Genomic DNA, 55,817 nt, shown 5'->3' with positions numbered 1-55,817 from the left:
TCCGGGACCCGCCGCCCCGGCGTGGCACGCGCTTTCCCGGACCGGCCGCCCGACCTCGTCCCCCGGCGTCCCCCTGCTCTCTCCTCTCCCACCGGGCCCTACCGCCCTACCGGGTTTTCATATCCGGCAGAAGCAGGACGACCGCCCCCAGACATACGGGCTTTCGACGGCACGTCCCCCTTTTTCCCCACCGTCACCCTCGTTCCTTCGCCCTGCCCGGAATTACCCGGGAAAGGCGGCGTCCGGAGGAACCGTGCCGTTTTCCCCTGCCCTTGTTCCTGCACCCGAACAACGTCATTCACCCGGACACGGCGTTTTCGCGAAGTGTCTTTCAGCCGCACCCGCGCGCATCCCCGTCAGCCGCCCACGAAGAGAGCTGTGACGATGACGACCTCCCCCGCGACCGGCTCGCCCCGGTCCTCCCGTACTTCCCCCACGCCTTCTGTGCCCGGCACACCTGCCGCGTCCGGCACGTCCGGCGCACCCGCGGTGCCCGAGGTCCCTTCCCCGTCCTCCGGCCCCGCCGCACGGACCGCACGGACCGCACAGACCGCACAGACCGCACGGACCGCACGGACCGCGCTGTCCGGCCTGGTCGGCAACACCCCGCTGCTCCGCGTCACCGAGCCCTTCACCGCCGGCGAACGGGGCTTCTGGGCCAAGCTGGAGGGCTTCAACCCCGGCGGGATCAAGGACCGGCCCGCGCTGCACATGGTCGAACGGGCCCGTGCCCGGGGCGACCTGCGCCCCGGCGGCCGGATCATCGAGTCCACCAGCGGCACCCTGGGGCTGGGCCTCGCCCTGGCCGGAATGGTCTACGGCCACCCGGTCACCCTGGTCACCGACCCCGGTCTGGAAGGGTCGATGACCCGGCTGCTGAACGCGTACGGCGCCCAGGTCAACGTGGTCTCCGAAGCGCACCCCACCGGCGGCTGGCAGCAGGCCCGCCGGGACCGGGTGAACCGGCTGCTGGAGCAGTACCCCGGTTCCTGGTGCCCCGACCAGTACAACAACCCCGACAACACCACCGCGTACACCCCGCTCGCCCTCGAACTCGCCGCGGAACTGCGCCATATCGACGTCCTGGTGTGCAGCGTGGGCACCGGCGGCCACTCCGCGGGGGTCTCGCGGGTGCTGCGCCAGCTCTATCCCCGGCTCCGGCTGATCGGTGTGGACACCATCGGCTCCACCATCTTCGGCCAGGAGGCCCGGCCCCGGCTGATGCGGGGCCTCGGCTCCAGCATCTATCCGCGCAATGTCGCCTACGACCACTTCTCCGAGGTGCACTGGGTGGCCCCCGCCGAGGCCGTGTGGACCTGCCGGGCGCTCGCGACCTCCCACTACGCCACCGGCGGCTGGAGCGTCGGCGCGGTCGCCCTCGTCGCGGGCTGGCTCGCCCGCACCCTGCCCGCCGACACCCGGATCGCCGCCGTCTTCCCCGACGGTCCGCAGCGCTACCTCGGCACGGTCTACGACGACGACTACTGCGCGGCGCACGGGCTGCTGGACGGCCCGCCCGCGCCCGAGCCCGAGGTGGTGGGCCGGATGGACGAGAAGCAGATCACCCGCTGGACCCGGTGCGCGTCCGTCGTCGACCCGCTGACCCTCCGTTCCGGACCCGGCGGGGACAGCGCGCTCGGGGACGGCCCGCTCGGAGAGGGCTCGCGCGGGGACAGCCCGCTCGGCGAGGGCCCGCTCGGGAAGGGCGACGGCAGGTGAGGGACACCCTGCGGCAGATGCGGTCGTACGAGCGCAGCGTCCAGTTGCTGATGGTGAACCAGTTCACCATCAATCTGGGCTTCTACATGCTCATGCCGTATCTGGCCGCCCATCTCTCCGGCTCGCTCGCCCTCGCGGGCTGGACCGTGGGCCTGATCCTCGGTGTGCGGAACTTCAGCCAGCAGGGCATGTTCCTGGTCGGCGGCGCGCTCGCCGACCGTTTCGGCTACAAGCCGCTCATCGTCGCCGGATGTGTGCTGCGGACGGTCGGTTTCGCGGCGCTCGGCCTGGTGGACTCGCCGGCCGCGCTGCTGGCCGCGTCCGCCGCGACCGGGCTCGCCGGGGCGCTGTTCAACCCCGCCGTGCGGGCGTATCTGGCGCTGGACGCGGGCGAGCGGCGGGTGGAGGCGTTCGCGCTCTTCAACGTCTTCTACCAGGCGGGCATCCTGCTCGGCCCGCTGGTCGGGATGGCGCTGACGGGGGTGAGCTTCACGGTGACCTGCCTGGTGGCCGCCGGGGTGTTCGCGGTGCTGAGCCTCGTCCAGATACGGTCCCTGCCCGCGCGCCGGTCCGAGGCCCCCCGGGGCGACGGGGCCACGCTGCGCTCCACCTGGCGCGGGATTCTGGGCAACCGCCCCTTCCTGCTCTTCGCGGGGGCGATGATCGGCTCGTATGTGCTGACCTTCCAGGTCTATCTCGCGCTGCCGCTGGAGGTCCGGAGACTGGGCGGGGACGGGGACTTCGGCACGGCGGCGGTGGCGGTGCTCTTCGCCGTATCCGGGCTGACGACGATCCTCTTCCAGACCCGGGTCACCGCCTGGTGCAGGGCCAGGGCGGAGCCCGGGCGGGCGCTGGTGTGGGGGCTGCTGGTAATGGCGGCAGCGTTCCTGCCGCTGCTGGCGGCGACGGCGGTCCCGGCGGCGGACGTCCCGGCGGGCGGCGCGGGGCGGTGGCTGCTCGCCGCCGGGCCGCCGGCGCTGGCCGCGCTGCTGCTCGCGGTCGGGACGATGATCGCGTACCCGTTCGAGATGGACACCATCGTCCGGCTCTCCGGGGACCGGCTGGTCGCCACGCACTACGGGCTCTACAACACCATCTGCGGCATCGGGATCACGGTGGGCAATCTGCTCACCGGGGCGGCGCTGGACGCGGCCCGGGAGGCGGAGGTCGCGGCGCTGCCGTGGCTGGCGCTGACGGGTCTCGGGGCGCTGTGCGCGCTGGCGCTGCACGGGTTGCACCGCACGGGCCGACTGGTGCGGCCGGAGTCCGCGTCCGTCGCCTGAGGTATGCCACGGGGCGGCTCCGGAGGCCGGGGCCGCCCCTCTCCCCCCGTCCGCCGAAAGGACCTGCCATGCCCTCCCCCTCCCCCTCCTCGTCTTTGCCTCCCTCTCCCCCTTCGTCTTCGTCTTCGGGACTGCGTATACGGCCGTTCCGGGCGGTGCGGTACGCGCGGGCCGCCGCCGGGGACCTGTCGCGGGTGGTCTGTCCGCCCTACGACGACCAGCGCCCCGCCCACGCGCTGGCGCTGCGCCGCCGACCGCACCACCTGGCCCGGCTGCTCTACTCGGCCCGCCCGGAGGAGGCGTCCCGGCAGCTCGCGCGCTGGCTCGAACGGGGCGTGCTGATACGGGACGCGCGGCCCGCGCTCTACGTCTACGAGCAGCGCGCGGACGGGGAACTGCTCCAGCGCGGGGTGATCGGCGAACTGGACCTCACGCCGCCGGTCGCGGGGAGCGTGCCGATCCTGCCGCACGAGGGGGTACGGGAACATGTCGTGGACCGGCGGACGGCGCATCTCGCCGGGCTGCGGGCGCAGTTGGAGCAGCTGCTGCTGGGATATCGGGCGCCCGGTCCCCCGCCGACGGAGATCCTGGAACGGGTGACGGCGGGGCCGCCGCTGGCGACCGCGCGGGACGGTGGGCTGACCCATGCGCTGTGGGCGTGCACGGACCCGGCGGATCAGGCCCTCGTCGCCGCGCACCCGGCCCGGGGCCGTGCGCTGATCGCCGACGGGCACCACCGGTACGCGGCCTGTCTGCGGCTCGCGGCACGGCAGCCGCACGGCCCGTGGGGCCGGACTCTGGCGCTCCTCGTCGACCAGGAGACACATCCGCTGCGGCTGTCGGCGGTGCACCGGGTGGTTCCGGCGCTGGACGCGGAGAAGGCGGTCGCGGCGGCGGCGGAGGTGGCCCGGGTGCGGGCACTGCCCGGCGGGCCCCGGCCGCCCGGAGCGGGGGAGATCGTCCTCGCCGGGGGCGGCGGCGCCTGGAGCGTCACCGAGCCCCGGCCCCGGGCACTGACCCGCGCCCTCTCCGGCCACCCGGCCGCCTGGCGCGCGCTGCCGACGGCCGTCGCGGACCACCTCCTCCTGGAGCTGGCCTGGTCGGTACCGGACCTGCCGGGCGCGGTCCACCACGTCCACGACGCCCGCCTGGCGACCGGCTCGGTGGCGGCCCCGGGGAACGGGGTCGCGGTGCTGCTCCCCACCATGGACGAGCCGACGGTGCGGACCCTGGCCGAGACGGGGGTGCTGCTGCCGCGCAAGTCGACCTCGTTCGGCCCGAAGCCGGTCGCGGGCCTGGTGCTCCGCCTGCCGGAGCCGGTTCCGGTGCCGTCACGGACACGGGGCGGTGCGTCGGCGGGCTGACCCTCAGTCGAGGCTCTGCGGCAACCGGGTCCGGCTCATCGCGCTCTGAACCGGACCCCGCCCTGGGCCCGCCGGTTTCCCGTACCGGTGGGCCCGTTCACCGCTCCCGTCCGGTCCCGGCCCCCCCACTGACCGCGATCCCCGGCGAGCAGGCCGGCAGCGTCCCGACCAGCCCGGCGAGAATCTCGTACGAGGGCGAACGCCGCCGCTTCACCGGCCGTGGTTCCCGAACGTGTTCCGCCGCTCGTTGTCGGCGCGCATCCGCTTCCGGAGACCGACGAGCGCGGACGAGTCCCCGTAGTTCTCAGCGTTCCCGTCCTCGCGCCGCCGGGGCTCCTTGAGCGTGCAGCGCGGGTCCGGGCAGGCGCACGGGGGGTACGCGATCGGATTGAGCGCCAGGAATCCGCCGCGCGGGAAGGGGGCGGAGGAAGGGGGCTGACACATGGTCGGTCTCCGGGGTGGGGGGCGGCTGAGAGCACGGAACCGCCGACGGCGGGGGCTCACCGGGCCGGGTCGAGGCACCATCGTCGGCCACCCTCGCGGACGTATATCGCTGATTCTCAGGACAGTTGGGACGCCTCCCACTAGGGTCGAAGAAAGCCCAAAAGGTCATGCCAAGGGGTTGACGTGAACGAGGCTCTTCGCTCTGCCATGGGCGACGCGGGTCTGTCCCCCCGCCAGCTCGCGCACCGGGTGGGCGTCTCCACCAAACAGGTGGAGAGATGGGTGGGCGATGCTGATCTGACACCGCACGCAAGGAACCGGGCGGACGCCTGCCGGGCATTGGGAGTGGACGAAGAGATGTTGTGGCCGAAGGCTGTACAGGAGCGTGTGAAGACCGGCGGCGACCGGGAGATCGTCCAGAGCTACCCGTATCGATCGGCGTGTCCGTCCACGGTGTGGGCCGAGTTGGTCGCGTCGGCACGGACGGACATCTTTCTCGCGGGCTACACCGGCTATTTCCTCTGGACGCAGGTGCCGCACTTCGCGGAGACGGTCCGGAGGAAGGCCGAGTCGGGCTGCCGCGTCCGTTTCCTCGTCGGGGACCCGGATGGGACGGTCACCCGGCAGCGGGAGGAGATCGAGGACGTCGCCCTCACCGTGTCGGCCCGGATCAGGACCACGCTGGAACAGTTGACGCGGCTCGGTCCGGTGGCGGGTGTGGAGGCCCGGATGTCCTCCCCCCGGGACGCCACCAGCCATGTGGGCCTGTCCGTCTTCCGGTTCGACGGCGAGGCCCTCGTGACGCCCCATCTCGCCCGGCTCGTGGGCCATGACTCGCCCCTGCTGCATCTGCGGCGGCACGGCGCGTCAGGCATGTTCGACCGGTTCGCCGAGCACGCCGAGGAGCTGTGGGGACGAGCGGAGCCCTGGAGCCCGACGGCCGGTGACTGACCGCGCGCGTCCTTCGTTCCGTTCCCGGAGCCCCGTTCCCGGAGCCCGGAGCCCGGAAACGGCCCATCATCCCTGAGAGGCAGGGGACATGCCCAGCGAGAAGACCTTCGCGAAGATCGCCGACCACTTCCGGGAGCGCATCCTCTCGGGAGAGCTGGCCCCCGGATCGAGACTCCCCACGAACCGGGAGATCAGCGGCCAGTGGCAGGTGGCGGCGGCCACCGTCTCCCGCGCGCTCCAGGCCCTCCAGGTGGAGCACTTCATCCGCACCACCCCTCGCGGCACCTATGTGAGCGACGACCCCCGCTGGACACTCTCCGCACGCGACCGGCTCGCCCGGGTGCAGCGGGTGAAGTCCTTCCTCGCCGAGGGCGAGACCAGCCGGGTGACCGCCGCCGAACTGGTCGTCCCGCCGCTGTACGTGGCGGAGATCTTCGATCTCGACCCGGGCGACCAGGTGGTGCGCCGTGAATGGCTGGCCGGACGGGGGCGCACCCGGACGGTCTTCGCGGTGACCTGGTACCCGGCCCCGTTCGCCGTCCTCGTCCCGGAACTGCTGAGCACCGCCCCCGGCAAGAACCACGGCATCACCGCGCGGGTCCTGGAGGCCACCGGCCGGAGGATCACCCACGCCCGCGACGACATACACGCCCGGGAGGCCGACGCCCGCGAGGCGGGCGCGCTGGGGCTCCCCGTCGGATCGCCGATCTTCGCCGGGGCGCACCGGTGGTCCGACACCGAAGGGGTCGTGGAGTACGGCGAGTGGTGCCTGCCGCCCCGCTTCACCATCGGATACGAGTACCAGCCCTGAGTCCGCCCGCACGCACGCCTGACCGAGGGCACCGCCCGCTCAAGGGCATCCGTGACCGGTCGACGGTCACTGCTCCGGCGGGGTCCAGCCCTGCGCGCGGAGGACCGAGGCGATGTCCGGAGCGCGGTAGTGGGGTCCCTTGAGGACCTTGCCGTCAGGGCGGCGGACGGGGGTGTGGTCCGGGCCGAGCTTGGACATGTTGGCGCGGTGGACCTCGGCGAGGACCTCGTCGAGGTCGATGCCGTGGACCAGGGCGGTGCCGTACGCGATGTAGACGACATCGGCCAGTTCCTGGGCGAGGTGGTCGAGCGGGCCGGTCACCGCGACCTCCGAGACCTCGGCGAACTCCTCCGCGAGGAGGTCCTGGCGGTGGGCCGCCAGCTCGGGCGGGATCTCGGCCGGGGCCCGGCGGGCGTCCAGGCCGAAGGCGTGGTGGAACTGCTGGACCAGGGCGGCGGGCGACTGTCGCATCCGTCCGAGGGTACGGGCTCCCGCGCGAAAGCCCGTACCCGCGATCACGGCCTGCGGCCCGGACGGCTGAACGCATCCGTGGTCACGGCGCACGGCCCCACCGGCGGGACACACCGCGATCACCCGCGGACGCGTCAGGGACGGCGGCGCGCGCCGGAGTGGCGGACGAAGGTCAGGCCGATGGCGATCAGCGCGAGGCTGAGCAGCGCCGCGCTGAGGGTGTGGCCGCCGGTCGCGGAGAGCATGTGGTCGGCCTCGCCGCCGCCCGGGGCGGCCCGGTCGGCCGAGGCCCCACCCCGGTCGGTGCCGCTCCGGTCGCTCCGGCCGGTGCCGCCGCGGCCCTCGTCACGGCCGGTGTCACCGGAACCGACGGCCCTCGTACCGGTCCCGCCGCCGGTGAACTCGGCCTGGCGGAGCATGATCCCGCCCGCTCGGCCCGTGCCGCCGACCGTGAGCCGGTCCAGCTTCGCCGGGTCGACCCCCCGGAAACGCTTCAGCGGCACCCGGACCGTACTGATCTGGAAGCCCGCCGGGCGCTCGCCCCGCGCCACGTTCGCCAGCGCCGGATCGCTCGCGGGCAGATCGACGCTCGCGGTGCGGCCGGCCGTGTCCCGCAGGGTCAGCCGGACGGGGGTCCCCGGGGAGTCCTCGCCGGTGGCGCCGAAGGGCATCAGATGCAGGGCCAGCCCCTCGGGCACATGCCGCAGCCGCATCGGGACACTCACGGCGCCGTTCTTCCGCCAGCGGACCTGGAGGAGGTTGGTGGTCGAGCGCACCAGCCCCATCGTGGTCTCGTCGCAGCTGCCGGGCCGCCGTGTCGGGTCCTGCGGATGGTAGTGGCGGCAGGCACGCGCCGTGGCGTCGCCGGAGGCCGTCCAGGTCTTCCGGGCCCGGCCCGGCGCTGTTCCCGCCTGCGGCAGGGCGAGCACGGACTCCCGCCGCGCGGACGGCGTCCCCGCGATCAGCCAGCGCGCCGGGACGCCCCCGAACGTACGGGGCACGGCGGCCCGGACATCGTCCAGCGCGGCGATCCCCGTGCTCCGGCGCGGGCCGCCGGTGTGGTCGAGCCAGGCCCCGAGGGTCCGCGTCAGCAGCCGCTCGTGCTCGCGCGCGCCCGGACAGCCGTTCCCGCAGCCCATGCGGTCGTCCGCGCGGGCGGCGGACAGCACCCGGTTGAAGTAGTTGTGGCCGAAGCCCCTGACAGTGACCGCCCCGGCGGGCGCGGCGCGGCGCTGCCCGAGGTGATCGGAGAGGTAGACGCTCCCGGCGGGCCCGGTGTCCTCGTCGTCGGAGCCGATCACCGTCAGCCAGGGGATGTCGGCGGGCGGCGCGCTCATCGGCCCGTACGGGTCCTCCGCCGAGTCCTCCAGCGCGGGCGCCAGCAGATACTGGCTGTGGATACGAGTCGGCCCGGACGCCCAGCGCCGGGCGATCGGCTCGGCGGCGTACCCCGAGCGGGAGTGGGTCACGAACGCGGCGGTCCGCAGATCCACCCGGCCGCGCAGATCCGTCCCGAAGCTCCGCTCCCCCCGTTCCACCGCGCCGGCGAGCGCGTCCCGTTGCCGCCCGAAGATCTTGAGGACGGCCTCGACCTGGTCGTACGCGCCCTTGACCTCGTGCCCCACCCACACCGGGCCGAGGTCCGGGATCAGCGCGGTGTACCCCTTGCGGGCCAGCGACTCGGCCAGGTACCGCCAGCCCCGGTCATAGCGGACCTCCGTACTGCCCGCCGGGCACGGGTACGCGAACGTACCGCCGTCGGCGATGTCCCCCGTCGAACAGTTGCCGGAGCGCAGATGACTCAGCAGCACCAGCTTCGTCGCCCGGCCGCTCGCGGGGAGGACGAGCTGGCCGCGGACGGGGGCGCGGAAGCCGCCGCGCCCGGGCAGCGCCGTGTCCCCGAGGTCGAAGTCGACGGCGACGAAGCCCTCGCCCCGGGTGACGGTGGTCGCGGCACGGCGCCGGTCCACCGGGGAACGCGGCCCCTCCGCTTCCGCCCCGTCCAACAGCCCCTCGTCCGACTGCTCCTCGTCCGGCTCCGGCTGCCCGGCGCCCTCCGCTTCCTTCGCCCGCTGCCCGGCGGGGCCCACCGGGGACACGGGGTCCACCGGCGGTACGGACGGCGGCATCGCAGACCGGTCCTGCGGGTCCGGCAGCGCGGACGACCACGCCAGATCCGGAACGGATGGTTCCGACACCGGCCCCCCAGTTCCGGATCCGGTTCCGCTTCCGGCTCCGTTTCGGGTCGCGCCCACGGCGCCGTCCGGCGCGCCCGGCGTGTCCACGGCGGCGTCCGGTACCGCGCCCGACGGGCGCGCCGTATCCGAAGCGGGCGGCAGCACCACACCCGGCCGCCGCTCCCGCTCGGGCTCACCGGCCGCGACAGCCGGAGCCACCCCGCCGATCACCGCCCATGACACCGTCAACGACACCGCCACCGCCAGCGACACCGCGCGCAGCGACCGCGCACGCGGGGTACGCCGCCGTCTCCCCGGCTCCGCGCCTCCCGGCACCGTCACCGACATCCGTCCACCCTCCCTGGACCCACTGTGCCCGGCCCTCCCCAGGGCGAACCGCGCAGCACGACGGCCCGCCGAGGGGCGTCGAGCCCTTCCGCTGTTCCTGAAGATGCGGAATGTTCTGGCCCGGTTGTTCACGAACCCTCGGTAATTCCACAAATCGGACCCATACGCCGGTGTCCGGCACCCCCGCCCGGGGGTGCGCCGGGGGTACCCCGTCCGCCCCGTGCCCCGGCCCCTCGCCTCGCTCCGACCCAAGCACCCCCAGAACCCCCGGGGGCACTTTTCATCCATCCGCCCGTCCGCTTCACCCTTCCGCCCCGCGCGGCGCGCGCGGGGCGCCCCGTTCACCAACTCTGAGGAGCGACAGCCTCCCTCCGTGAGAAAAGAGCACACCCATGGCTGTGCCGTCGTCCCCCCGGCCCTCCGACCGCACCCCGGCCCCGCCGCCGAACCACCGGATATCCCGCACCGGCCGCGCGACCCGCGCCTGCCGGATATCCGCCCTGGCCCTCACCGCGACGGCGCTCGCCACCGGTCCCGCCCTCGCTTCCGCCGCCCCGGCCGCCACGCCCTCCGGCCGGATGAAGCCGACCGTCGTCCTGGTGCACGGCGCCTTCGCCGACGCCTCCGGCTGGAGCTCCGTCGTGGAACGCCTCCAGCACCGCGGCTTCAACGTGGTCGCCCCCGCCAACCCGCTGCGCGGCCTCACCAGCGACGGCGCCTATATCGCCAGCGTGCTCAAGAGCATCGAGGGCCCCATCGTGCTCGCGGGCCACTCCTACGGCGGCGCGGTCATCACCGAGGCGGCGGCCGGGAACCCCAACGTCAAAGCCCTCGTCTATGTCTCCGCGTTCATGCCGGACAAGGGCGAGACCCTGGGACAGCTCTCCATGAAGTTCACTGGCAGCGAGCTCCAGCCCGCGCTGCGCCCCGTCGAGTACACCGACGGCACCACCAAGGGGCAGGACCTGTACATCAAGAACGACATGTTCCACAGCGTCTTCGCCGCCGATCTGGCCGAGGCCGAGACCAAGGTGATGGCCGTGGAACAGCGGCCCATCGCGGCGGCGTGCTTCGAGCAGAAGGCGACCAAGGCCGCATGGCGGGACATCCCCTCCTGGTTCGTCGTCGCCAAGAAAGACAAGGCCATCGCGCCCGACCTGGAACGCTTCGAGGCGAAGCGGGCCAAGTCGCACACCGTCGAGGTCAACTCCTCGCATGTGGCGATGATGTCCCACCCGGACAAGGTGACCGAGATCCTCCAGAACGCCGCGGACGGCACCACCGGACGGGCCGAACTGGCGCGGACCGGAGCGCGGACCCAGGCCCTCACGGGCGTCGGCAGCGCAGCGGGCGCGGCCCTGCTCGCGGGCACCGCCCTGGTCCTGACCGTACGCAGGCGCACCCGCGCCGCCGCCCGTTCGCAGGACTGACGAGAACGGTGGAGCGGGCCACGGGCCCGGGGCGCGCACGGCCCCGGACCCGTGGCCGTGCCCGTGGCGGTGGCGGTGCCCGTGCCCATGCTCATGCTCATGGCGGTGCCCGTGGCGTTGGCGGTGACGGTGCCCGTATCCGTGGCCGTGTCCGGACCGCACACGGCCACCCGGCGTCTCAGCCATCCCGGTGGCGGCCGATGAAGTCCAGCACCGCCCCGTTCAGCGCCGACGGATTCTCCTCGTGCATCAGATGCGAGGCCCGCAGGATGTCCACCCGTTCCGTGTTCGGCAGCAACTCCGCCAGCCGGTCCACCAACCGGTGCAGCACCCGCGCACTGTGCACCCCCGTCGCCAGCAGCACGGGGATGCGGAGCGCCCGCACCTCCTCGGGGTCCACCGCCGGGAACCCGGCCCGGAACAGCCCCGCCTTCAGCGCCGACAGGTTCTCCCGCATCTGCGGAACACGCTCCCGCGCCACCCCCGCGTACGCCTTCGCGTCCAGCACCCCGCGGAGGAAGATCCGCATCCCCTTGTCGTCCCGGCCCTCCCGGAACGCCCGTCCGGCGGGCAGCACCGTCCCCGTCCGGAACCGCAGCAGATCCAGCAGCACGGCCGGACGGCCCGCGAGCAGCCGCAGCTCGGCCACGCGCGGCGGATCGCTGAGGTAAAGCGGCACCACCGGGGGCTCCTCCAGGACGAGAGTCCGTACCGCGCCGGGGCGGCGCATCGCCGCCAGCAGACAGATGAACGCGCCCCAGGAGTTCCCCACCAGATGCGCGGGCGCCGCCCCCACCCGGTCGAGGAAGGCGAGCAGATCGCCGACGTGCGGCCCCATGGGGTTGAGGGTGCCGGGCAGGATGTCCGCGTTGGGACGGGCGTACCGCCTGCTGTAGCTGATGGCCCGGTACGCGGCTCCCACGGCGGGGAGCTGCCGCTCCCAGGTCCGCAGATCGCTCAGATCCCCGTGGACGAAGACCACCGGCTCGCCCCGCCCGATCTCCCGGTACGTCAGCGACACCCCGTTGACCTCGACGGTCCTCAGCTCCTCCGGCTCCGGAAAGGCATCCCCGGGTGCGCTCACAGCCGCAGCCCCAGCACATCCACGGCGTTGCGGTCCAAGATCTGCCGGATCTGCTCCCCGGGGAGCCCCGCGTGCTCGATGTACGCGACGGCCGTACGGAACAGGTCCCCGTCCTCGTACGGGAAGTCCGTGCCGAGCACGATCCGGTCCGCGCCGAACGTCTCCACGGCGGCCAGCAGCGCGGGGGTGTGGCCGTGGCCCACGCTGTCGTACCAGAGCCGGCGGGCGGCGGCGCTCGGCAGCTCCGGGGTGTCCGGTGCCTCCCAGCCCACCTGGTGGTCCGCCCGCAGTGCCAGCATCGGCAGGGCTCCACCCAGGTGCGACGCGATGATCCGCATCCCCGGGTAGCGGCTGGGGACGCCCGCGAGGATCAACTGCATGATCGCGACGGTGTCCTCGATGGGTGCCCCGATCGACCAGGTCAGCCGGTGCTCGGAGATCAGCGGTGAACCGGCGCCGCACCCCGCCGGATGCACATAGAGCACCGCCTCCCGCCGGTCCAGCTCCGCGAAGACCGGCTCGTAGGCCGGATCGGCGGCCGACCGCCCCAGGACCGATGTGGTGGTCGCGACCCCCACCATGCCGAGCTGGTCCAGCACCCGGGCCAGCTCCTCCAGGGCCGCGTCGGTGTGCGGGAAGGGCAGCGAACCGAAGGCGAGGAAGCGGTCCGGCCAGCGCCGCACGGCCTCGGCGTACTGGTCGTTGACGAACCGTGCCGCCCGGACCGCCTGCGCGGGGTCGGCGAAGTGCGGCGACTGCGGTGGCGCCGAGATCACCTGATGGGTCACCCCCGCCGAGTCCATCAGCTCGAACCGTGCCTCGATCTCCCGGTCGCCGAGCCCGGCGCCCAGCCCGCGCTGAACGGCGGTGTCCGTCTTCCCGTAGCCCTCCAGCAGATCCAGGTACTCGTCGGTCCAGACATGGGCGTGGACATCGATCCTCACCGGCCGGTCCTCCTCTCGCGTCCGGCACCGCGGCCCCGCGCACACACCGGGCCGCTCCCGCCAGGCAACATCGCGCCGTCCGACAGCACCCCGTCGGCCCGTCCGGCACCGCGCGCCTGCTCCTTTCCCGGGGGCCGGGCCGCTGTAACGGTGGCTCACCCGTCCCCCGCGCCTGCGGTCCGCACCGGGGTGGTACGCGGCACGGATGGCGTAGCCGCGGATGCGAAGCCATGCCTCTGCTCCTTGACTGGGGGTTCCGGTGTCCGCACCGGTCGCGGTAGCGATACCCGTGCGGGTCCCGGCATCGGCATCGCTGACGGTCAGCGGGACGAAACGGGTGTGGAAGAAGGAGGCGGCGGACGTGAGTGGTCGGTGGTGGCAGCGGGGGACGGTCGCGGCCGGTCTCGCGGTGGCCCTCGGAGTGGGCACGGCGGGCTGTTCCAACGGGGGCACCAGCCCCGCCGAGGTGGCCTCCAAGGCCGCGTCCGCCGGAGCCAAGGTGACAGCCGCCGCCTCGTCCGCGGTCGCCGAGGCGTCCCGCGCGGTGGAGTCCGCCGGGGCGAAGGTGACCGGTGCCGCCTCCCAGGCCGCGTCGGCGGTGGCCTCGGCGACCGCGGCGGCGGACAAGAAGCTCCAGGAGATCAAGGGCGGCGTCAACGCCAAGGGCGAGGTGACCCTGGGCAAGCCCGTGACCGCGGGCGACGGCCGCACCTCCGTGGAGGTGACCGCCCGCAACACCACCGACGCATCGAAATCCTTCGCCGTGCAGATCAACTTCCGGGACAGTGGGGGGAATCTGCTGGACGCCTCCGTCGTCGACATCTCGGATGTGGCCGCCGGCAAATCCGGGCAGGCCACCGCGCTCAGCAACCGCAAGCTGACGGGCGCCGTCACAGCGGAGGTGGGAGCGGCGGTCCGCTACTGACGGCTCGCAGGTGCGCCGGCGAACCTCCCCGCGTGCCGTTCCGACTCCGAGTCCGGTTTTGGCTCCGGCTCCGGCGACGCCATGGGCAAGGACGGCGGCACCAGGGCCAAGCGCAAGAGCAAGAGCACCGAGAAGGCCGCCGAGACCGCCATGGGCCCGATCCAGGTCGCCGACGAGCCGCAGCGGGTCGCGGTCCTCGACACCGCCGAACCGGACTCCGCCGTCCCTCTCGGTCTCACCCCGCTGGGCGCGATCCCCCGCCCGGGACCACCGGCACGGTGCGCATCCGGCGCGCGTGCCCGCACCGGACATGCCCCGCGCGCTACTCCCCATCGGACTGCACCGCGCTCAGCAGCCGCACCCGCGCCGCCCACCGGGCCGGGCCGAGCGAGGCCAGGACTCCGATGGCCGTGGCGGCGACGAAGCACAGCGCCAGCCACCCCCAAGGGACGATCAGCGGCGCACCCTCCTGACCGACGACGGCCGCCGCGCCGACCAGGGTCCCCGCGAAGACCCCGAGTCCCGTGCCGAGCAGCGATATCAGCACCGACTCACGGCGGACGACCGAGGCGACGCCCCTGCGGTCGAAGCCGATGACCCGCAGCAGACCGATCTCACGGACCCGCTCCCTCACCGCCATCGCCATCGTGTTGACCACCCCCAGGGCCCCGATCAGCACCGCGAGACTCAGCAGCGCATGGACGACGTCCAGGAAGGGTTCGACGGGACGGGCCGCCTCCCGTCCGGCGTCCGCGCGGTCCTGCACCAGCAGGGCCGGGTTGTCGAGTGCCGTGCCGATCCGTTCACGCAGCCCCGCCACCCCGCCCGAGGAGCCGGGACCGGCGGCGATCACGATCTCGGCGGGCTCCGCCGCGGTCAGCGCGGCCGAGGCCACCAGGGCCGGGGAGAAGACCTCCGGCCCGTCGTAGAGCGCGACGACCGTCAGCGTCTGCGGCCCGGGTGTCCCCGCCGCGGTCCTGGACATCCCGTCGAACACCCCGGTCACCCGGGTACCCAGCGTCCAGCCCCGCTCCCGGGCCTCCGTCCGCGTCACGGCGATACCCCGCTCACCCAGGCGGTCCAGCGACCCCCGGTGGACCGTGAGACCCGCCGCCCGCGCCACCGCCGCCGGGTCGACACCCGTCACCGACAGCCAGTCGCCGCCGGACAGTTCCAGTTCCCCGGGTACCCGGGGGGTGACCGCGGCCACCCCCGGCACCCGCGCGACCCGCTCCGCGGTGCCGTCGGCAATCCGCCCATAGGTGACGGGGACCACCCGCAGATCTCCGCTCATCGCCGCCCGCGCCTCCGCGTCGGCTGTCGCCCGCAGCGCCGCCGCGCCCATCGTGGCCGCCGCCACCAGCGAGAGCCCGGTCATCAGGGACGCCGCCGTGGCCGCCGTACGCCGGGGGTTGCGGCACATGTTCTCGGCCGCGAGCCTGCCCCGGACACCGAGCCGGGGCCCCGCGACCGTACGGACCAACCGGACCAGCGCCAGCGCGCACAGCGGGGTGAGCAGGATCAGCCCCAGCAGCAGCACCGCCCCGCCGCATGTGAGCAGCCCCAGATCCGCCGTGTCCGTCGCGGCGGCCAGCAGCAGACCACCCAGCACCGTCACGGCCGCACCCGCGAGCGAACGGCGGCGCAGCGAGGCGGGCGGCTGCGGCAATCCGGTGCGCAGCGCGGCCACCGGGGAGACGGAAGCGGCCCGGCGGGCGGGGACATACGCGGACACCACGGCGACCACGACGCCGACCCCGACAGAGACCAATGGCGGCATGAGCCCCGTGAGCCGCGGCCCGCCGCCGGTACCGGCCCCGAAGAAACGGTCGAGCGGCACCGCCGCCGCCATCCCCAGCAGATGCCCGAGCAGGGCGGCGGCACCACCCACGAGCACTGCCTCCGTCAGTACCAGTCGGGTGAGGTATCCGCGCGTCGCCCCGACCGCGCGCAGCAGGGCGTGCTCCCGGGCACGGGCGGCGCTGAGCATGGTGAACGCGTTGGCCACGAGAAAACCGGCTGTCAGCAGGACCACCGCGGCGAAGGAGAGCAGCAGCCCGGTGATCTTCTCCAGGGCGGCGGAGACCTCGGCCTCGGTCTCCGCGTCGAGGGTGGCCCGGTCGACGGCCTCAAGACCCGCCGGGAGCAACGCCGCTGCCTGCCCCGCGAGGTCGGAGTCCGGGACCCCGGGGCGGGCGGTGAGGGAGAGTGCGGTGTACGCGTCGGGCGCGGGCGCGAACCAGCGCCGTGCGGAGGCGGTGTCGAAGAGCGTGAGCGTACCGCCGGAGAGCAGCCGGGGGTCGTCGGAGGTGAACACACCGGTCACCACACCGGTCCGTGTCTCACCGGCCACGACGAACCGGACCCGGTCGCCGGCTCCGTACCCGGTGGACACGGCGGTGGCGCGGTCGAGGGCCAGCTCACCCGGGGCGCGCGGGGCGCGGCCCGTCACCATCGGATGGCGGGGGTCCGCACCGTCCGGGCCGGGTACGGCGTTGGTCCCGGTCGTCTTCTCCCGCGCCCCGACCAGCTCCCCACCGGGGCCGACCACGAACGCGACCCCCTCCGCCGCCCCCCGGACACCCGCCGCCCCCGGCAGCGCCCGCAGCCGCTCCGCGAGCCGGATGTCCAGAGCGGGCTCCGCCGAACGGCTCGCCCCCGGGTCCGGGCGGACCACCACGGACGCGTCGGGCTGCGCGCCCCGCAGCCCCTGGCGGAGGTCGGCGCGCACGGACTCCGCGTGGATCAGCGAACCGGAGGTGAAGGCCACGCCCAGCACAACAGCGAAGGCGGGCAGGAGAAAGCGGATCGTGTGGGTGCGCAGGGAGCGCAGGGCAGTGCGGATCATGGGGCCTTCACCACGGGAATGGGCAGGGACACGGACAGGGGAACGGGACAGGAGCAGGGACTGAGAGGGAGCCCGGAAGAGACAGGCAGGTGAGTGCGGGCCGGCCGTCGGCACGGGGCGACGGGGTCCGCTGAGTTCTCAGACTCGCGGAGGGAACGGCCCCGGCGGATCGGCCGGACAGCCGAATGACGAGCGGGACATCGGTCGGCCGAACGGCCGAGGCGGGGCCCCGGCCCGGTCCGTAACGTGAATGGACGTGATCCCAGAATTCCGATCCCGGCCCCGGCATGAGCAGCTCGCCCTCATCCTCGCGAGCTGCGGCGTCCTCTCGTTGCTCATCATCGAGGGCTCCGCCACCGGCTGGGCACCGACAGTGGTGGCGACCGTGCTCACAGGGGCGCTGTGCATGACGGCCCTGGTCGTGCTGCCTCGCCGCTTCCCGCTGGTGGCCGGGGTGGCGGTGGCCGCCTCGTTCACCCTGACCGTGGTGACCCTGACCCTGACGCACCGGCCGGTACTGACACCGGGCCTGGTGGAACAGTGCGCCCTGCTGCTGATCGTCACCCGCGGGGTGCGACTGCTCTCCCCGCTCCGCGCGATCGCCCTCGCGATACCGACCGGTCTGACGGCGGGACTGCTGCCGCTGCGCCTGGCGGAGTCCGAGTGGGGACTCGCCACCGAATTCCTGGGGTACGGAGCCCTCTTCGGGCTCACGCTCGCCTGCCTCCTCGGTGCCTATCTCCGGCTGCTGGACTCCGTCCGTGCCCGTGAGCGGGAGGCCGACCGTACGGCGCAGCGCCTGGAGTACGCGCGGGAGCTGCACGACTTCGTCGCGCACCACATCACCGCGATCGTCGCGCAGTCGAAAGCAGTGCGGTTCACGATGGCCGCCGGGCAGACCCCGACGCCGGACGAGCTGGACGCCCTGCTGGGGCGGATCGAGGAGGCCGGTTCGCAGGCCATGGACTCGATGCGCGGCATGGTCTCCGTCCTCCGCGACCCCGCGATACCGGCGGCCACCCGCCCCGGCGACGATCTGTCCGGTTTGCGGGAGCTGACCGGCCCGTTCGAGGGGACCGGGACCCGGGTGGAACTGGCCGTCGACCCACGGCTCCCTGGACGGGTGCTGCCGCCGGGCATGGGGGGCACCGTCCAGCGGGTGGTCCGGGAGGCCCTGACGAATGTCCGGAAGCACGCGGCCGGCGCGACCCGGGTCACGGTCGATGTCCGCCTGCACGAAGGACCCATGAGCGACGAGGGGAGAACGGTCGATGCTGGCGACGGGGGCAGTGACGGGACAGCAGGCAGCGCCGGAAGGACGATCGGCGGCGGGGATGGGGACGGTGGCGAGGTGCGGGTGACCGTCGTCGACGACGGGCGGTCCCGGAACCGCCCGGGGAGCGGCTCCGGGACCGGTTTCGGACTGCTCGGTCTGCGTGAACGGGTCGAGACCATGGGCGGCACCCTCACCGCCGGGCCCTCCCCGGCCCTGGACGGCTGGGAGGTCAGCGCCCGGCTGCCGCTTCCGCCCTCCTTCGCCCCAGGGGCCGCGGACACCACGGACACGGATACCACGGACACGGGCGACCGCCACCAAGGGGAGCCGGCGCGTCCGTCGGGACCGGATACAGCGGACCCCGGCGACGAGCTGCGACCATGGACGCCATGACCATCATCCGGGTACTGATCGCGGACGACCAGGAGATGGTGCGGGGTGCCTTCCGCATGATCCTCGACTCCCAGCCGGACATGGAGGTCGTCGCCGAGGCCGCCGACGGCGCCACCGCCGTCGAACTGGCCCGGTCGCTTCGGCCCGACGTCTGTCTGCTGGACATCCGGATGCCGGAGCTGGACGGCCTGGAGGCGACCCGGCTGCTCGCGGGGCCCGCAGTGCCGCAGCCGTTCAAGGTGATCGTGGCGACCACGTTCGACCTGGACGAGTACGTCTACCGGGCGCTGCGCAACGGGGCCTGCGGTTTTCTCCTCAAGGACGGATCACCCACGCTGCTCACCGAGGCGGTACGCGCGGCAGCGGCGGGCGGCTCGCTGATCTCGCCCACGATCACCGTTCGTCTGCTGCGGCACATGGCGTCCCCCGAACCGGACCGGAACGGCCGCCCCGCCGCGGAGCACCGAGCGCCCGCCCGGTTGTCGGAGCCGCTGACCGAGCGGGAGCTGGATGTCATCCGCCGGGTCGCCCGGGGGCGGACCAACGAGGAGGTCGCGGCGGAGCTGTACGTCACGTTGTCGACCGTGAAGACCCATCTGGGGAATGTGCAGCGCAAGCTCTCGGCGCGGAACCGGGTCGAGATCGCCGCCTGGGCCTGGGAGAACGGCCTTGTCTGAACCGACTCCCTCGACCCCGCGCCGCCCGGCCGCCCCACGCCACCGGCCACCGGCCACCGGACCGGACAACCGTCGGACCGGGCAGCCGTCGGACCCGGGCAGCCGTCGGACCCGGGCGCCGGGGACGGGCGGTCGGTGTGCCTGGGCGCCAGGGAAGGACGGTTGCCGGTTCAGGGGTGGCCGAGGAGTTGGCTGCCCGCCGCCAGGGGGTTGCGCGCGGTGAAGAACTCGGTGAATCCGCCGACGAATTCCGCCTCGGTGATCCTTCCGTCACCGTCGCGGTCGAGCTGGCGGAAGCCGTGGGTCACCTCGGCGGGGTGGAGCCGGGCGCCGAAGAGGACGCGATACTCGTCCACCTCCATAAAGCCGCTGCGGCCGGTGTCGGCGGCGTGGAAGACCGCTCGCAGCGCGACCTGGAGTCCGTCCTCCAGATGGCGGGAGTCGCGGTCGCAGGCGTCGAGGGTCGCCGCGATGAACTCCTCGCGGTCGATGCGCCCGTCGCCGTCCGTGGCCATGGTCCGGCGCAACTGTCCCCACCAGACATCGAATCCGGCGTGTACGCGGGCCTCGCCCTCCTCGTCGAGGTCGAGCTGCCAGCAGACGTTGTGCGCCATGGCCCGCAGATCGGGCGCGCCGATGAAGCCGTCGCCGGTCTGGTCAAGGACCTCGCTGAAGAAGCGGTCCAGCTTGGGCGGGCGGGCGTCGTGCCGGGAGAAGCGGGGGCGCGGTGGTCCGGCGTGCCGGGGGCCCCGGGCCGCGCCGTTCCCCGTACCCGGCAGGGTGCGGTAGCGCCAGCGGTCGGGGAGCAGGGGCGCTGTCCGGCGCGCGGCCCGGTGCAGCAGTCGGGAGAGGAGCCGTTGGGCGCGGGTCGGTGCGAGGCGGAAGCGTTCGCGGTACGCGGGAGGGAGATCGGCGACGGTGAGCGAGGTCAGCACGGCGGCGATCAGGCGCCGTGCCAGCGGCCAGACCGGGGTGAGCAGCCGGGCCCGGTGCGGACGCGGCGCCTCGCGGAGCATGTCGTACAGCAGATGGCGGACCTCGGGGCCGAACTCCAGCCGGGTGCGGATGACGGTGTCCATATAGGCGGGTACATCGGCGGCCGATGCCGGGAGGCTGCCCGGTTCCACTCCGAACTCGGCTATGACGGAGCGGAATTCGCCGTACATCCGCTCCTGTTCCTCCGGCCCGGCGGGGTCGCCGGAGAGCGCGCGCAGGGCGATGACGGACTCATAGAGGGTGATCAGCACCCAGGCCCGGGTCCCGGGGTCCTGGGCGGAGTAGGTCCGGCCGCCGCGGTCGACGCCGTGGATGCGGCGGTGGGCCCGGTCGAGCCGGGCGACTTCGGTCCGCAGGGTGTCCCGGTCCATGTGGACGAGGCGACGGCCGCTGGTGAGGGTGTGCTCGATTCTGCGCCAGGGGTGGGCCCGGTAGGTGGAGTGCTCGTTCGTGCCCGCCGCGACGACCGGATGGGAGACCTGGAGCACCAGCAGCCGCCAGGCCACAAGGACCATACGGGCCTCTCCCAGATGGCGGCGGAGCAGCGGGGCGAATCCGGGAAGGGCGGTGTGGTCCACGGATGGACTCCTCTGGGTGCGCGGGTTCTCGGTGATCAGCGATCAGCGGCGTACTCAGCGGCCTCAGCGGCGTACTCAGCGACACACCCGGTCTGCTCCCCCCGGACTGCCGGGAAACTCGTGGTGATTAAGTCATATAGGCGTACTCCGGGGCGCGGCTTCGGGCCGGGAAGGCCGTCGGCCGCGCCCCGGTGGTCAGCCTGGGTCCCAGCCGTCACCGGGGTCGCCGCTGCCACCGATGCTCAGGGTGATCGTGGAGTCCAGCGAGCCGGTGATCCGGGTGATGCCGGGGGTGCCGGTGCCCTCGGTGCCCCGGGTGGTACCTGTGGTCCGGGTGGGCTTCAGCAGCGGCGTGTAGGTGATCGTGATCATCTCAATCCTCGTTTCGGTTCGGTCGATGGGTCGGTTGTGCGCCCATGGCGGGTCGCCCGCAGGCGGCGGGGACCGTGCGCAGGGGCGGACGCATGGTGGGACAGATGGTCAGGCGGACGGCGGACGGACCGGCGCGGAACGGGGCGCTCCGGACCGGCAGTACCGGTTCAGGGCAGCCCGAACAAGTGGACCGGACGGGTCGGACCGGCCGATCCGATGGGGTGTCGTGCCCGCCGTTCCCCCAGGAGTCGCAGAGATCCGGGGTGGTCACCGATGTGCCGGGGCGAGGCAGGCGGAGAACTCCGCGGAGCCGGGCCGGGCACAGTGGTCCGCCGGAAGGACGGAAGGAGGAGAGGGCGAGGAGGAGGTGCCCCGGAGGGGCCCGGCGGGGTGAAGCGCGCGGCTGTGTCCCGGGAGAGAGGCCCGCGGGGAAGCGCCGGGCGGCTCACCAGGAGGTGGTGGCGTCTGCCTTTCCGTTCGTCATGGAAGGGATCGTGGCAAAGCCGTAGGGGATGCGCAAGGAGGTTTACGACGTGATCGAGAACATGGGAAGGGCCGGTTCCGGGGGGTTCGTCAGGGCCCTCTCCGGGTCCGCCGCGTCAGGACCGCTCCACGCGGAAGTATCTGTTCCGCTTGCGGTGATGGACCGTCGGCGAGCCTCCAACCGTCGCACACAGGAAGCGAGGAACGGATGTTCGGTCAATTCCCTGACCGCGCGCGGACTTACGGCGCACTCCCGTGGGACTTCCGGCGGACTTCCGGCGCACTTCCGACGACCCATTACCGGACTACTCCCGGGGACACGGCGGGAACTCTGGACGGACGGACCGCTTCCGGAGAAACTGTGCCCCATCACGGCGCACCGCGCAGAGCGTCCTCATCGATGAGAGGAGCGTCGGGCGGACCATGTTGTGCGAACCAGGGGAAAATATCGCCGACTTAGCCACGGCGGCGGCTTTTCCCCTGCCCAGGACCCCGTCCCGGCTCCCCGGCACCCCCGGGAGTCCAGGCCGGACCGGCCTCAGGCGCCGCATACCGGACCGTGCTCTGTCCGCGGCATATGCGTCGGCGATAAACGGCACCGGCACCGAACCGGCCGTACCGATGCGCCCGTTCCCGGGGTTTCTTCCCGTCGCCCGGGAAACGGTCCACAAAAACGTACCGGCGGAATTCCCTCGGCTGGAATTCGAAGCACGGAGACGGACCGCGGACAGAGCCGTGCACACGACCGTGCACACGGCCGAGGGCAGAGCCGCGGACAGAGCCGTGGAGGCGGCCGGCGGGCGGATACCCGTACCGGCACAGCGGCGGACACCGGCGCGGGCGCGGGGACGAATGGGGTGACCGGTCCCTGTGGGCCGCACCGGCCCCAGGGTTCCTCGAACGCCGGACACCCACGAGGGGAGGTCCGGCAGACGCACGGCAAGGGGGATCTCCATGCGACAGCCATCGACGATCACGGGCGCCCGGGACGGGTCCGCCCCGGGCGGACCCCGCTCCGGTCCCGGCTCCGGGGGCCAGCCGCCCTCCCGCCGGGTCCGGCGGCTGGCGCCGCCCGCCATCGACCGGTTCACCGCCGCCGGGGCGGGCGCCGCGATCGACCTCGCGCACGGGCACTGCGACTGGGACGACGACCACGGCGGTCACACCGTCCCCACGGGCGAGAACACCGGCACCGACATCGGCGAGGCGCCCGGCGGCGCCCCTCATGGCCCGGTCGGCGGGGACGTGCTCCTCGACCCCGACCCGCCGGTGAACGGCGACGGGTCCCCGGCGGCGCCCGACGGACCGTTCGCGCTGCGCTCCGCCGTGGCCCGTGTCCTCGGCACCCGGCTGGGCACCACCGTGGACCCGGAGACCGAGGTCACCCTCTCCCAGGGCACCGCCCAAGCGCTCTACGCGGCACTGCTGGTGCTGGTCGACCCCGGTGACGAGGTGATCGTGTTCGAGCCCTACCACGAGGGCTTCCTCCACGCCGTCGAGCTGGCCGGGGCACGGGTCCGGCTGGTCCGGCTGCACCCGCCGGACTGGGAGTACGACGAACGCGAACTGCGGGCCGCCTTCACCCCCCGCGCCCGCGCGATCATCGTCAACTCCCCCCACAACCCCACCGGCCGGGTGCTCGGGCCCGCCGAGATGCGGACGCTGACCGAGCTGTGCGCCGAGCATCGCGTCGGCATCGTCAGCGACGAGGCGTACGCGGCCATGGTCTACGCGGGGGAACACTGTTCGCCCTGGCAGTTCCCCGCGGGCCGGGGACGGACCGTGGTCATCGGCAGCCTCTCCCTCAGCCATCGAACGGCGGGCCGCAGCGTCGGCTGGACGGCGGCCCCGGCCCCGCTCACCGACCGGCTGCGGCTGGCCCAGCAGACGATCTCCCGATGCGCGGCGGACCCGCTCACCACCGGTCAGGCCGCGGCGCTGGCCCGCGCCGACTTCTCGCCCGCGTACCACGCGCGGCTGCGCGAGGAGTTACGCCGCAAGCGCGATCTGCTGGTGGGTGCCCTCAATGACGCCGGGCTGCCGACCTCGTCACCGCAGGGCGCGATCTTCGCCTTCTCCGGCACCCTGGGACGCGACAGCGAACGGCTGACGCAGGCGTTGCTCCAGGACCTCTCCCTGGCCGCCGTTCCCGGTACGTGCTTCTTCGCCGGGACCCATCGGGGGAGCGGGATGATCCGCTTCTGTTTCGCCCGGCGGGACGCGACGCTGGCGGCGGCGGTGACGGGGCTGCCGCTGCTGCGGTCCGGCGGGATACGGGTCTGACGCGCGTCCGCCACGGATTCCGCACGGGGACGAGGAGGGGCCCGGGCACCACGGATGCCCGGGCCCTTCCGGACCCGCGCCTTCCGGACCAGCACCTCCCGGACTGTCGCCCTCCGAGCCGTCGCCCTCCGGACCGGCACCTCCCGGACCGTCGTCCTCCGGACCGGTCGGATCACGCCCCCTCCAGCCTCTCCGGTCCCTCCAGACCCTCCAGATCCTCCGGACCACGGCCTTCCCGACCGGCGCCGAGAACACGGAAGAAGCCGGAACCAATCCGTCCATTTCTCCCTCCTCACCCATGTGAACACCGCGAAGCTGCGCCCCCTGGGCCTGGTGGCGACCGCCGCCGCCGTCACCCTGACCCTCACCGCGGCGACGGCCCCCGCCGCGACCGCCGGGCCGAAGCCGACGCCCGCACAGAAAACAGCACAGAAGACGGCGCAGAAGACGGCGGCGACCGCCCCCGCCGTGCTGACCGGCTACAAGCTGGCCCCGGGCCTGCTGCGGATCACGGGCGGCCGGACCGCGGGCAACCCCTCGCAGTTCCACGGCGTCCTCGGCATACCCCGGGGCAAGGGCCCGCACCCGGTCGTGGTGGTCCTCCACGGCACCCACCACAACTGCGTCGCCCCGGGCAACCCGTACATCGCCAAGAAGCCTGTGAAGACCACCTGGCCCCTGGTCTGCGCGAAGCCCGGCGTCCCCGTCAAGGGCTCCCTCGGCCCCGACTATCTGCGCCAGAACGTGGGCCAGTCCTACCTCGTCGAGGAGCTGACCCGGAAGGGCTTCGCCGCGGTCGCCATCGACGTCGTGTCCCCCGAGATCTGGTGGGGCGGCGAGACCGAGCCCGCGAAGGGCTACACCGACCTCGTCAACGCCCATCTGAAGCTGCTCGCCGACCTCGACCGGGGCAAGAACCACGGGCTCAGGATCAATGCCAAGGGCCGCATCGACACCTCACGGGTGGGTCTCGTCGGCCACAGCAGGGGCGGCGGCCATGTCCTCTCCCCCGCCGCCGCCCGGCGCGCGGGGCTCTTCGGCACGGTCGCCATCCAGCCCGCCGAGAACGCCGAGCCCGCCCCGCACAAGGTGCCCGTCCTCAACATCCGGGGCGCCTGCGACGAGGACACCTCGCCGACCGCGGGCCTGGACACGATGAAGCAGCTCGCCAGGGCGGGCACCACCAGGGTCGCCGCCGATGTCCTGCTCGCGGGCACCGGGCACCGGATGCTCAACACCAATCTGTCCGCGACCGACCCGGGCGGCGCCATCGGCACATGCGAGCGCGCCCAGGTCGCGTCCCCCTCGGCGGCCCGCGCCCAGACCGCCCAGCTCACGGCCGACTTCCTCGCCCAGGCCCTGAAGAAGGCCCCCGCCTACCGCCTCCCGGCGCTCAAGGGCCTCGCCCCGAAGGCGGTCAACCTCCGCAAGGGCGGCCCGGCCGTCACGCTCCGCCCCGCCACGGCCACCCCGTACACCGAGCCCCACCACATCCCGCTGACCTCTTCGGAACAGCGCGTCCTGCCCGCCATCCCGAAGAACCTGAAGGTGAGCAAGGAGCCGGACGCCGGGATCTGAGACCGGGGGCAGGACGTCGGCGGGCTCGGCCGCCCCCCGCGCGGCACCGCGCGGGGCGAGGCCCGGCCGCCCCCGCGCGGCACCGGGCGAGGCTCAGCCGTCCCCTCCCGGCGGCGCGGGGGCGAGGGTCAGCAGGCCGCAGCCGTACGCCTTGGACGGTCCGATGCCGCCGAGGAGCCGGGCGGCCAGCAGCTCCGGATCGGTGACCCGCAGCAGCCCCTCGTAGGTGGCGCTGTGGAAGGTCACCTGCGTCCCCCGGCGGCCCTTGCTGAACGTGTGCCGCTGCCGGGCGGTGATCCGGACCTCGCGCACGGGGTCCCGTGCCCCGACGGAATCCGGCCCTCCGTCACCTCCAGAAGCCCCGTCACCTCCCGAAGCCCCGTCGAGCCCCGAAGCCGCGTCGAGCCCCGAAGCCGCGTCGAGCCCCGGTGCGGCCGGGTCCGTGCGCGAGGGCGGCACCGCGAAGCCCCAGCCGTCCGTCCGGCGCAGAAACCAGTTGAGCTGATGCGCGGCCGTACGGTGCGCCAGCCGGAAGCCGCGCGGGCGCTCGCCCTCCACCCGTTCCGCGATCCGCTTCTCCTGGGCGGAGGTCGGCCGGACGGGCGTGGCGGTGGTCTGCACGGGGTTGGCGGTCAGCCGGAACGCGTACTCCTGTCCCACGGCGAGCCGTTCGATGAGCGGCGCGCAGTCGCGGATGACGGCGTGCTCGCCGTCCGCGTCCGGCCAGCCCGCTCGTTCGACGACATGGGACCAGTCGGGACGGCCGGGGGTCAGGACATAGAGCTGCGGCCGGTGCGGATCGTCCGCGTCCAGCCGCCACAGCACCCGGGGCGCCCCCTTCGCCTGCTCACCCTCCGTCCCCTCAGAAACACCGGGCACGCCGGGCACGCCGGGGACGCCGGGCATGCCGGGAGCACCGGCCCCGCCCGGGACACCGCCCAGGACGGCCCCGTGCATGGCACGGGGGCTGGCCAGCAGTTTGCGGCTCTCCGCCCGGAGCGGATTGATACGGATACGGGAGAGATAGCTCATGCGGTCACCTGCCCAGCAGGGCGAACGGGTCGTGCCCGGCGTCGTCGTGGTCGGATGCCCCGTCCGGCGGGGTGAGGCCGGTGGGGACGCGGACCCAGGTCCGGGTCACCCGGCGGCCGGTGAAACGGCGGTCGACGGGGTCGAAGGAGACGGGGGCGTCCTGGAGCCGGTCGTCCCCGTCCGGGTCGTCCAGCGTCACCGGGCGGTCGATGGCGGCCGGGCCGCGCTGGGGCCCGCCGTCCTCGGCCCGTTCGTGACCGAGCTGTCGGGCGTACAGGTCGCGGGCGTACGCGGAGACCGCCCAGGGGTGGGTGCTCAGGACCTCGCCCAGGGAACCCGGGTGGACCCCCAGGGCCAGCGGCAGCGAGGGCACACAGGAACGGCGGCCGAGCGCCAGCGGGAAGGCGGGGGCCCGGACCGCCCGGTCGAGCCGGTCGAGCAGGGCGCGGGGGCCCGCGAGGGCGGCGAGGAAGACCGCGTCCTGAAGGTAGTAACGGGTCGTGACCTGCGTGTACTTCGCGGGGGACGTAGGCCGCTGGGTCCCCTTGGCGCCGACGCCCGCCTGGGCCAGCGGACGGCCCCGATGGTCGCTCGCGGTGTGGTAGTCCCGCAACAGGGTCCCGGACCGGTCGACGCGGACCCCGAGGCGCAGCGCCCGCAGATCCTCGATGCAGGCGCCCCGCGCCCGCCCGTCGGCGGCGGCGAGCAGCCCGATCACCCCGGACTTGGTGGGCTCGGCCCCGGTCTGGCGGCTGTTGAACGCACTGGCGGAGCCCCAGGACTGGAGCGGGCCCGCGAGCCGCAGCAGCAGCACGGCCCCGGCAGCGGCTGCGGCGTCCGCACCCCCAGCACCAGCACCAGCAGCGGCACCGGCACTCTGAGGGCCATGGGCGCCGGGAGGGGTCATCGCGGCCCCCGCAGCAGCGTCGCCAGATGGTCCCCCAGACCGGCCAGCAGCGCGGGGAAGTCCACCGGGTCGCCGAACGCGTCCCGCAGCTTCCCGGCGGTGTCCGCGCTGTCCTCGTACGCGTGGCAGACGGAGGTGAAGGAGGGGGTGTCGCCCCAGTTGCGCACGGCCCGTGTGTGCTCGTCCGCGAGCGCGGAGGCCGACTTCTCGGAGATGCCCCGGACGGAGGAGACGGGCCGTTCGAAGGCGGAGACGAGGTTCACCGGCTGGTCGGAGCGGACCACGACCGCGACCAGGCTGGGCAGGGTCCGATGGGCGAAGGAGTTGGTGTAACCGGAGGGGACGGAGCGGGCGAAGGAGCCGACGAAGTCCCGGACGCCGTCGACGGTTCCCTCGTCGGACCCGCCGAGGTTGTCGTGGAGCTGGTGCAGCCCCACCGTGGCGTAGCGGTAGAGGGTGGCCGAGTTGAAGCCGATGGTGCCGATCATCCCGGCGCCCGGTCCCTCGTCCTTCGTCTCGTCGTCGACGGCGGTGAAGTAGTCGAACTCCAGCTCCACGGCATGGGTGGACAGGGCGTGGGCGACCTGGGTGGCGGCGTCGACCTTCAGCGCGTGGACATCGGCGACCATCCGGCCGAAGAGGGCCACGTCGAGCGGGTGTCCGCTGCCGAACCTCCCCCGTACGTCGAACGATTCGACCCGTTTGGCCAGCGCCTTGTCGTCGAGCGCGGCCAGCTCCAGGGCCTCGTCCTCGATCAGGCCGACCACGGCGTCGAGCTGGCCCCGGCCGTAGAAGAAGAGATAGGCCGTGTCGCCGTCCTTCTTGCCCTCCTTGATCCCCAACGGGGCGAGCAGCGCCCGCGCGAGCCGGGCGGAGCCCTCCGGCGGCACCTCGGTGAGCTGCTCGATCCGCCGGGCGAGGACGTCGGCGACCCGCCGGGTGCGGGTCGCGAGGCCCTCCCGGGGCAGCCGTTCGGTGAAGTGCATCCGGGTGGCGCGCTTCCACGCCTGGGACGAGACCCGGGAGCGGCGCACCCCGCCGAACATGGCCTCCTTGGGGTTGCCCTGGTCGTCGCGGTTGAGGTTGGCCGGGGGGACGGTCTGGAGGATGTGGACGTCGATGTAGGCGCGGGGCGCGGTGTCGGTCACGGGGCCGGTCACGGGGTCTCCTGGTCCGGTGCGCGGTGTGCTGGGGCTGTCGCGGTGGTGGCCGGTGCGGGGGCCTGCCCGGCCGGGTCGGGGGCGGAGGGGACGGGTTCCTCGGGCACGTCCCGCTTGTCGGTGTGGTAGGCGAGCCCCCAGGTCCGGCGGACGCGCTGCCGGGACTCGGGGTGGGCCCAGTTCCGCAGATCGCGCAGGAGCTGGTCGTAGTCGAGGGGGATGGCGGCGGACCGCAGTTGCGGGATCAGCCCGCGCAGCCGGTACAGCAGGGCGGGCACGGAGGTGGCGTTCACGGCGGCGGCGGTACGGCGGTCGAGGGCGTCCGCGCTGACGCCGCCGCTCTGCCGCAGCCTGCGCAGGGCCTCGCCGAGGCCCACGCCGGGCCGGTGCATGGGCCTGCGCCGGCTCTGCTGGTGCAGGCCGTAGAGGGAGAGGGCGCCGTGCTCGGCCTCCAGTTCGGGGGTGGGCCTGCCGTCGGTGCGACTGGTGTAGTGCTGCCACAGCGACGGAACGGTCCCTGCGGGCTTCCCGAGACCCGCGCGCAGGGCCGCCAGGTCCTCGCCGGGCGGCCCGCCGGTGTGCTCCTTCCGCCAGGCGCCGTCGGCTCCCACATGGCGGTGCCAGTAGCGGGGCGGCCCGGTGCGGCGCGCGGCCCCGGGCACGGTGTCCCGTTCGGGCGCGGTGTCCCGTTCGGGCGCGGTGTCCCGTTCGGACCGGGTGTCGGACGGGGTGCCGGCCGGGGTGTCGGACGGGGATGTACCGGCGGTCATGCCGCCCCCTCTCCATCGGGCGCCGTAGCGGACCTTCCGCCGGGCCCCGCGTCGGGCTTTCCATGGGGCTCCGTACCGGGCCTTCCGCCGGGCCCCGCGTCGGGCTTTCCGCCGGGGCTTCCTTGGTGGCTTCCTTGGCGGCTTCCGTCGGGCTGCTCGGCGCGGAACTCCTGCCCCGGCGGCCCCAAGGGCTGCCCCTGCACCACGGACGACAGCGCGTTCCCACGGCCCTTCCGCCGGTTCGCGCGCCGCCACAGGGTGTCGTCCAGCGTGTCGCGGAAGGTCCGCTCGGCGGTGCTCAGCCGATAGGTACGGGTCTTTCCGCCCTGGACGAGGACGCTGCCCTGGAACAGCCCCGGCGGGCTCTGCGCCAGCAGGTGTTCCGCCACCTTCCAGGTCTCGCGGCCCGCTTTCTCCTCCCAGGCCCGCAGCAGCTCGTCGACGCGGTCGAAGTCCTCGTCGGACGTGCGCAGCAGCCGCAGCAGCAGCCGTACGACCGGGTCGAGCGCGTGCAGCAGGCTCTCGCCGGGGTGCTGCCACTCGCCCCCGGGGACCGGCCGGGCACCGGCGGCGCGGCGCAGGTCGGCCACCAGCCGGTTGACGGCGTCCGCGAGCCGCTCGGCCTGGGCCACGGCCCCGATCAGGGCGGCCCGGACCAGACCGTCCCGGCGCAGGGCGGCGACCGGCAGCGGGAGCTCGTCGTGGAAGGTGTCCTCGATGGCACTGAACTTGCTGTTGTAGGCGATCCCGGTCAGCTCCAGCCGGAGCGGATAGTCCGGCGGCAGCTCCGCACCGGCCTCCGCCAGTTTCACCAGGATCTGGGCGGTGTGGAAGCCCTGGCCGACCTCCGTGGCGTCCTGCTGCCAGGTCGATCCCTCCACGGCGAGCAGCGCGTCGAGCCCCCGCCAGGCCGCCCGTCCGGCGCGGTGCCGCCGGGGCCGGATCTGGAGGGCGTCCGGGTCCTTCGCGAGCCGTTTGCGGTGGACGGTCTGGCTGTCGACGGTCCACGCGGTGTGGAACTCGTGGTCGGGCTGGAGCCGCAGCCGGTCGCCCGCCGCCACGACGACCCGGTTGACCTCGGGCTCCCCGTCCCCGTCCGCATCTTGGGGGGCGGTCTCGGGGACGAGCCGGATGCGGCGGGCCTGCCAGGTCCACGCGTCGAGCGGGCCGCGCGGGGGGCGGCTGTCCCAGCCGGGGGTGGCCGTGGACCGGGTCTCCTCGACGGGTCCCTCCCGGTCCCTGCGGCGCCACTGCGGCAGATCGCCGGCGAGCCGGGTCACGCCGAAGGGGACGTTCAGCCACAGGCTCTCGTACAGGGTGCGGCCCATCGGCAGCACGAGGCCCAGCGCGCCGAGGGGGCCGGTGGGGTTGCCCATGACCTTCCCGGCCCTGGCCCGGGGGTCCCCGAAGGCCCCGGTCTTGATGGCCCCGGGGTCCCAGCAGTGGGTGTGGAGCAGCCAGTGGGCGGCCCGCCCGGGGCTGAGCCGGGGCGCCTGTCCGTCGGTCCGCGCGGACCAGAAGGGGACGTTGTTCCCGCTCGCCGCCGTCGCGACGATCAGTGCGGAGTTCCGGGTCTCGTCCTTGCCGGTGCGGAGCCCTCCGACCTGGGCGAAGGGGTCGACGGGGTCGAAGAGCCCGAACCGGTCGCGGTGCTCGTCCAGGTACTCCGTCAGCCGCTCGGCGGCCTGCCCGGTGAAGCCGTCCGGCGCGTGGAAGTGCTCCGCCCACTCCTCGGGGGTCTCGGGGAAGCCGAGCGCGTCGACGACGACGGGCAGCAGCACCTGGCGCAGGATCGCGGGTTTCTGGGTGGGGAGTTCGACCTCCAGGTCCGTGTAGCGATGGGCGTTCAGCAGCAGTGCGCGCAGGCCGACGGAGTCCTCGCCGCCGTCGTCGCGCCGTGCGACGAGCCAGGGTGCTTCGATCAGATCCACAGCTCTCCCCCCATGGGGCTCCGTCGGTCCGGGGGATTCTCCGCCGGGCCGTGGCCTGTCCCGTCGACGGAGCTGCCGGACAGGCCCCGTTCGGCTTCGGCTTCGACTCCGGGTTCGACTCCGACTCCAACTTCGGCTCCGGCATCAGCTCCGGCATCGGCTTCGACTTCGAGTCCGGCTTCGGCTTCGGCTTCGGCTTCGACGAGTCCGAGATCGGCGTCGTAGCGCACCGCACGGCCGCCGAGTACGCCCCGGTGGTGCTCGTCCAGGATCAGCACCCGGGCCGTCACCAGGCGGTAGTTGACCTTCGGTTTCCGGCCCCAGACGGGGAGCGGCCCCAGCTTCAGCGCGGGCTGTCCCCACCAGCTCACGGGCAGTTCCACGGTGTGGCGGCGGACGAGGTCGACCAGCCGGTCGTCCCGGTCGGCCACGAAGCCCTCGGGGCCGAGGGCCGTGCCGCACGGGGTCCGGTAGCCGGTGCCGTCCCGGACGAGGAGGATCGCCTCGGCCGCGGCCCGGTCGCGGACCAGGGCGGACAGGCCCTCGTCCCCGTCGGCCGGGGGCAGGCCGATGTAGCTCAGCCCGCCCAGCGTCCGCCCCCGTCCGTCGCCGCGCCGGGTGAGCAGTCGGGGGACGGCGCGCTCCACCCGCCGTTCCCGGTCCCGTCGCGCCTGCTCGCGCGCCGCCCCGGCGGTGGCCCGCCAGCCGTCCGGGAGGTCCGTGTCGCCGTCGGCGTATCCCTCGCCGACCAGCCGGGGGACGGCGCCGGGCAGCCGGGCGCCCGTCCGGGCCGCGCGGTGGACCAGGTGTGCGGCGCGGAGCAGCGGATGACGTCCGTAGAGGGCCGTGGAACGGGCGGGGAAGCGCGGCGGCCCGCCGGTCCCGGACACGGCGGTGGTGCCGGTGACGACGAGCCGGGGCGCGGCCAGGCGGACCGGCCGGACCACGGTGGTGTCGCGGTGCAGCCGTCCGGCGCGCTGGAGCAGCAGATCGATGGGGGCCAGATCGGTGACCAGGAGGTCCACGTCCACGTCGAACGCCTGCTCGGCGGTCTGGTCGGCGACGACGATCAACCGTCGGGGCCGCTCCGGGGAGCCGGGGGCGAGCTGCCGCAGACAGTCGTCGGCGATCTCCGCGCGCCGCTCCGCCGTGAACTGCCGGTGCAGCAGCAGGACCTCGTCGCCGAAACGGGTGCGCAGCCCGGTCCAGAGGGTCTGGGCGCGGTGGGCGGTGTTGCGGACGACCAGGGCGCGACCGCCGTCGGCGAGCGCTTCGCCGAGCAGGGCGGCGACGGCCCGATCGGCGACGGCCCGGTCGACGGCGGTGTCCTCCGCGCCCTCGGGGCCCTCCGGAAGGATCTCGACGATGACGTCCCGTTCCCTCAGCGCGCTGGCACAGCGGCGGACGACGCACCGGGGTGCCGCTCCGTCGCCGCCGTGGTCGTACCGGACGGCGGTCACCGAGGGGTATCCGTCGGGCTGCGGAAGGCCGTCGTACGTGTACTCCTCCTCGCCCGCCGCGCCCGCGAGGTACGCGTCCACGAGGGAGCGCCGCTGCCCGGCGGTCAGGGTCGCCGACAGCAGGACGACGGGGACCCGGGCCTGCCCCAGCCAGCGCAGCCCTTCCTGGAGGTACTGCTGGGCGTGGACGTCCACGGCGTGGATCTCGTCCAGGACGACCACCTTGCCCGGCAGGCCCGCCATGCGGAGCATCACGAACTTGGTGCGGGTGGTCGCGTACAGGAGCTGGTCGAGGGGGGCCACGACAAAGGGGCAGAGCAGCCCGCGCGCGTAGTCGAAGAACCACTGGGCGGGAACGAGACGGGGATCGCCCGCGGTGCCGTGCACCGCCGCCGCGGGTTCCTCTCCGCAGTGGCCGACGGCGTCCTGGGGCAGCAGGACGTTCCAGCTCCTGTCGAGGGTGCGCCGCCCGTGGAGCAGGGCGACCGCCGGGGCCAGGGCCTCGTCGATGCCGCGTACCCACTCCCGTACCCGCCGGAACATCGGGTCGCAGGTGGAGTGGACCGGCATACCGACGAAGACGCCTCCGGCGCCGGTGCGGGCGGCGAGGGTCTCGGCCGCGATCAGCCCGGCCCAGGTCTTGCCCTCGCCCGGGGGCGCCTCGACGATCAGCAGGCCCGGCCCGTCGAGTTCGCGGGCGGCGCGGGCCGCCAACTCCTGCACGGGGCGGGGGTCGTGGCCGAAGCGGCGGCGGAACGTCCCGGGGCCCGGCTCGGCCAGGTACCGGAAGCCGCCCTGGAGCCCGATCGCGGCCCAGGCGGCCTCGGCACGGCGCCGCGCCCCCGCGTACGACACGTCCTCCAGGACATCGACGCCGGGGAAGTTCTCCGGGCCGGAGGCGATCCAGTCGGCCATCACCACCAGGCCGCTGATCTGGAGCTGGAGAGCGCGGGACGGCGGACGGGCGGGGCACAGAGCGGCGAGGCCGTCGAGGCCGTCCCCGAAGCCGAGTTCGTCCAGAATCACGCACATCAACTTCTGCCGGACTGCTTCCCACGCGCTGTCACCGTCGACACGGCGCAACGCGGCGGGCGGTGACCCGAGGGCGCTCTCCACGGGGAAGAACCCGTGGTGTCCGGCGACCAGCGGCCACACCCACCGGATGTGCTCCTGCGGCCAGCCCGCTCCGGTCAGCAGCGGACGCAGCAGAAAGGCCCCCGCCGGGGCGTGCTCCCACCTGTACCGCTCCCCGATCTCCTCCTCCCAGCCGAGTCCGGCGGCGGGCAACTCGGCTGCCAGCTCGGGCCGCTGCCGCTGGTGGGAGGGCGTGGCCTTGCCGAAGTCATGGATGCCGCAGAGCCACATGAGCAGTCCGCGACCCCGGCCCGGACCTCCGGCCACCCGGTCCAGCTCCTCGTGGACAACGCGGGGCAGAAAGCGGTCCCACATCACTCCGGCGACGGCCGCCGTGTCCAGCAGATGCGAGAGCAGCAGATTCATCGTGCCGCCCGCCCGATCCGGCGATTTCGCCCACAGAATGCCCAGGGCGCGCCGGATGTCCAGCGGCCCCCGCGCTCTCATGTCGCGCACTTTCCCCCTGGCGGCCACGTGCTTCCCCCCTTACCGCCGTGCGACCGGGTGCCATGATGCCGCTGTGGGAGACGAAGTCCTTCTGGTTGACCGGGCTCTCAGGGAGAGTTTCGGCCAGGATCTGTTGACGGAGCTGATACCCGACGCCCTCGGAGCCGTCGATGCGCTGCCGTATCTGCGTCCCACGGCGGAACCGCCGCCGCTGGAGGTCGGCTGGATCACGGTCCCTCCGGCGTGTCGCGCGGAACCGGCGCCCGTGGTCGGCCCCGACGTCCGCGCCCATCTGCACGCCCTCGCCGAACGGGCCCTCGCCGGGTACCGGCCACGCCCGGAGGTGTTCGGCTACCGCTCCGCCACCTGGGAGTACCGGCACGGCTACCGGGCCCGGCAGGAGCGGCTGCGCGCGCTCGGGGAGTGCCGCGACGAACTCCCGTACGTCCTCACGCTGGACGTCCACCGCTTCTTCCGCTCCCTGCCGCTGGACGTGCTGCTCCGTGCCGCCTGGATGACGGGCGCGCTCGCGGAACGGCTGACCGCGCTGCACACCCGTTCCGGCCGCTGTCTGCTGCCGGGGCACCGCTGGGCCAGCAGGCTCGGCACGGCGGTACTGGACCCCGTCGACGCGGTGCTGGCGGAACGGGCGCCGGGGCGGTGGGTGCGCTGGGGCGACGACTGGCATGTGTGCGTGTCCGGAGCCGACGAGGCACAGGAGGTGCGGGCGGCGATGACGGCGGCGCTCGCCGGGCTCGGACTGCGGCCGGCCACCGGGAAGACCGGCGTCGGCCCGGTGGACACCCTGCTCACCGGGGTCGCCCGGGATGTGGCGGGACCGGCGGAACGGGTGTGGCGGCAGGGGCTGGCGACGGACGACCTCCGCTCGCTGCGGTACGCGCTGCCCCGGCTCGCGCCCGGGGCGGAGGTCAGCCGGAGCCTGCCCGGGGTGGTCCGGGCCCGGCCGGAACTCCTGCCGCGCGCCGTGCGTTATCTGGACCGGGCGGTGGGCACACGGGAGGGGCTGGCCGCCGCGCACGAGCTGCTGGAGGGGGCCGGGGAGGGCGACCCGGGTCAACTCTTCGCGGCGGTAGGGCTCTTCGCGGCGGGGCGGCTGCTGGCGCTCGCGGGACGGCACCGCGCGGTGGCCGACGCGGTCCCGGACGCGGTGCTCGCGGCGGCGGCCTCGTCCGGCATCCCGGCGCTGACGGCACTGGCGGTGCGGGCGGGGGCGGTCGGCGGACGGCCCGGCGGGCTTCCGGAGCCACCGGTCCGCATGCTGCGGTGGCTGGAGCGGGGAGCGGACGTCCGGGACAGCCCGCCGTCGGTGGACACCCTGCTGTGAGCCCTGAATCCACAGGGAGGCAGGCGACATGGACGACGTGTGGGGCACCGCCCGGACGCCCACCCGGGACCGGCAGTCGCTGCGCGCGATCGGCGCCGTGCTCGCCGGTCTGAACCGGCTGCTGCCGCCGCACGGCTGGCACCTCAAGGGCTCGGCGGCGATCCTCGGCCGGATCGGCCCGGGGGCACGGATGCCGGAGGATGTGGATCTCTCGCTGCCGGAGAGCGCCGGTCCGCTGCTGCTGACGGCCACCGGGCTGCCGCCGGGGCCGGGCGGCGAGCGGATCACGGTCCTGCGGACCGAGCCGGTCGTCTTCGGCTCACCGGGCCGGGCGACCGTGCACCGGGTCCTCGTCGAGGTGGACGGGCCACCGCCGCACGGTCCGCGGGAGCGCCTGGACGACCGGGTCCTGCACGACCGCGAGCTGTACGGCCGCGAGCTGTACGACCGTGTCCTGCTGAACGTCCTGCTGACACCGGACGACTCCGCCGCGCACGACACCCGTACCGCCCCGCTCGCCTTCCCGTACGGCGGGAACGGTCCGGGAGCGGCCACGGTCACCGTCCCGGCGGCGACGCTCAGCCGCTGTCTCGCCCAGAAGCTGCTGCGCTACACCCGGCGGCGCGAGAGCGGGAAGGTCAACACCCGTTGGTCCGATCTGCTGGACTTCCTCCTGGTGGCCAGGTGCCACCGGGCGCCCCGGCTCTCCCTGGACGGGCTGCGCCGCGATGTGGCGGCCGAGTTCGCCCCCATGCGCCGCGCCTGGCCGCTCCGGCTGCCCCCGCCGCCCCGGGAGTGGCTGGACTTCTGGGACACCGCCGTCTTCCGCACCGCCCCGGCCCTCGGCCGCCTCCCGGAGGCGGCGGACCGCCTCGCCGCCTTCTGGCACCCGGTCCTGGAGCGCCCCGCACCGCCCTTCGCATCCCCGTCCGCCGCTCCGGCCGCGCACGGGGATGCCCTGTGGTCGCCGCGGGCCTGGCGGTGGGAACCGGGCCCGGACGAACCGCCGCACGGGCGGCACGGAGCCGCTACGGCGCCATGAACAGCATCGAACTCGTCAGGTCGTTGTCCGCCCAGAGGTCCGGTATCCGTTTGCCCGCGTGGAGCCAGACATAGGGGCCCTGGCGGTTGAGTTCACGGTAGAGACGCACCGAGCACTGGCTGTAGACCTGCATCGAGCTGAGCCGGTCGTTCCAGCCGGGGGGCAGCGAGTCGAGGATCTGGCTGCCCGCCGTCCGGCAGTCCCTGGCGTAGAAGGAGATGTGCGCACCCCCGTAGAAGGTGTGCTCCCAGGCGGTCGCCACATGGACCATGTCGTCCATGTTCCGTGCCTCCGTACGGACTTCCAGCACCGCCGGACCGTCCGCTGCCGTCGCCGGTCCCGGGATTCCGAGGACCAGCGCCAGTCCGGCCGCGATCGCGAGTGCCGCTGAGGATCTGAAGGGGGTGAACGCCATGGTTCTCCTTGGGGTGTCCGACGGCCCTGCGGAGCCGGTGCGTCGACGGGCCGGGGGGGCAGACATCTCTTCGCTCTGTGGCACGACGACGTCCATGCGGCGGTTCACCCGATTGGCCCTTCTCTGGGCGGACTCCAGTACGGCGCGCGACCCCACCCTGTGAACACATCGTTCACAACGCCACATTGACATCACAAGGGTCGTTCCCTAGCGTCTGTGCCATGGAAGAGACCACCGGTTCGACCTCATCCGATGTCTTCAGTCCGACGGACCCCGCCGCCCAGCGGGTCGAGCGCGAATTCGCCGCGCTGATACGGCTCAACGACCGCCACGCCGCCACCGAGGAACAGCGCGTCCGACCCGCGCGGACCCCGGTCGTCACCCCGCACGAGGCGGTCCGGCTGACGGTCGCGCTCGCCGCCAACGCGGGGCTTCGGGAGGAGGACGAACCCGAGGTCGACCGCAGCGACATCATTGCCGCGCTGTCGCTCGTGCCGCGGATGCGGGGGGATGTCGACATCTTGGAGGAATCGCTTCTGGCGATGGCCCGGGGGCGGGGTCTCACCTGGCAGGAGATCGCCTTCGGTCTCGGCCTCGGCAGTACGCAGGCCGCGCGGCAGCGTTATGAACGGCTCAGCGGGCGGACGGCTCGGGACCAGTAGCACGACGACGTGGGCCGGGGCCTTTACCTCCCCCCGGGCGGGAGTGTGCCCCCTTCCGGCACCGAGTGGCCGTCTGCCCGTGGTGGGGGGTGCAGGGTCGTCCCCGGAAGGGACCGGCGGACAAGGGCCCGCGCCCGGACGACGGACGCCCGGTCTGCCGGCCCTGAGGAGTCGAGCCCGGAGGCCCCCACCCCCGCACCCGACGGGTGACCCGAGCAAAACAAGCCCGTTGGGGGTACCCCCTCTGGGGGAGATTGAGGACGGACCCCGCACCAACGCAAGGCTCACGCGTAAGCCGACGGACCCCCGGCCCCCGCCCCGCGCGGCCCCATCGTCGGGGGCCAGCCCCCGAACCCCCGCTCCTCAAACGCCGGAGGGGCTGAATTTCGGGCACCCCCACGAGGCTGAAGTGTGCGGGCAGCCCGCACAGATCAGGTCCATGGGAGGGGTGCCCCTCCGGGGGGATTGAGGACGGCCCCCGTGCCACCGGAAAGGCTCACACGCGGGCCGATGACCTTCCAGGCCACCACCCAGGCACGGGCCCTTGTCAGTACGGGATCTGGGGAACCCCGGCCGAAATTCACCTCACACCCGAGAGAAGCACCCCCAGCCGTGGCCACGCCACCACCGGCAGGTGAGACCGCCACCAGGACCGCCACCGATAGGCGTGAGCAAGATGGTGGAAGCCTGGCGCGGTGGGGCCGGTCGTGTGCAGGGCGGTCAGGAAGGCGAGCGCCGCGTCCGCCTCGGGTGGGGTGAGGCGGTGGCCGAAGAGACGGGTCGCGGCTCCGGAGTACGCAGTGCCTTTGAGGGTCTTCGTCACATGGAGGGCGAACTGCGCCTGGCGGGCGGCTGCATCGGGGTCCTGGCCGGTCAACAGGGTCAGACCCGCGCCGCTCGCCATGCGGCCCACGGTGCGGCGGTTGGCGGCGCCGACCGCCGCACGGGCCGTCGCCTCGTCGGCGACCACACCGGACAGCCCGTCCCCCAGCGTGGCGAAGACCCGTCCCCGTTCACCGACCGCGTCGCTGATCACCCGCAGATGCTCCGCGAGCAGCGTCTCCCGGGCCAGACGCAGCCCGTAGGCGCGGTCGAGCACGGTGCCCAGGGGCAGGCCACCCCGGCGCCAGGACTCGGCGAGCGGCAGCAACCGCTCGGCGTTGCCCTCGGTGAGACGGGTGCCGCCGGTCAGACGGGTGCCACCGGGGCGGGCGAGCGTCCCCCACTCGATGTCGTGGACGTCGGTCACCAGGTGGACCCCCGTTCCCGTGGGGCCGGACCAGCCGTCCGCGGAGAGCACCCCGGGCAGCCGGGGGTCCTCGCCGGGGCCGGCCCCGGGGCCTTCGCTCCCGTGGGGGCGTACGAGCACCCCGGCGAGCAGGGACGCGAGACGTGCGACGGGGTACCGCTCCGGGAGCCGTGCCAGCGCCGTGTCCGCGTGGTCCGGCAGCGCGCCGGGGGCGTCCCGGCGGGCGCGGGCGGCCATCGACACGGTGTAGCAGGCGCGCAGCAGCGTCTCCCCGCGGTCCGCCGCGCCGCCGTCCAGGACGGGCCGGGCCCACGCCCAGCCGTGCCGTACCCCGTTGCCGGCGCCGGTGTGCCGGTCGAGCAGCCGGGCCGGTGCCGGGGTGCTCCCGGGGCCCACGAGGACGAGGTCCTTCCCGTAGTACGAGGGATGCCAGGCGTCCCCGGCGGCGTGCCCGATCCGGGCCAGGCCGCGACGGACCCGGGCGAGTCCCGCCCCGTGGTCCGCGCTGTCCTCGACGGCGGCCCGCAGGGCGCTGGTGACGACGACGAGCGTCAGGGCCGTCCCGGCGGCCGTCTCCTCGGCGATCCGGGTGAGGACGTCACCGCTGTCGGGGCAGCCGGGCGGGAAGCCGGGGGCGTGCCGGGGCGGCCACCGGAAGCTCAGCTCCGGCGGAGCCATCGGCGCCACCGCCTTCCGTCCGCCCGCGCCGCCGTCCCGGGGCGCCTGCGCCGGAAGAGGTCGACGAGGAGCCGACGCAGCCCGGGGAAGAACACCACGAGTGCCGCCGTAGCGACCGCTATGACACCCAGGAAGCGCCATAGGGAGGTCGTCCCCGCCGACGGGAGCCCGGCCCAGACGGCGAGACCCGCGGTCAGCGGCAGACCGAACGCGGCGATCAGCCCCAGGATCGCATTGGTGGTGGCGGTCTCGGCCGCCTGCACCTGCCGGGAGAGTTCGCCCAAGTCGCCGGTGAGCCGTTGGAGTGCGTCGGGCAGCCCGGCGGCTCGCTGCCAGGCCCGGGTCATCTCGTCGACGTTCTCCTGCCGACCGAATCCGGCGGACCAATAGCTCCGGCGAAACACCAGCAGTTCGCGTTCGAGCAGGGCCACGGGCCGACGGCCCGGTTCCCGTTCGGCCACCCGGGCCACCTCGGCGCCGAAGGCGTCCAGCACGATCTGCTGCAACCGGGCCAGGGCCAGGGCATCGGCGTAGAGGGTCGTCAGGTGGTAGGCGGCACCGGTGTAGTAGTTGCGGGCTGGTTCGGGGTCGGCCCCGATCAGGGTGAGCCCACGCGAGCCCAGTGCGGCGCGCACGCAGTGCGGCAGCGGGAAACGTATCCCGTCGAGCTGTTCCCGCGCCTCATCAGACGGCGGGTACTGCGTCGCGTGCTGCATGGACCACAGCCACTGGTCGAGGAGTTCCCACTCGGGGAGGTCCGCCTCGTAGGGCGGGGGCAGCGCGCCCCGAGGGGTCATCAGGGTGCAGTGGACCGCCTTGCGTTCGAAGTCCGCAATCCGGCAGCCCGGCGGCAGTTGGTCGGCGACCCACATGCGCTGCGCCGGGTGCGGCCGGTGCGCGTTCACATCGGCACACTCCTGGAGGGTCTTCGCCATCCGGACGGGTGCGTGGGGCGGCAGGGTGCCGTGGAGAAGGGCCACCCCGTTCGCGACAGGCGGGGTGCCCATGGCGGCCAGGGTCTGGCGTGCGGACCCGGTGAGGCGGATCAACTCGACGGCATCGAGGCGGAAGCCGAAGGGGGAGACCACTGGGCCGGTCGTCTCCCGGTGCCAGCGGACCTCGGGCGACCACAGGAGCGGGGTGAGCCCGGCATCGGTGTACGCCGCCCGGCGTTCGGCGTGGGAGACGACCTCGTCGTGACGTCCCGCGCGCCAGACGCGCTCCAGCGGGCCGGGACGGAACGGTTCCGCCGGGGTCCTGTCCAGGAGGACCGCGACGATGAGCACCGCATCCCTGCGGACGAGCGTGTTCGGATCGTCGCGGTCCGGGGCCGCTCCCCCGTCCGGCGCCTCCGCCGTTTCCGTGCCGCTCACGCGAGGCACCCCAGCGCCCGCCGCAGGTGGGCCCGGCGTTCGGCGGGGCTCACCCGGGTCCAGCGGACGGGCTCGCCCGAGATTTCGTCATCGACGAGGACGAGGGAGTTCCGGTGCAGGGGGGCGCCACGGGCGACCAGGGTCAGAGTGCCGGGAGGTGCGGTGGCGCGGTGCAGGGTGCGGGCGGACATGCCGTAGTGGTCGCCCGCGCGCAGAGTGGTGGTGCGGACCGCGGTGACAGCGACGCGGCGGGCACCGTCGGCGTCGAGGCGGTAGCCGTCGCCGTGCGGGCGGTGGCGGACGGCGGTCCGGTCCGTCGCGCGGGGCGGCCCGGCGGGGGTGATGTCCACCACGGTGTTGTCGAGGGCGCCGCTGAGGAGCGTGGAGGCGAAGTCCCAGCGGTGGTTGTGGATGTGCGCGTCCTCGCAGCCGTCCTGCCAGACGTGGAGGAACAGCCGCCGGGGGTCGTGGGCGAGCCGGGCGAGGGGGAGTTTGACGAACCCGTTGGGGTGGGCGACGGCCGCCGGGGCGCGGGGCGGCAGTAGTCCGCCGTTACAGACGCCGTCCCAGGTGCCGTGCAGGGCGGCCCGCAGCGCCGACTCGGCCAGTCCGAGGGAGACGAACCCGATCGTCCCCGCTTCCGGCCCCCCGGGGACCGGACTCGTTCCGCCGGTTCCCCCCGCGGTGCCCCGTTTCCCGTTCCCGCGCACGGCTCCCCCTCGGTGCTCGTCCTCGGTGCTCGTCCTCGGTGCTCGTCGGCCGACTGCGGCGGCGCGGCCGAACAGCGGCGGTCGGGGAGCAGTCAAGCAGCCCGTCCCCCCGCCGACCAGCGCGACGGGGGAACGGGCTGTTCACCGTGGACGGCGCGGGGTCAGCCCGCCCAGACGTCCTCGACGTAGCGGTCCTCCGCCATCAGGGCGGAGAGCCACGCGTCGGCGGACTCCTCGTCGCCGCCGGTGTGCTCGCGGTGGATGGCGCGGAAGGCGTCGCGGACGGCGGGGGCCATCCGGCGGCCGTCGCCGCAGACGCGGATGTGGGCGCCGGAGCGGAGGAGGTCCCAGAGTTCGGCGGAGTCGGCGGCGATGCGGTGCTGGACGTAGCGGGCGCCGTCGACAGGGGACCGGGAGAAGGCGGGGCGGAGGCTGACGGCGCCGGTGGCTTCGGCGGCTTCGAGTTCGGCGCGGTGGAGGTAGTCGACGTCGGGGTGGTCGCAGCCGAAGTAGCTGACCAGCGGGGCGGGGTCGGTGCCGGCGGGGAGTGCGGCGCGGTCGGCGATCTCGGCGCGGAAGGGGGCGAGCCCGGTCCCGGCGGAGACGAGGATCGCGGGGACGGAGGGGTCGTCGGGGAGGCGGAAGGCGTCCCGGCAGGGGGAGATCCGGCCGTGGACGGTGTCGCCCGGCGCGAGGTCCGCCATATAGGCGGCGCCGGTGCCGAGGAAGGTTCCCTCGCCGCTCCGGTGGGGCACGGGGGCGGCGGCGACCATCAGGTCCGCGCTGCCCGGCGCGAGGGCGGGGGAGGACGAGACGGAGTAGTAGCGGAGGTTCATCGGGACGAGGATGTCGAGCAGGTCCGCGAGGCCGGGGCGGCAGGAGGCGTTGCGCTCCAGCAGATCGGTCACCGTGGCGGTGGCCGCCGTGGGTCCGTCCGTGGGCCCGTCCGCGTGGCGCTCCAGGGTGGCGCGCTCCGGCGGGCAGGGCGCGTGGGCGGCGAGCGCGCGGGCCTGCCGGGCGGTCGCGGGCCGCCCCAGTTCGACGAGGTGCGTGAGCAGGGTCCGTACGGTCATGGGCTCGCCCGTCGGCAGCGACGGGCCCCGCCCGGTGGCCCCGGGGGCGGCGCCGAGGACGACGGTCCGCTCGGGGTCGAGGCCGAGCACGGCGGCCGTACGGTCCACGAGGGCAGCCGGGTTGGCGGGGCGGACCAGCAGATGGTCGGCGGTGCGGTACTCCATGCCGTGGGCCAGGTCCAGCCGCAGAAAACGCTTGGAGCGGCCGAGAGGGTGATCGAGGTCGGCGAGTTCGCCGGTCTCGACGACGGTGAGCGGGACGAGCCCGTCGGGGACGGGGAGCCCAGGGGCCGCGTCGGTGTCGGTGACGGTGTGGCGGGGGCCGGTGGGCACGGCGGGCCGCTCCGCGTCGGCCGCCTCAGCGGGGTCGACGGGGACCCCGTATCGGTCGAGGAGCGCGCCCCAGACCCGGCCCGACCAGCGCTCGACCTCGGTGGCCACGTCGGCGGAGACATCGACGGCGGCACGCTCCACGAGCGGGGTCGACCCGGCGGCGGTGAGCTGCTCGTCGATCAGGGTGGGCACCCGCTGATAGGTGGCGGCCCAGTTGCGGTCGCCGATACCGAGGACGGCGTACGGGACATCGGCGGGTGCGGCACCGCTCTCCAGCCACTCCACGAAGCGGCAGGCGTCGTCGGTGGGGCGGCCGTTGTAGGAGGAGGCGACGATCAGCACGGGCTGTCCGGGGGCGAGGGCGCCGACGGCGTCGTCCAGCGGGGCGAGGGAGGTGCGGAAGCCATGGCGGGCGCCCTGGTCGGCGAGATCGGCGGCGAGCGTGCGCGAGGTGCCGAGGTTGGAGCCGTGGAGGACGGTGAGAGTGGTGCCAGGGGCGCGCAGCCCGGCGGGCACCGCCGTCCCCGTGGCCCCCGGACCACCCGTGGTCCCCGACGGCCCCATGGCTCCGGCCCGTTCGGCCGTTTCACGTGAAACAGTGGCGGCCCGGCGGCGCTCGGACTCCTCCCGCCGCACCGGGACGAGGGTGAACCCGTCCGGCTTGATGGTCAGCGTCTCCTTGATCTTCAGCTCGTAGTCGGCGTGGTCGATCAGCCGGTAGCGGTGGACGATCAGGCCGAGCATCAGGGTGGCCTCGTGCAGCGCGAACTGCCGTCCGATGCAGGAGCGTTCCCCGTTGCCGAAGGGCTTGTAGAGGTGGCCGGGGCGGCTGTCGGCCTGCTCCGGGTCGAAGCGGGCGGGGTCGAACAGCTCGGGGTTGTCGCCCCAGGCGGGGTCGCGGTGGAGCACCGGGGTGAGCACGGTGAGCGGCTGGCCCTTGTGCACGGGGTAACGCCCGCCGATGACGGTGTCCTCCAGGGGTTCCACGGCGAAGGCGGGGGCGGTGGGCCACAGCCGCAGGCTCTCGTTGAGCACCTGGCGCAGATAGTGCAGCCGTCCGATGTCCTCGTATGTGGGGTCGGGGTCCGGGTCCGTCCCCCACAGCGCGTCGGTCTCGGCGCGGGCCGCCGCGAGCACGGACGGGTTCTTGAGCAGGTAGTAGAGGGCGAAGGAGAGGGCGCCGCTGGTGGTCTCGTGTCCGGCGATCAGGAAGGTGAGCATCTGGTAGCGGATGTTCATGTCGTCGAGCGGCTGGCCGGTGTCCTTGTCCTCGGCGTGCAGCATCAGCCCGAGCAGGTCGTCGGCGCTGTCCGCGCCGCCGTCGCTCGCCGCGCGGCGGCGGCGCACGATGTCGTCGGCGAGCCGGTTCATGGTCTCGATGTTGATGCGCTGGCGGGCCTCGGCGCCCCGGCGGAGGAAGTCCAGCCCGGGTATGAACGTGTCCTTCCGCTGGGCGTGGTCGAGCGCGGAGACCATCGCGGTGATGAAGGGGTGCGGGGTGGTGCGCTCGAAGCACTCGAAGTCATGGCCGAAGCCGCAGAGGCCGATGGTGTCGAGGGTGAGCCGGGTCATGTCCTCGGGCACGTCGACGGGGGTGCCCGCGTTCCGGTCCCAGGCGTCGAGGACTCGGCGGGCCACGGTCACCATCGTGGGGTGGTAGGCCCGCAGGGCGTTGTAGGAGAACGCGGGCATCAGGATGTTGTGCGCCTTGCGCCAGTTGGGCTCGTCGCCGAAGGCGGTGAAGAGGCCGTCCCCGGCGAACTCCCGTACGGCGGCGATGGGTTGGACGGACTTGCGGAAACGGGTCTCGTCGCACAGTTCGGCGACCAGCTCGGGGCCCGAGACCATCCAGCAGTCGGTGTCGAAGAACCGCAGGTTGAAGAGGGGACCGAGGGCGCGGGCCTCACGCAGGGTGTGCTCGGTGAAGCCGCCGGCAGGGACGCTGAGCGCGTGACCGAAGAGAGGCAGCCGGGTGCGCTCGGGCACAGAGCCCGCCCCCGGCGCGGTGCCGATACGGCGGCCCGTGGCGCGGGTGCTGCGGCGGAGTGCTGTCGACGGGTTCATCGGCCCTGCCCTTCAGTGGTCCTTGCCGGTGCGGGTGGACCGGCCGGCCCGGGCCCCGACTGAGACGGGTGGCCCTGGACGGCGCGGCTCCGGGACGGCCGCTGGTGGGCGCCTTCCCGAGCTCCACCATACGCATGACTTTGTCAGGTGACAATGTCGCTCGACACGAGCAGTTGACAGAGGCGGTGGACTATGTCGCTATAGTGCTTTTCATGGCTCATGTAACCGCCGCCGAGCGGCGCCCCCAGTTGATCGCCGCCGCTGTCTCCCTGATGGCCAGGGAGGGGGTCGCCGCGGGCAGCACCCGCGCGATCGCCGCCGAACTGGGCGTGGCGCAGGCCACCGTCCACTACACGTTCGGGACCAAGGCCGATCTCTACCGGGCGGTCCTGGAGACCCTCACCGAGGACGTGATCGCCCGGGTACAGACGGCGGCCGAGCACGCGACCGGCCTGGAGGAGGCGATGCGGCTGACCGCCGATGCCTTCCTGGAGGATCTGACCGGCCGCCCGGACCTCAATCTGCTCTGGCTGGAACTGGTCGCGCACTCACTGCGCACGCCGGAGCTGCGGACGGTGGTCGCCCGGTACCACGAGGAAACGGCCGCCATCGCGGCGAACGTGCTGCGGCGGCTCTCGGAGCGCTCCGGCCAGGAGTACGCGGTGGAGCCCGAGGCACTGGGCCGCTTCCTGGTGGCCGGGCTCGACGGGCTCTGCATGCACCTGGTGATCCAGGGGGACTCCGCCCCCGGCGAGGAGACGCGCCGCGCGCTGGACCTACTGGTCACGGCGACGGCGGCGCTGGCGTACGGGCGGGACGGGCAGAGCGGGCAGGACGGGCAGCGGGGCGCCTGAGCGGGGCGGGGCGTCCGGGCCGGACCCCGGGGCACCCGGGGTCCGGGTGGCCGACACCGTTGAACCCCGGCAGCGGCTCAGCCCCGCGCCTTGAGCCCGGGCGGGCGGGTCTGCCGCGCGGGTCCGACGGCCCGGGGCCACCGGGCCGGAGGCTGCGGGCCGGACGGCATCCGGGGCGCCTGCGGCCCGGACGCCCGAGCGCGCCGGCAGCGCCCGAGCCCGAAGCGTCCGAGCGTCCGAGCGGCCGGGGCCCGTCGCCACGCGGGTCCGACGGCCCGGGTGGCCCGCCCGCCGCGTGGGGTCCACTCGCCTCGTCGGCCCGCTCGCCGTGGTGGCCTGCGCGCCGTCCTACTCGCCGTGCTGGTGCGTCGACGAGGTGTCCTCCGGCGGCGCCCCCCGGCCGCCGTCCCGGCCCGTGAACAGGACCGCGAGCAGGACGACCACCAGCCCCGCGACCGCCGCCCGGCCCAGCAGCCGCACCCCCCAGAGCGCCGGGGAGCCGGCGTGCGCGCCCAGGGAGTCCAGCCGCTGCGAGCGCCGGGCCGGGCGGAGCAGACGCAGCAGGAACAGCGCGGCGATGGGCAGTTGCAGCAGCCAGACGGTGGTGCGGAACCAGCCGTCGTACCAGACGTTCGTCCCGTACAGCAGGGTGTGCCAGACGCTCAGCACATAGACGACGAGGACGAAGCGGTGCAGGACCCGCCAGGTCTTCGGGCCGATGCGGTGGCGCACATAGAAGAGCAGCCCCAGCGGGATGGCGAGATACAGGGCCGCCTGGCCGATCGGCAGGGCGATGCGGCCGGTGCCGGAGTCGTAGCCGCCGGGGACGAACGCCTCGACGAAAGCCGTCCACGCGGCGGAGTACCAGGCGTCCTTGTCGTGGCGGACCAGTTCGACGGCGAAGAGGAGGGCGTGCGCCCCGATCAGCGCCATGGTGTTGAGGCTGGTGGTGCGGTGCAGCCGTTCCAGCCGGGCGGCGGACAGCGGCAGCCGGGCCGGGCGGGGTCCGGAGAGCAGCAGCCCCAGCACGACCGTGCCCCAGGCCCAGAGCAGCGCGGACCAGCCGAACGCCTGGCTGAGGAAGTACACCCAGAAGCCCTCGGGGTCGTCCGCCATGAACGGCATGACGGTGGCCGTCGACGAGGACCGGTCCTGGATACGGACCCAGAGCAGCGCGAAGACCGCGCCGGTGACGAGGAGGGCGAGCAGGCCGTCCCAGACGCTCGCGCGCAGGTCGGAGCGGAGGGTGACCCGGTTTCTCGCGCCTCCCGGCTCCTCGCGCCGGGCCGCCGGGACGGACGTCTCCGGAGCAGACCCCGCCGGAACGGACGCCTCCGCGCCCGGAGCGGCGGCCGGTCCGGACGCGCCGGGCTCCGTGTTCTCCTGCATCGACTCGGCTCCGCTCCTCGCTGTGTGCGTGCGTCGGGGTAGGAGTCGGCCGGGACGGCCGGAAAGTTCCCCCGTACCCCCCGATCCGCCGGAGTGACGTGCGTCACTCCGTACGCCTGTCCGATTAACGGGTTCGATGTCCGGGATTATCCGTTTCAGCGGGTCTTCCCCGTCCCCCCGGTCCCCCTGGCACCATGACGCCCATGGCCGCCGGATACGCGCTCCGCCTCGCCCACACGGCGGTGCTCGCCGCCGTGTGCGTCGTGGTGTCCGGACTCGGCCACGCGCTCGCCGCCGGGGTCTCGCCGTCGCCGCAGGGGTATGTGTTCGCGCTGCCGCCCGTGCTCGCCGCGTCCTGGCGGCTCACGCGCGCGCGGCGGTCGGCGGGGGTCGTCGTCGTCGCCTGCGCGGCGCAGCAGCTCGCGCTCCATGTGCTGTTCGGGCTGGTCGCGCACGGCGGGCCCGGTGACGCCGCCGGGCACCCCGCCGGGCACGCGCCCGCGCAGGAGGTGCCGCTCGGCGGGGACGGGGGCCTCTTCGGGTACGGGGTGCACCTCGACGCGCTGGCCGCCTCGCTGACCTCCGGCATGGCCGGGGCGCACCTGCTCGCCGGGGCGGTCTGCGGCTGGTGGATCTGGCGCGGCGAGCAGGCCCTCGTCCAACTGGGCCGGGCGCTGGCCCTGTTCGCGGACGGGCCCGTGCACAGCGTCCGCACGGCGCTGATCCGTACGGCGCTGATCGACGCGGTGCTGCGCGGGACGCACGCGCCGCCGACCGCCCCGCCCCCGCCCGCCGGACATCCCGAGCCCGCGCCCCTCCCCGCCTTTCTGCTGCCGCTGCGCACGGTGTCCTGGCGCGGCCCGCCCGGCCGCCTCCCGGCCTGAGCTTCCTGCCGTTACCAACACCTTTTACAGCTTTCTTTCACTTTCACCACCTCTGATGGGTATGCCCCGGATGTGGAGGCGTTTTTTCATGCTTTATTCGTATGCTCGCTCTCAGGGCTCCGGTGCCGTCGATGACAGCAGTGACACCGGTGCCATCGTCGGGATGTCCGGCCCGGACCGCGACACGGAGATCACCGGCTGGGCGCTGGCCGCCGGACTCGGTGACCGGAGCGCGGCGGAACGGTTCGTCAGAGCCACGTACGACGACGTACGCCGCTTCGTCGTCCACCTCACCGCCGACGCACGCGGCGCGGAGGATCTGACGCAGGAGGTCTTTCTGCGGGCCCTCGCGGGAATCAGCCGCTTCGCGGGCCGCTCCTGCGCCCGTTCCTGGCTGCTCGCCATCGCCCGCCGCGTCGTCGTCGACCGCTACCGCCGCGCGGCGGCCCGCCCCCGGATCGCCGACACCCCGGACTGGCTGGGCGCGGCGGACCGGGCCCAGCCACGCCATCTGCCCGGTTTCGAGGAGTCGGTGGCCTTCGCCGACGCGGTCGCCGCGCTGGAGCCGGGGCGGCGGCAGGCGTTCGTCCTGACCTGCGTCCTGGGCCTGCCGTACGCGGAGGCGGCGCGGCTGCTCGGCTGCCCGGTGGGGACGATACGTTCCCGCGTCGCCCGGGCCCGCCGCGACCTGGCGGAGGTGTGGTCACCTCAGGGCCCCCAACTCCTCGCGGCCTGACCCTCACTCCCCCGGCCCGCCCGCGCCCCTCGTGGCCCGGGCGGGCCGTGCGTCGCCCAATCGGGTGGACCGCGCCGCGATAGCCCGTAACAGCCTCTGGCATGCGCGTAGTTGTACGACCATGCCTTTGGGGGCGGGCACCGGAAGAAGGACGTCGAAGCGGCGCTCAAGAAGGCGGAGCGGGCGGATCTGAAGGTGACGCACGACAAGAGCCGTCACCGCTGAGGACGGCCCCTCTGCTCCACGCCCAAGAGCGTCGGCGGAGAGGCGAACAGGATTGAGCAATTCACATGGAGGCACCGGAGCTGTGCGTGACTGGTACTTCAACCTTGTGCTGGACGCCCCCCTCACCGAGGAGCAGAAGGACACCCTGGACGGACTGGACCGGTTCGGGGAAGGCGGCGTGGGGCTCGCGGAGCGTCCGGGCCACAGCCGGTTCACGTGTGCGATCCCAGCGGACACCCTCACTGCGGCCGTCGCCGACGCGCTGAGCCGTTTCGATGACTTCCCCGGTGTCCTGGTCCGCAGTGTGGAGATCGACCACTTCGACCTCGCCTCGAACGACATGGCGACTCCCGCCATGCTCCCCGCGCCGCCCCCGCCGGGGTCGGACTCATGAGACCCGAGGAAGATCCCCGATGGTGGACCAACCCCGCGTACATCGACGTGTTCCACCACTACCGGCGTGAGGCGAGGTACACCCTGAAGCGCCGGGGGGCGTCCGACTGCCGCACCTGCGTCGGGCTGCGCGTCATCGTGATGCGCCACCCAAACGGGCCGTTCAGCGTGCCCTGCTCGCTGTGCAATCCCGGGGGCGTCTGAGACTCCCGGCATCAACGATCAGCCCCGTGCCCCTGGTTGCCATGGGGAACGGGGCTGCTCTATGTGTTTGCTTACCGGGCGTCGCTCCGGGCCATGGTCACGAGGCCCGCGAACGCGATGGTGGAGACCATCAGGACAGGGCCGTCACTCTGCTTGCTGTCACGGACCGGAACGACACCGTGGGTGGATGCGTAGGACGGGGCCCACTCGACGCAGGCGCCGCCGTTGCCGCTGTAGGAGGACTTGATCCAGTCGAGGGATTTGATCGTCATGGGAGTGCCCTTTCGTCGCTGCGAATGGCCCGGCCGCTCGGGGAACGTCAGCAACGGTCCCAGGTGCGCGCGACTCATGGAAGGCCCGCCGACATGCGCGGGGTGCCGCCGGGTGACTCTGTCTCGTCAGCATCGTTGTGCGGTCATGGGACGGGGCGACAAGCACCAGAAGAAGGACGTTGAAGCGGCGCTGAAGCGGGCGGAAGCGGCGGGGCTCAAGGTGACGCACGACAGGAACCGACATCGTTGGGGCTGGCTGATCTGCTGCCCGTGCAGTGGGCGCCAAGAGGTGAGCTGTACACCCAAGAGTGCCGGAGGAGAGGCGAAGAGGATCGATGGTTTCATCAACAAGCACCGTGGCTGTGCGTGAGTGGTACTTCACTCTGCATCTTCAGGAGCCGCTGACTCCGGAGCAGTCGGATTTTCTGGCCGGTCTGGAGCGCTTCCACGACGGACAGATCGGCCTGGTGGAAAGCCCTGGCCATGCGGAGTTCAGTTGCCTCTTCGAGGCCGAGACCCTGACCGAGGCCATCGCTGAGGCCCTGGAGCGCTTCGATGACTTCCCGGGGGTACTCGTGCGCAGTGTGGAGATCGACCACTTTGCTCTCCGGGAGAACGACATGGCAACCCCTGCCGTGGTCCCCGCGCCGCAGTAGGTGCGACAGCCGGAAGCCCCGCTCCCTCGACCGGATTCTTAGGTTCTAGTGGTTGTTGCAACACCCCAGTTCAAGGGGTGTGATGGACTTCGAGATCCGTAAGGTGCGGACTGTGGCTCAGGGGCGGAGGAAGCTCCGTGCTGAGCGGGAGGAATACTTCCGGCTCGTGAAGGCGGGGTACAGCTGCAAAGAAGCGTCCGCGCTGGTCGGCGTGAACGCGCGCACCGGCCGTGAGTGGCGCAACGGCCGGTGGGACCCGAAGCGGTTCAGACCGCCGGTGAGCCGGACGACGGCCGTCCCCGGCCAGGGCGTCTACACCCAGCGGGCACCCGTTCCCCGTGAGCGGGTGCCCCTGCCCGCGCGGGCGCGGTCCCGCTATCTGTCGGAGCGCGAGCGCATCCACATCGCTGACCGGCTCCGGGAGAAGGCGCCCATCCGCTCGATAGCCGCTGAGCTGGGCCGCAGTCCCTCGACGATCAGCCGGGAGGTCCGGCGCAACCGCACCGAGGGCACCCGCGGCCAGTGGCACTACCGCCCCTTCGCCGCCCAGGCCCGGGCCGACGCCCGACGTCCTCGCCCGAAACCACGGAAGATCACCCACAACTCCGAACTGCGGGACGCCGTCCAGAGAGGTCTGGACGAGCAGTGGAGCCCGGAGCAGATCTGTCACGCTCTGCGCAGACAGTTCCCCGACCAGCCGGAGATGCACGTGGTCCACGAAACGGTCTACCAGGCGCTCTACGTCCAAGGGCGCGGCCATCTGCGACGGGAGCTCGCCGGTGCCCTGCGGACCGGACGCGCCCGCCGCAGGCCCCACCGCCAGGCCAACTGCCGACAGGCCCGCTTCACCGACCCCATGGTCATGATCAGTGACCGCCCCGCCGAGGCGGACGACCGCGCCGTGCCCGGCCACTGGGAAGGCGATCTCATCATCGGGAAGAACAACGGCTCGGCGATCGGCACACTCGTCGAACGCAGCACCCGCTACGTGATGCTCCTCCACCTGCCCGCCGACCATACCGCTGCCAGCGTCAGGGATGCCCTGGCCGAGACCGTGCGGACACTGCCGCCCCACCTCAAACGCTCTCTCACCTGGGACCAGGGCAGCGAGATGGCCGGCCACCACGCATTCAGCGTCGCCACCGATGTCCCGGTCTACTTCTGCAACCCCGGCAGTCCCTGGCAGCGCGGCTCGAACGAGAACACCAACGGCCTGCTCCGGCAGTACTTCCCCAAGGGAACCGATCTGTCGGTCCACACCCGCGAACACCTTGACTCCGTCGCCGCCCAGCTCAACCGCCGCCCACGCAAGACGCTCGACTGGGAAACCCCAGCCGAGCGCCTGTCTAAACTGCTCACGGCCTGATCAACCGACCACGTGTTGCAACGATCCCTAGAATCCGCCATTCGGCGGAGCGGGGCTTCTGTGCGTGCTGCTCGCTTAACGGCTGGTGTCGCGGGCCATGGTCACAAGGCCGGTGAACGCGGCGGCCGAGACCATCAGGACGAGGCCGTCGCTCCGCTTGCTGTCACGGACCGGGACAACACCGTGAGCCAACGCGTACGAGGGAGCCCACTCAACGCAAACACCACCGTTGCCGCTGTAGGAAGACTTCTGCCAACGCAAGTGCTCAGGGGTGATCACGGAGTGCCCTTTCGTCGCCGCTGACTTCGTCGGAGGAATCATTACCGGGTGTCGCGAGCCATGGCCACCAAGCCCGTGAACGCGGCGGCCGAGACCATCAGGACAGGGCCGTCGCTCTGCTTGCTGTCGCGGACCGGGACAACACCGTGAACGGACGCGTACGAGGGAGCCCACTCAACGCACTGACCGCCGTTGCCACTGTAGGAGGACTTGATCCAGTCGAGGGATTCGGTCGTCATGGAGTGCCCTTTCGTCGCTGCGGATGGCCCGGCTGCTCGGGGAGCTTCAGCAACGGTCCCAGGTGCGCGCGGCTCACGGAAGGCCCGCCGACATGTGGGGTGTACTCCCGCGTGGAGGCGGCGATGAAGCGGGCGGAGCGAGACGGCAGCCGGAAGCCCCACTCCCTCGACCGGCTTGGGGGAACGGGGCTTCTGTGCGTGCTGTTCGCTTAACGGGTGGTGTCGCGGGCCATGGTCACAAGGCCGGTGAACGCGGCGGCGGAGACCATCAGGACGGGGCCGTCGCTCTGCTTGCTGTCGCGGACCGGGACAACACCGTGAGCCAACGCGTACGAGGGAGCCCACTCGACGCACTGACCGCCGTGGTCGCTGTAGGAGGACTTGTGCCAGCGCAGGTGCTCAGGGGTGATCACGGGGTGCCCTTTCGTAGCTGCTGAATCATGGCCACGGTTGCCGCCTGGTGAAGCGCGTGCACCTGTAGCTGATGATAAGACGTGAGTATGGGTACTACGAACTGGCTTTCCCGCTCAAGATGCCCTCGGTGCGCCGACTCGGCGTAGGCCATGAGTGAACGGTTCACAAGAGTCAGCACCGTCACAGGAAGATTGAACGGACGAAGATCTCCCATCGAGAACGGGGCGATCTGAAGCGACGTATTCGGCTGCTCGGCGAACTCAAGCAGCCGTTCGAGCTGCGCGTCCATCACGCCGGGGCCACCGATGGGCCGACGGACGCAGCCCTCGTCCAGCACCGCCAGAATCAGCGGGGCGGGCGTCCGGGCAAGCGCAGCCTGCCGCGTCGCCACGAGCGCCACTCGCTCCTGCGCTTGATCGGTGTTGATCTCCCCTCGTTTGACGGCGCTCTCCGCCAGCGCCGCAGCGTACTCCGGTGTCTGAAGCAGCCCCGGGATGATCCCCACTTCGTAGAGTCGGACCTCCGCCGCCTGCCCCTCTTCCCTCAGGAACGCCGAGAATCCCTCCAGAAGCGCCGTTTGCCGAGCGGACTGGCTCTGACGTTCGAGGCGATCGCCCGTTCCGAAAACGCGATCGAGTTTTCTCGCGAACTGTGGAGTTGTCGCCCGTCGACCAGTTTCAATGGCGGAGACATGCGAGCCCGAGCAGCCCAGACGTTCCGCCAGCTCGTCCTGTGTCCAGCCACGCTCGTCCCGCAATGCGCGCACGACCTGCCCAAACCTGTCGCGCGGCGACCTCTCGGGGTTCAGCTCTTTACGATGCACCATTCACGGACCTCACTCGTCAATCAAAACACGCAAGTTGAGGGCAGGGCCGACTGTAGTACACGCTGAGATTCCTCGGTAGCGGAATGGCTGCACAGAGGAATGGCCCGTGCATGCCACATGGAATTCCCCTGCCCGACGCCCTCACCGGAGGTTGACGTTGCGTCAGCCCTATCGCATGGAACCGGAGTTCAACCCGTTCGATTTCGGCCCCTGCGAATGCCCCATGATCAATTGCCCGCTCAAGCCGAGCCCCCCTCAGGACGATCCCCCACCGGAATCGAAAGGTTTTCCGTGCGACCCCGAAAGCCCCAACGGCACTCCATAGCGAGCGCCCTGGCGATCTTCTCCCTGTGGGCCATCGTCCTGGGAGTCATCGCCTCCGGGATCGCACGAGAACTGGAAGCCCTCAGCCTGCCCACGTAGCGGCGGAACCTTCCGACCTTGGGCCGTCCCCACCACCCCGTCAGGGACGGCCCAAGGCCACCCCATGAACGCAAAGCGCCCCGACAGACCGCGCCAACGGTCCACCGGGGCTTCGCCGATCAGCTACAGAGGAGCTGAACGACATGCGCGATGCTATCGCCCGCGTCCTCGCCCGGGCACTGTTCCTGTTACTGCCCGCCCACGGCCGCCACCGCACCACCACACCGGCCGTCACCACCCCCGCGCCCGTATCACCCTGGGCACGCCCCTGGACCGGCCCCAGCAGCACCACAGCACGAGCCGTCTTCACCGCACCGGAGGCCCGAGCACTCACCCCGGAGCAGCGCGAACACTTCTACGCGACCGCCTGGGCGGAACTCGGGCACGTCTACATCCACACCGTCGCCGTCTCCGACGTCCACCACGTCACCACACCGGCAGCGGTGACCGCCTGACCCACGACGAACGGCTCCCTGCGGATACCGCAGGGAGCCGTCCCGATGAAGTCATGGAGTCCGTCAGCGGTGGCGCTCCCAGTACGCCACGAACGGCACCGCAGCGGACAGGGCCTGGTCCCGGTATCCCCGGTACTCCGCGAGGGCCTGCGGAGGCAGCAGCTCACCGCCGACGAACGCACCGGTCTCCGTGTAGTGCATCCGGTACACATCCCGGTCGTCGAAGATCCAGAAATCGTGGTCGGGCAGACCGGTGACCGTCTGCCCCGACAGGTCGACGATCCCGATCGTCTCCCCCGCCGTGACGTTGCCGGGATACGCGGACAGCTCGTAGCGGAGGTAGTCCGTGAGCGGCGACCTCAGCACATGGACGCGGGAGACCTGCTTGCCCTGGTCCGTCATCGACCGCACCCACGGGTTGTCCGCCCACTCCGGGCCCATGTCCCCGCCCGACAGGAACCGCTCGATCTCCTCGCGTTCCTCGTCGATGTCGTACTCGTCCAGCGTCTCCAGCCGGAACGCGGTCCGCTCGAACTCCTCGAAGAGGCGCCCGAAATCTTCACCCACGAGCACGGCTTCTCCTCCCGCCGACGGTCATGCCGTACCGATGGTTTCGGCTCTTCCGGGCGTGGTCAAACGGAGCACCCCCGGCCCCGTCAGCGCACCGGCACCAGCCCCTCCGCCGGAGCCATCACCGCCTGGACCGTGGTCGCGGCGGCCCAGGCGCGGTGGCCGGCGAGTTCGGCGGTGGGGGCCTCGGCGAGGATCATGCCGGTGCAGCCGCGTTGGTCGGTGACGGCCGGGACGGGGTCGCCGGGGACGCGGACCGGGTACCACTCGACCGTGCCCGGGAAGGCGTCCAGGCCGTCCAGGCCCGACCAGTCGAGCAGCAGGCCCGGCTCGTCGGCGTAGACGAGGACGAAGGCGACGGCCGGGCCCCGGAGGTCCGCCGGGGGGCGGGGGGCGTCCAGCAGTGCGGGGC

51 protein-coding genes (1 of these 51 running past the window's edge) are annotated in these 55,817 nt (G+C 73.1%); 24 read left to right on the top strand and 27 right to left on the bottom strand.

All coding sequences use genetic code 11. The features are described 5' to 3' along the window. The first annotated feature begins 489 nt into the window (after positions 1-489). The 3 genes from CRV15_RS14905 to CRV15_RS14895 all read left to right on the top strand — a co-directional run bounded on the left by CRV15_RS14905 (position 490) and on the right by CRV15_RS14895 (position 4,366). The gene (locus tag CRV15_RS14905; protein WP_003961006.1) at positions 490-1,719 is read left to right on the top strand and encodes a PLP-dependent cysteine synthase family protein; all 1,230 of its coding nucleotides are present in this window, start codon (positions 490-492) and stop codon (positions 1,717-1,719) included. Then, positions 1,716-3,002 (top strand): MFS transporter, encoded by a 1,287-nt coding sequence (locus CRV15_RS14900; RefSeq protein ID WP_003961007.1) that lies wholly within the window; start codon positions 1,716-1,718, stop codon positions 3,000-3,002. Before CRV15_RS14905 ends, CRV15_RS14900 begins: the two co-directional genes overlap by 4 nt. Positions 3,003-3,070: 68 nt before the next feature. Then, complete coding sequence (locus CRV15_RS14895; protein ID WP_003961008.1) at positions 3,071-4,366, top strand: DUF1015 domain-containing protein; 1,296 nt, start codon at positions 3,071-3,073, stop codon at positions 4,364-4,366. Positions 4,367-4,576: 210 nt separating this feature from the next. Here the strand turns inward: CRV15_RS14895 and CRV15_RS14890 are convergent, their stop codons facing one another. Continuing rightward, positions 4,577-4,810 carry a hypothetical protein gene (locus tag CRV15_RS14890; protein WP_003956898.1) on the bottom strand — a complete coding sequence of 78 codons (234 nt, stop codon included), beginning with the start codon at positions 4,808-4,810 and terminating at the stop codon, positions 4,577-4,579. A 183-nt stretch (positions 4,811-4,993) separates the two neighbouring features. On the opposite strand from CRV15_RS14890, the gene CRV15_RS14885 reads away from it, so the two are divergent. Together CRV15_RS14885 and CRV15_RS14880 are read left to right on the top strand one after the other, a co-directional pair. After that, a complete protein-coding gene (locus CRV15_RS14885) occupies positions 4,994-5,761 on the top strand; it encodes a helix-turn-helix domain-containing protein (RefSeq protein WP_003956896.1) in 768 nt (255 codons plus the stop codon). Between the two features lie 88 nt (positions 5,762-5,849). Beyond that, positions 5,850-6,572 carry a GntR family transcriptional regulator gene (locus tag CRV15_RS14880; protein ID WP_003956895.1) on the top strand — a complete coding sequence of 241 codons (723 nt, stop codon included), beginning with the start codon at positions 5,850-5,852 and terminating at the stop codon, positions 6,570-6,572. 66 nt (positions 6,573-6,638) lie between these two features. Here the strand turns inward: CRV15_RS14880 and CRV15_RS14875 are convergent, their stop codons facing one another. Together CRV15_RS14875 and CRV15_RS14870 are read right to left on the bottom strand one after the other, a co-directional pair. Continuing rightward, positions 6,639-7,043: a pyrophosphohydrolase domain-containing protein gene (locus CRV15_RS14875; protein ID WP_009996710.1), complete on the bottom strand. Its 405-nt coding sequence runs from the start codon at positions 7,041-7,043 to the stop codon at positions 6,639-6,641. A 134-nt stretch (positions 7,044-7,177) separates the two neighbouring features. Continuing rightward, a complete protein-coding gene (locus CRV15_RS14870) occupies positions 7,178-9,241 on the bottom strand; it encodes an alpha/beta hydrolase (RefSeq protein WP_129555058.1) in 2,064 nt (687 codons plus the stop codon). A gap of 719 nt (positions 9,242-9,960) precedes the next feature. Between CRV15_RS14870 and CRV15_RS14865 the strand changes: the two genes are divergently transcribed. Further along, positions 9,961-10,998, top strand: coding sequence for an alpha/beta fold hydrolase (locus tag CRV15_RS14865; protein ID WP_009996715.1), 1,038 nt, complete (start codon positions 9,961-9,963; stop codon positions 10,996-10,998). 178 nt (positions 10,999-11,176) lie between these two features. On the opposite strand, the gene CRV15_RS14860 is transcribed toward CRV15_RS14865, so the two are convergent. Both CRV15_RS14860 and CRV15_RS14855 read right to left on the bottom strand, forming a co-directional pair. After that, entirely contained in the window at positions 11,177-12,082 is a 906-nt protein-coding gene (locus tag CRV15_RS14860) for an alpha/beta fold hydrolase (protein WP_003956891.1), read from the bottom strand. Beyond that, positions 12,079-13,026: an amidohydrolase family protein gene (locus CRV15_RS14855; RefSeq protein ID WP_009996716.1), complete on the bottom strand. Its 948-nt coding sequence runs from the start codon at positions 13,024-13,026 to the stop codon at positions 12,079-12,081. Before CRV15_RS14855 ends, CRV15_RS14860 begins: the two co-directional genes overlap by 4 nt. Before the next feature lie 337 nt (positions 13,027-13,363). On the opposite strand from CRV15_RS14855, the gene CRV15_RS14850 reads away from it, so the two are divergent. Beyond that, positions 13,364-13,951 carry a hypothetical protein gene (locus CRV15_RS14850; RefSeq protein WP_009996717.1) on the top strand — a complete coding sequence of 196 codons (588 nt, stop codon included), beginning with the start codon at positions 13,364-13,366 and terminating at the stop codon, positions 13,949-13,951. A 322-nt stretch (positions 13,952-14,273) separates the two neighbouring features. Here the strand turns inward: CRV15_RS14850 and CRV15_RS14845 are convergent, their stop codons facing one another. Continuing rightward, positions 14,274-16,799, bottom strand: a complete 2,526-nt coding sequence (locus tag CRV15_RS14845; protein WP_003956889.1) for an FtsX-like permease family protein — start codon at positions 16,797-16,799, stop codon at positions 14,274-14,276. Between the two features lie 250 nt (positions 16,800-17,049). On the opposite strand from CRV15_RS14845, the gene CRV15_RS14840 reads away from it, so the two are divergent. Together CRV15_RS14840 and CRV15_RS14835 are read left to right on the top strand one after the other, a co-directional pair. Beyond that, entirely contained in the window at positions 17,050-18,468 is a 1,419-nt protein-coding gene (locus CRV15_RS14840; RefSeq protein WP_003961016.1) for a sensor histidine kinase, read from the top strand. Further along, entirely contained in the window at positions 18,456-19,145 is a 690-nt protein-coding gene (locus CRV15_RS14835; protein ID WP_009996721.1) for a response regulator, read from the top strand. Before CRV15_RS14840 ends, CRV15_RS14835 begins: the two co-directional genes overlap by 13 nt. Positions 19,146-19,315: 170 nt before the next feature. Here CRV15_RS14835 and CRV15_RS14830 read toward each other — a convergent pair whose 3' ends face one another. Further along, positions 19,316-20,719, bottom strand: coding sequence for an oxygenase MpaB family protein (locus CRV15_RS14830; RefSeq protein ID WP_003956886.1), 1,404 nt, complete (start codon positions 20,717-20,719; stop codon positions 19,316-19,318). A gap of 195 nt (positions 20,720-20,914) precedes the next feature. Beyond that, the gene (locus CRV15_RS35935; RefSeq protein ID WP_003956884.1) at positions 20,915-21,091 is read right to left on the bottom strand and encodes a hypothetical protein; all 177 of its coding nucleotides are present in this window, start codon (positions 21,089-21,091) and stop codon (positions 20,915-20,917) included. A 1,437-nt stretch (positions 21,092-22,528) separates the two neighbouring features. Between CRV15_RS35935 and CRV15_RS14825 the strand changes: the two genes are divergently transcribed. Further along, positions 22,529-23,857 (top strand): pyridoxal phosphate-dependent aminotransferase, encoded by a 1,329-nt coding sequence (locus CRV15_RS14825; RefSeq protein ID WP_003961017.1) that lies wholly within the window; start codon positions 22,529-22,531, stop codon positions 23,855-23,857. Positions 23,858-24,157: 300 nt separating this feature from the next. Beyond that, positions 24,158-25,435, top strand: a complete 1,278-nt coding sequence (locus CRV15_RS14820) for a dienelactone hydrolase family protein (RefSeq protein WP_009996723.1) — start codon at positions 24,158-24,160, stop codon at positions 25,433-25,435. A 93-nt stretch (positions 25,436-25,528) separates the two neighbouring features. On the opposite strand, the gene cas6e is transcribed toward CRV15_RS14820, so the two are convergent. The 6 genes from cas6e to CRV15_RS14790 are packed head-to-tail and all read right to left on the bottom strand — an operon-like array spanning position 25,529 to position 34,276. Further along, the gene (gene cas6e / locus CRV15_RS14815; RefSeq protein ID WP_003956879.1) at positions 25,529-26,467 is read right to left on the bottom strand and encodes a type I-E CRISPR-associated protein Cas6/Cse3/CasE; all 939 of its coding nucleotides are present in this window, start codon (positions 26,465-26,467) and stop codon (positions 25,529-25,531) included. Positions 26,468-26,471: 4 nt separating this feature from the next. Beyond that, positions 26,472-27,374 carry a type I-E CRISPR-associated protein Cas5/CasD gene (cas5e, locus tag CRV15_RS14810; protein ID WP_003961018.1) on the bottom strand — a complete coding sequence of 301 codons (903 nt, stop codon included), beginning with the start codon at positions 27,372-27,374 and terminating at the stop codon, positions 26,472-26,474. After that, positions 27,371-28,534 (bottom strand): type I-E CRISPR-associated protein Cas7/Cse4/CasC, encoded by a 1,164-nt coding sequence (gene cas7e / locus CRV15_RS14805; RefSeq protein ID WP_003961019.1) that lies wholly within the window; start codon positions 28,532-28,534, stop codon positions 27,371-27,373. Before cas7e ends, cas5e begins: the two co-directional genes overlap by 4 nt. Beyond that, positions 28,531-29,304, bottom strand: coding sequence for a type I-E CRISPR-associated protein Cse2/CasB (gene casB, locus CRV15_RS14800; protein ID WP_003961020.1), 774 nt, complete (start codon positions 29,302-29,304; stop codon positions 28,531-28,533). Before casB ends, cas7e begins: the two co-directional genes overlap by 4 nt. Next, positions 29,301-31,235, bottom strand: coding sequence for a type I-E CRISPR-associated protein Cse1/CasA (gene casA, locus CRV15_RS14795; RefSeq protein ID WP_003961021.1), 1,935 nt, complete (start codon positions 31,233-31,235; stop codon positions 29,301-29,303). The genes casB and casA overlap by 4 nt, the downstream gene beginning before the upstream one ends. Further along, positions 31,226-34,276 carry a CRISPR-associated helicase/endonuclease Cas3 gene (locus tag CRV15_RS14790; protein WP_003961022.1) on the bottom strand — a complete coding sequence of 1,017 codons (3,051 nt, stop codon included), beginning with the start codon at positions 34,274-34,276 and terminating at the stop codon, positions 31,226-31,228. The genes casA and CRV15_RS14790 overlap by 10 nt, the downstream gene beginning before the upstream one ends. 73 nt (positions 34,277-34,349) lie before the next feature. Here CRV15_RS14790 and CRV15_RS14785 point away from each other — a divergent pair, with 73 nt between their 5' ends. Together CRV15_RS14785 and CRV15_RS14780 are read left to right on the top strand one after the other, a co-directional pair. Then, a complete protein-coding gene (locus CRV15_RS14785) occupies positions 34,350-35,621 on the top strand; it encodes a reverse transcriptase family protein (RefSeq protein WP_003956872.1) in 1,272 nt (423 codons plus the stop codon). 28 nt (positions 35,622-35,649) lie between these two features. After that, positions 35,650-36,663, top strand: coding sequence for a hypothetical protein (locus CRV15_RS14780; RefSeq protein WP_003956871.1), 1,014 nt, complete (start codon positions 35,650-35,652; stop codon positions 36,661-36,663). Here the strand turns inward: CRV15_RS14780 and CRV15_RS14775 are convergent. Continuing rightward, entirely contained in the window at positions 36,650-37,078 is a 429-nt protein-coding gene (locus tag CRV15_RS14775; RefSeq protein ID WP_009996727.1) for a peptidase inhibitor family I36 protein, read from the bottom strand. The genes CRV15_RS14780 and CRV15_RS14775 overlap by 14 nt on opposite strands. Positions 37,079-37,299: 221 nt before the next feature. Here CRV15_RS14775 and CRV15_RS14770 point away from each other — a divergent pair, with 221 nt between their 5' ends. Next, positions 37,300-37,740 carry a hypothetical protein gene (locus CRV15_RS14770; protein WP_003956869.1) on the top strand — a complete coding sequence of 147 codons (441 nt, stop codon included), beginning with the start codon at positions 37,300-37,302 and terminating at the stop codon, positions 37,738-37,740. Between the two features lie 580 nt (positions 37,741-38,320). Here the strand turns inward: CRV15_RS14770 and CRV15_RS14760 are convergent. From CRV15_RS14760 to CRV15_RS14745, 4 genes are all read right to left on the bottom strand, one after another. Continuing rightward, positions 38,321-39,667 (bottom strand): hypothetical protein, encoded by a 1,347-nt coding sequence (locus tag CRV15_RS14760; RefSeq protein ID WP_003961024.1) that lies wholly within the window; start codon positions 39,665-39,667, stop codon positions 38,321-38,323. Beyond that, the gene (locus tag CRV15_RS14755; protein ID WP_003961025.1) at positions 39,649-41,040 is read right to left on the bottom strand and encodes a hypothetical protein; all 1,392 of its coding nucleotides are present in this window, start codon (positions 41,038-41,040) and stop codon (positions 39,649-39,651) included. Before CRV15_RS14755 ends, CRV15_RS14760 begins: the two co-directional genes overlap by 19 nt. Further along, positions 41,037-41,750, bottom strand: coding sequence for a hypothetical protein (locus CRV15_RS14750; RefSeq protein ID WP_003961026.1), 714 nt, complete (start codon positions 41,748-41,750; stop codon positions 41,037-41,039). Before CRV15_RS14750 ends, CRV15_RS14755 begins: the two co-directional genes overlap by 4 nt. A gap of 161 nt (positions 41,751-41,911) precedes the next feature. Continuing rightward, positions 41,912-45,220, bottom strand: coding sequence for a bifunctional cytochrome P450/NADPH--P450 reductase (locus CRV15_RS14745; RefSeq protein ID WP_003961027.1), 3,309 nt, complete (start codon positions 45,218-45,220; stop codon positions 41,912-41,914). Positions 45,221-45,432: 212 nt separating this feature from the next. On the opposite strand from CRV15_RS14745, the gene CRV15_RS14740 reads away from it, so the two are divergent. Then, positions 45,433-46,074 carry a TetR/AcrR family transcriptional regulator gene (locus tag CRV15_RS14740; RefSeq protein ID WP_003956863.1) on the top strand — a complete coding sequence of 214 codons (642 nt, stop codon included), beginning with the start codon at positions 45,433-45,435 and terminating at the stop codon, positions 46,072-46,074. A 348-nt stretch (positions 46,075-46,422) separates the two neighbouring features. Here the strand turns inward: CRV15_RS14740 and CRV15_RS14735 are convergent, their stop codons facing one another. Further along, a complete protein-coding gene (locus tag CRV15_RS14735; RefSeq protein WP_003956862.1) occupies positions 46,423-47,463 on the bottom strand; it encodes a ferric reductase-like transmembrane domain-containing protein in 1,041 nt (346 codons plus the stop codon). Between the two features lie 203 nt (positions 47,464-47,666). Here CRV15_RS14735 and CRV15_RS14730 point away from each other — a divergent pair, with 203 nt between their 5' ends. The 4 genes from CRV15_RS14730 to CRV15_RS14710 all read left to right on the top strand — a co-directional run bounded on the left by CRV15_RS14730 (position 47,667) and on the right by CRV15_RS14710 (position 49,905). Then, on the top strand, positions 47,667-48,347 hold the full coding sequence (locus tag CRV15_RS14730) for a hypothetical protein (protein ID WP_003961028.1): 681 nt from the start codon (positions 47,667-47,669) through the stop codon (positions 48,345-48,347). Between the two features lie 163 nt (positions 48,348-48,510). After that, on the top strand, positions 48,511-49,083 hold the full coding sequence (locus tag CRV15_RS14725; RefSeq protein ID WP_009996732.1) for a sigma-70 family RNA polymerase sigma factor: 573 nt from the start codon (positions 48,511-48,513) through the stop codon (positions 49,081-49,083). 307 nt (positions 49,084-49,390) lie between these two features. Beyond that, positions 49,391-49,702: a hypothetical protein gene (locus CRV15_RS14715; protein ID WP_009996733.1), complete on the top strand. Its 312-nt coding sequence runs from the start codon at positions 49,391-49,393 to the stop codon at positions 49,700-49,702. Continuing rightward, on the top strand, positions 49,699-49,905 hold the full coding sequence (locus CRV15_RS14710) for a hypothetical protein (RefSeq protein ID WP_003956858.1): 207 nt from the start codon (positions 49,699-49,701) through the stop codon (positions 49,903-49,905). Before CRV15_RS14715 ends, CRV15_RS14710 begins: the two co-directional genes overlap by 4 nt. Before the next feature lie 71 nt (positions 49,906-49,976). On the opposite strand, the gene CRV15_RS14705 is transcribed toward CRV15_RS14710, so the two are convergent. Continuing rightward, entirely contained in the window at positions 49,977-50,177 is a 201-nt protein-coding gene (locus CRV15_RS14705; RefSeq protein WP_009996737.1) for a DUF397 domain-containing protein, read from the bottom strand. Positions 50,178-50,322: 145 nt separating this feature from the next. Between CRV15_RS14705 and CRV15_RS36730 the strand changes: the two genes are divergently transcribed. The 3 genes from CRV15_RS36730 to CRV15_RS14690 all read left to right on the top strand — a co-directional run bounded on the left by CRV15_RS36730 (position 50,323) and on the right by CRV15_RS14690 (position 52,199). Then, positions 50,323-50,547, top strand: coding sequence for a hypothetical protein (locus CRV15_RS36730; protein WP_003956856.1), 225 nt, complete (start codon positions 50,323-50,325; stop codon positions 50,545-50,547). Continuing rightward, positions 50,513-50,833 (top strand): hypothetical protein, encoded by a 321-nt coding sequence (locus CRV15_RS36305; RefSeq protein WP_044955682.1) that lies wholly within the window; start codon positions 50,513-50,515, stop codon positions 50,831-50,833. The genes CRV15_RS36730 and CRV15_RS36305 overlap by 35 nt, the downstream gene beginning before the upstream one ends. 82 nt (positions 50,834-50,915) lie before the next feature. Further along, on the top strand, positions 50,916-52,199 hold the full coding sequence (locus CRV15_RS14690; RefSeq protein ID WP_003960671.1) for an IS30 family transposase: 1,284 nt from the start codon (positions 50,916-50,918) through the stop codon (positions 52,197-52,199). 75 nt (positions 52,200-52,274) lie between these two features. Here the strand turns inward: CRV15_RS14690 and CRV15_RS14685 are convergent, their stop codons facing one another. The 4 genes from CRV15_RS14685 to CRV15_RS14670 all read right to left on the bottom strand — a co-directional run bounded on the left by CRV15_RS14685 (position 52,275) and on the right by CRV15_RS14670 (position 53,957). Beyond that, complete coding sequence (locus CRV15_RS14685) at positions 52,275-52,520, bottom strand: DUF397 domain-containing protein (protein ID WP_003956853.1); 246 nt, start codon at positions 52,518-52,520, stop codon at positions 52,275-52,277. After that, the gene (locus tag CRV15_RS14680; protein ID WP_003956852.1) at positions 52,520-52,717 is read right to left on the bottom strand and encodes a DUF397 domain-containing protein; all 198 of its coding nucleotides are present in this window, start codon (positions 52,715-52,717) and stop codon (positions 52,520-52,522) included. The genes CRV15_RS14685 and CRV15_RS14680 overlap by 1 nt, the downstream gene beginning before the upstream one ends. Before the next feature lie 209 nt (positions 52,718-52,926). After that, positions 52,927-53,130, bottom strand: a complete 204-nt coding sequence (locus CRV15_RS14675; RefSeq protein ID WP_003956851.1) for a DUF397 domain-containing protein — start codon at positions 53,128-53,130, stop codon at positions 52,927-52,929. Beyond that, positions 53,127-53,957 carry a helix-turn-helix domain-containing protein gene (locus CRV15_RS14670; RefSeq protein ID WP_003956850.1) on the bottom strand — a complete coding sequence of 277 codons (831 nt, stop codon included), beginning with the start codon at positions 53,955-53,957 and terminating at the stop codon, positions 53,127-53,129. The genes CRV15_RS14675 and CRV15_RS14670 overlap by 4 nt, the downstream gene beginning before the upstream one ends. 291 nt (positions 53,958-54,248) lie before the next feature. Between CRV15_RS14670 and CRV15_RS37435 the strand changes: the two genes are divergently transcribed. Next, positions 54,249-54,380, top strand: coding sequence for a hypothetical protein (locus CRV15_RS37435; RefSeq protein WP_003956848.1), 132 nt, complete (start codon positions 54,249-54,251; stop codon positions 54,378-54,380). 143 nt (positions 54,381-54,523) lie between these two features. After that, the gene (locus tag CRV15_RS14660) at positions 54,524-54,835 is read left to right on the top strand and encodes a hypothetical protein (RefSeq protein WP_003956847.1); all 312 of its coding nucleotides are present in this window, start codon (positions 54,524-54,526) and stop codon (positions 54,833-54,835) included. 63 nt (positions 54,836-54,898) lie between these two features. On the opposite strand, the gene CRV15_RS14655 is transcribed toward CRV15_RS14660, so the two are convergent. Both CRV15_RS14655 and CRV15_RS14650 read right to left on the bottom strand, forming a co-directional pair. After that, positions 54,899-55,402 (bottom strand): DUF6879 family protein, encoded by a 504-nt coding sequence (locus tag CRV15_RS14655; protein WP_231405999.1) that lies wholly within the window; start codon positions 55,400-55,402, stop codon positions 54,899-54,901. Between the two features lie 89 nt (positions 55,403-55,491). Further along, positions 55,492-55,817, bottom strand: the 3' end of a protein-coding gene (locus tag CRV15_RS14650) for an ATP-grasp domain-containing protein (RefSeq protein ID WP_003956845.1). The gene runs 931 nt beyond the window's last position; 326 of the gene's 1,257 nt are visible here — the last part of the coding sequence; the start codon falls outside the window, past its right edge; it ends in the stop codon at positions 55,492-55,494.

Source organism: Streptomyces clavuligerus (assembly GCF_005519465.1).
GTDB classification, from domain to species: domain Bacteria; phylum Actinomycetota; class Actinomycetes; order Streptomycetales; family Streptomycetaceae; genus Streptomyces; species Streptomyces clavuligerus.
The sequence above is the reverse complement of the archived record's forward strand: the minus strand, read 5'-3'. Positions and strand labels throughout refer to the sequence as shown.

Bases quoted from the DNA above. Each gene is read 5' to 3' on its own strand.
- CRV15_RS35935 (WP_003956884.1), bottom strand. From the start codon at position 21,091: ATGATCACGATCACCTACACGCCGCTGCTGAAGCCCACCCGGACCACA.
- CRV15_RS14685 (WP_003956853.1), bottom strand. From the start codon at position 52,520: ATGATTCCTCCGACGAAGTCAGCGGCGACGAAAGGGCACTCCGTGATC.
- cas6e (WP_003956879.1), bottom strand. From the start codon at position 26,467: ATGAGCTATCTCTCCCGTATCCGTATCAATCCGCTCCGGGCGGAGAGC.
- CRV15_RS14670 (WP_003956850.1), bottom strand. From the start codon at position 53,957: ATGGTGCATCGTAAAGAGCTGAACCCCGAGAGGTCGCCGCGCGACAGG.
- CRV15_RS14660 (WP_003956847.1), top strand. From the start codon at position 54,524: ATGCGCGATGCTATCGCCCGCGTCCTCGCCCGGGCACTGTTCCTGTTA.
- CRV15_RS14725 (WP_009996732.1), top strand. From the start codon at position 48,511: ATGTCCGGCCCGGACCGCGACACGGAGATCACCGGCTGGGCGCTGGCC.
- CRV15_RS14835 (WP_009996721.1), top strand. From the start codon at position 18,456: ATGGACGCCATGACCATCATCCGGGTACTGATCGCGGACGACCAGGAG.
- casB (WP_003961020.1), bottom strand. From the start codon at position 29,304: ATGACCGCCGGTACATCCCCGTCCGACACCCCGGCCGGCACCCCGTCC.
- CRV15_RS14790 (WP_003961022.1), bottom strand. From the start codon at position 34,276: ATGAGAGCGCGGGGGCCGCTGGACATCCGGCGCGCCCTGGGCATTCTG.
- CRV15_RS14710 (WP_003956858.1), top strand. From the start codon at position 49,699: ATGAGACCCGAGGAAGATCCCCGATGGTGGACCAACCCCGCGTACATC.
- CRV15_RS14705 (WP_009996737.1), bottom strand. From the start codon at position 50,177: ATGACGATCAAATCCCTCGACTGGATCAAGTCCTCCTACAGCGGCAAC.
- CRV15_RS14875 (WP_009996710.1), bottom strand. From the start codon at position 7,043: ATGCGACAGTCGCCCGCCGCCCTGGTCCAGCAGTTCCACCACGCCTTC.
- CRV15_RS14740 (WP_003956863.1), top strand. From the start codon at position 45,433: ATGGCTCATGTAACCGCCGCCGAGCGGCGCCCCCAGTTGATCGCCGCC.
- CRV15_RS14780 (WP_003956871.1), top strand. From the start codon at position 35,650: ATGGACGACGTGTGGGGCACCGCCCGGACGCCCACCCGGGACCGGCAG.
- CRV15_RS14730 (WP_003961028.1), top strand. From the start codon at position 47,667: ATGGCCGCCGGATACGCGCTCCGCCTCGCCCACACGGCGGTGCTCGCC.
- CRV15_RS14845 (WP_003956889.1), bottom strand. From the start codon at position 16,799: ATGATCCGCACTGCCCTGCGCTCCCTGCGCACCCACACGATCCGCTTT.
- cas5e (WP_003961018.1), bottom strand. From the start codon at position 27,374: ATGACCCCTCCCGGCGCCCATGGCCCTCAGAGTGCCGGTGCCGCTGCT.
- CRV15_RS14895 (WP_003961008.1), top strand. From the start codon at position 3,071: ATGCCCTCCCCCTCCCCCTCCTCGTCTTTGCCTCCCTCTCCCCCTTCG.
- CRV15_RS14770 (WP_003956869.1), top strand. From the start codon at position 37,300: ATGGAAGAGACCACCGGTTCGACCTCATCCGATGTCTTCAGTCCGACG.
- CRV15_RS14865 (WP_009996715.1), top strand. From the start codon at position 9,961: ATGGCTGTGCCGTCGTCCCCCCGGCCCTCCGACCGCACCCCGGCCCCG.
- CRV15_RS14745 (WP_003961027.1), bottom strand. From the start codon at position 45,220: ATGAACCCGTCGACAGCACTCCGCCGCAGCACCCGCGCCACGGGCCGC.
- CRV15_RS14890 (WP_003956898.1), bottom strand. From the start codon at position 4,810: ATGTGTCAGCCCCCTTCCTCCGCCCCCTTCCCGCGCGGCGGATTCCTG.
- CRV15_RS14825 (WP_003961017.1), top strand. From the start codon at position 22,529: ATGCGACAGCCATCGACGATCACGGGCGCCCGGGACGGGTCCGCCCCG.
- CRV15_RS36305 (WP_044955682.1), top strand. From the start codon at position 50,513: ATGGTTTCATCAACAAGCACCGTGGCTGTGCGTGAGTGGTACTTCACT.
- CRV15_RS14880 (WP_003956895.1), top strand. From the start codon at position 5,850: ATGCCCAGCGAGAAGACCTTCGCGAAGATCGCCGACCACTTCCGGGAG.
- CRV15_RS14690 (WP_003960671.1), top strand. From the start codon at position 50,916: ATGGACTTCGAGATCCGTAAGGTGCGGACTGTGGCTCAGGGGCGGAGG.
- CRV15_RS36730 (WP_003956856.1), top strand. From the start codon at position 50,323: ATGGGACGGGGCGACAAGCACCAGAAGAAGGACGTTGAAGCGGCGCTG.
- CRV15_RS14735 (WP_003956862.1), bottom strand. From the start codon at position 47,463: ATGCAGGAGAACACGGAGCCCGGCGCGTCCGGACCGGCCGCCGCTCCG.
- CRV15_RS14760 (WP_003961024.1), bottom strand. From the start codon at position 39,667: ATGGCTCCGCCGGAGCTGAGCTTCCGGTGGCCGCCCCGGCACGCCCCC.
- CRV15_RS14680 (WP_003956852.1), bottom strand. From the start codon at position 52,717: ATGACGACCGAATCCCTCGACTGGATCAAGTCCTCCTACAGTGGCAAC.
- CRV15_RS14840 (WP_003961016.1), top strand. From the start codon at position 17,050: ATGGACGTGATCCCAGAATTCCGATCCCGGCCCCGGCATGAGCAGCTC.
- CRV15_RS14775 (WP_009996727.1), bottom strand. From the start codon at position 37,078: ATGGCGTTCACCCCCTTCAGATCCTCAGCGGCACTCGCGATCGCGGCC.